General features: G+C 65.7%; 45 protein-coding genes and 2 riboswitches (2 of these 47 only partly in view). Of the genes, 15 read left to right on the forward strand and 30 right to left on the reverse strand.

The window, feature by feature from the left end; translation table 11 throughout:
* The 6 genes from BM031_RS07600 to rpsB all read right to left on the reverse strand — a co-directional run.
* A protein-coding gene (locus BM031_RS07600) for a phosphatidate cytidylyltransferase (protein WP_091873247.1) crosses the window boundary here: on the reverse strand, positions 1-489 show its 5' portion. It extends 342 nt beyond the left edge of the window; 489 of the gene's 831 nt are visible here — the first part of the coding sequence; it begins with the start codon at positions 487-489; the stop codon falls past the left edge of the window.
* Positions 490-498: 9 nt separating this feature from the next.
* Positions 499-1,251, reverse strand: coding sequence for a polyprenyl diphosphate synthase (uppS, locus tag BM031_RS07605; RefSeq protein ID WP_091873250.1), 753 nt, complete (start codon positions 1,249-1,251; stop codon positions 499-501).
* Between the two features lie 132 nt (positions 1,252-1,383).
* On the reverse strand, positions 1,384-1,944 hold the full coding sequence (gene frr, locus BM031_RS07610; protein WP_091873253.1) for a ribosome recycling factor: 561 nt from the start codon (positions 1,942-1,944) through the stop codon (positions 1,384-1,386).
* Positions 1,945-1,981: 37 nt separating this feature from the next.
* Positions 1,982-2,698, reverse strand: coding sequence for a UMP kinase (pyrH, locus tag BM031_RS07615; protein WP_091873256.1), 717 nt, complete (start codon positions 2,696-2,698; stop codon positions 1,982-1,984).
* Between the two features lie 197 nt (positions 2,699-2,895).
* On the reverse strand, positions 2,896-3,804 hold the full coding sequence (tsf, locus tag BM031_RS07620; protein ID WP_091873258.1) for a translation elongation factor Ts: 909 nt from the start codon (positions 3,802-3,804) through the stop codon (positions 2,896-2,898).
* A 157-nt stretch (positions 3,805-3,961) separates the two neighbouring features.
* Positions 3,962-4,714, reverse strand: coding sequence for a 30S ribosomal protein S2 (gene rpsB / locus BM031_RS07625; protein ID WP_091873464.1), 753 nt, complete (start codon positions 4,712-4,714; stop codon positions 3,962-3,964).
* Positions 4,715-4,982: 268 nt separating this feature from the next.
* Between rpsB and map the strand changes: the two genes are divergently transcribed.
* The 3 genes from map to BM031_RS07640 are packed head-to-tail and all read left to right on the forward strand — an operon-like array spanning position 4,983 to position 9,167.
* Complete coding sequence (map, locus tag BM031_RS07630) at positions 4,983-5,816, forward strand: type I methionyl aminopeptidase (RefSeq protein WP_370660043.1); 834 nt, start codon at positions 4,983-4,985, stop codon at positions 5,814-5,816.
* A gap of 10 nt (positions 5,817-5,826) precedes the next feature.
* Positions 5,827-8,397, forward strand: coding sequence for a [protein-PII] uridylyltransferase (locus BM031_RS07635; RefSeq protein WP_091873261.1), 2,571 nt, complete (start codon positions 5,827-5,829; stop codon positions 8,395-8,397).
* Between the two features lie 23 nt (positions 8,398-8,420).
* Positions 8,421-9,167 carry a pseudouridine synthase gene (locus BM031_RS07640; protein WP_091873264.1) on the forward strand — a complete coding sequence of 249 codons (747 nt, stop codon included), beginning with the start codon at positions 8,421-8,423 and terminating at the stop codon, positions 9,165-9,167.
* Positions 9,168-9,242: 75 nt separating this feature from the next.
* Here BM031_RS07640 and BM031_RS07645 read toward each other — a convergent pair whose 3' ends face one another.
* The 5 genes from BM031_RS07645 to BM031_RS07665 all read right to left on the reverse strand — a co-directional run bounded on the left by BM031_RS07645 (position 9,243) and on the right by BM031_RS07665 (position 12,807).
* Positions 9,243-9,590: a GFA family protein gene (locus BM031_RS07645; RefSeq protein ID WP_091873266.1), complete on the reverse strand. Its 348-nt coding sequence runs from the start codon at positions 9,588-9,590 to the stop codon at positions 9,243-9,245.
* Positions 9,591-9,827: 237 nt separating this feature from the next.
* The gene (locus tag BM031_RS07650) at positions 9,828-10,556 is read right to left on the reverse strand and encodes an amino acid ABC transporter ATP-binding protein (protein WP_091873269.1); all 729 of its coding nucleotides are present in this window, start codon (positions 10,554-10,556) and stop codon (positions 9,828-9,830) included.
* Positions 10,557-10,571: 15 nt separating this feature from the next.
* The gene (locus BM031_RS07655; RefSeq protein WP_091873272.1) at positions 10,572-11,267 is read right to left on the reverse strand and encodes an amino acid ABC transporter permease; all 696 of its coding nucleotides are present in this window, start codon (positions 11,265-11,267) and stop codon (positions 10,572-10,574) included.
* Positions 11,268-11,274: 7 nt separating this feature from the next.
* Positions 11,275-11,970, reverse strand: a complete 696-nt coding sequence (locus BM031_RS07660) for an amino acid ABC transporter permease (RefSeq protein WP_091873274.1) — start codon at positions 11,968-11,970, stop codon at positions 11,275-11,277.
* Positions 11,971-11,976: 6 nt separating this feature from the next.
* Complete coding sequence (locus BM031_RS07665; protein WP_091873278.1) at positions 11,977-12,807, reverse strand: ABC transporter substrate-binding protein; 831 nt, start codon at positions 12,805-12,807, stop codon at positions 11,977-11,979.
* Positions 12,808-13,004: 197 nt separating this feature from the next.
* On the opposite strand from BM031_RS07665, the gene xth reads away from it, so the two are divergent.
* Both xth and BM031_RS07675 read left to right on the forward strand, forming a co-directional pair.
* On the forward strand, positions 13,005-13,802 hold the full coding sequence (gene xth / locus BM031_RS07670; RefSeq protein ID WP_091873281.1) for an exodeoxyribonuclease III: 798 nt from the start codon (positions 13,005-13,007) through the stop codon (positions 13,800-13,802).
* Positions 13,803-13,854: 52 nt separating this feature from the next.
* On the forward strand, positions 13,855-14,478 hold the full coding sequence (locus tag BM031_RS07675; RefSeq protein ID WP_091873283.1) for a LysE family translocator: 624 nt from the start codon (positions 13,855-13,857) through the stop codon (positions 14,476-14,478).
* Positions 14,479-14,652: 174 nt separating this feature from the next.
* On the opposite strand, the gene BM031_RS07680 is transcribed toward BM031_RS07675, so the two are convergent.
* Both BM031_RS07680 and BM031_RS07685 read right to left on the reverse strand, forming a co-directional pair.
* Positions 14,653-17,052 (reverse strand): glycoside hydrolase family 31 protein, encoded by a 2,400-nt coding sequence (locus BM031_RS07680; RefSeq protein ID WP_091873285.1) that lies wholly within the window; start codon positions 17,050-17,052, stop codon positions 14,653-14,655.
* A 114-nt stretch (positions 17,053-17,166) separates the two neighbouring features.
* Positions 17,167-18,138 carry an amidohydrolase family protein gene (locus tag BM031_RS07685; protein ID WP_091873287.1) on the reverse strand — a complete coding sequence of 324 codons (972 nt, stop codon included), beginning with the start codon at positions 18,136-18,138 and terminating at the stop codon, positions 17,167-17,169.
* 166 nt (positions 18,139-18,304) lie between these two features.
* Here BM031_RS07685 and BM031_RS07690 point away from each other — a divergent pair, with 166 nt between their 5' ends.
* Together BM031_RS07690 and BM031_RS07695 are read left to right on the forward strand one after the other, a co-directional pair.
* A complete protein-coding gene (locus BM031_RS07690; protein ID WP_177207681.1) occupies positions 18,305-19,819 on the forward strand; it encodes a peptide MFS transporter in 1,515 nt (504 codons plus the stop codon).
* A 121-nt stretch (positions 19,820-19,940) separates the two neighbouring features.
* Positions 19,941-21,122 carry a pyridoxal phosphate-dependent aminotransferase gene (locus BM031_RS07695; RefSeq protein ID WP_091873290.1) on the forward strand — a complete coding sequence of 394 codons (1,182 nt, stop codon included), beginning with the start codon at positions 19,941-19,943 and terminating at the stop codon, positions 21,120-21,122.
* Between the two features lies 1 nt (position 21,123).
* On the opposite strand, the gene BM031_RS07700 is transcribed toward BM031_RS07695, so the two are convergent.
* Genes BM031_RS07700 through BM031_RS07710 form a run of 3 tightly spaced genes read right to left on the reverse strand, consistent with a single transcriptional unit; the run spans position 21,124 to position 24,381 of the window.
* Positions 21,124-22,509 carry a hybrid sensor histidine kinase/response regulator gene (locus BM031_RS07700; RefSeq protein ID WP_091873292.1) on the reverse strand — a complete coding sequence of 462 codons (1,386 nt, stop codon included), beginning with the start codon at positions 22,507-22,509 and terminating at the stop codon, positions 21,124-21,126.
* 15 nt (positions 22,510-22,524) lie between these two features.
* Positions 22,525-23,994, reverse strand: coding sequence for an ATPase domain-containing protein (locus tag BM031_RS07705; protein ID WP_091873295.1), 1,470 nt, complete (start codon positions 23,992-23,994; stop codon positions 22,525-22,527).
* On the reverse strand, positions 23,995-24,381 hold the full coding sequence (locus BM031_RS07710) for a hypothetical protein (protein WP_091873297.1): 387 nt from the start codon (positions 24,379-24,381) through the stop codon (positions 23,995-23,997).
* A 261-nt stretch (positions 24,382-24,642) separates the two neighbouring features.
* On the opposite strand from BM031_RS07710, the gene BM031_RS07715 reads away from it, so the two are divergent.
* Together BM031_RS07715 and BM031_RS24970 are read left to right on the forward strand one after the other, a co-directional pair.
* Complete coding sequence (locus BM031_RS07715; RefSeq protein ID WP_091873300.1) at positions 24,643-26,397, forward strand: DUF885 domain-containing protein; 1,755 nt, start codon at positions 24,643-24,645, stop codon at positions 26,395-26,397.
* A 35-nt stretch (positions 26,398-26,432) separates the two neighbouring features.
* Complete coding sequence (locus tag BM031_RS24970; protein WP_143084527.1) at positions 26,433-27,080, forward strand: hypothetical protein; 648 nt, start codon at positions 26,433-26,435, stop codon at positions 27,078-27,080.
* A gap of 59 nt (positions 27,081-27,139) precedes the next feature.
* Here the strand turns inward: BM031_RS24970 and BM031_RS07720 are convergent, their stop codons facing one another.
* From BM031_RS07720 to BM031_RS07755, 8 genes are all read right to left on the reverse strand, one after another.
* A complete protein-coding gene (locus BM031_RS07720) occupies positions 27,140-28,294 on the reverse strand; it encodes a RelA/SpoT domain-containing protein (RefSeq protein ID WP_218147577.1) in 1,155 nt (384 codons plus the stop codon).
* A gap of 59 nt (positions 28,295-28,353) precedes the next feature.
* Complete coding sequence (locus BM031_RS07725) at positions 28,354-28,842, reverse strand: hypothetical protein (RefSeq protein WP_091873304.1); 489 nt, start codon at positions 28,840-28,842, stop codon at positions 28,354-28,356.
* Positions 28,842-29,378, reverse strand: a complete 537-nt coding sequence (gene def, locus BM031_RS07730; RefSeq protein ID WP_091873307.1) for a peptide deformylase — start codon at positions 29,376-29,378, stop codon at positions 28,842-28,844. The genes BM031_RS07725 and def overlap by 1 nt, the downstream gene beginning before the upstream one ends.
* Positions 29,375-30,268, reverse strand: coding sequence for a UTP--glucose-1-phosphate uridylyltransferase GalU (gene galU, locus BM031_RS07735; protein ID WP_091873309.1), 894 nt, complete (start codon positions 30,266-30,268; stop codon positions 29,375-29,377). Before galU ends, def begins: the two co-directional genes overlap by 4 nt.
* Positions 30,269-30,278: 10 nt before the next feature.
* On the reverse strand, positions 30,279-32,588 hold the full coding sequence (ligA, locus tag BM031_RS07740) for an NAD-dependent DNA ligase LigA (protein WP_091873311.1): 2,310 nt from the start codon (positions 32,586-32,588) through the stop codon (positions 30,279-30,281).
* Between the two features lie 40 nt (positions 32,589-32,628).
* Positions 32,629-33,786, reverse strand: a complete 1,158-nt coding sequence (locus BM031_RS07745; RefSeq protein WP_091873314.1) for a cell division protein ZipA C-terminal FtsZ-binding domain-containing protein — start codon at positions 33,784-33,786, stop codon at positions 32,629-32,631.
* Complete coding sequence (gene smc / locus BM031_RS07750; protein WP_091873317.1) at positions 33,783-37,310, reverse strand: chromosome segregation protein SMC; 3,528 nt, start codon at positions 37,308-37,310, stop codon at positions 33,783-33,785. The genes BM031_RS07745 and smc overlap by 4 nt, the downstream gene beginning before the upstream one ends.
* Before the next feature lie 297 nt (positions 37,311-37,607).
* On the reverse strand, positions 37,608-39,932 hold the full coding sequence (locus BM031_RS07755) for a DUF1631 family protein (protein ID WP_091873318.1): 2,325 nt from the start codon (positions 39,930-39,932) through the stop codon (positions 37,608-37,610).
* A 290-nt stretch (positions 39,933-40,222) separates the two neighbouring features.
* Here BM031_RS07755 and BM031_RS07760 point away from each other — a divergent pair, with 290 nt between their 5' ends.
* Positions 40,223-40,513 (forward strand): hypothetical protein, encoded by a 291-nt coding sequence (locus tag BM031_RS07760; RefSeq protein WP_091873321.1) that lies wholly within the window; start codon positions 40,223-40,225, stop codon positions 40,511-40,513.
* A 101-nt stretch (positions 40,514-40,614) separates the two neighbouring features.
* Here the strand turns inward: BM031_RS07760 and BM031_RS07765 are convergent, their stop codons facing one another.
* Positions 40,615-41,175 carry an ATP-dependent Clp protease proteolytic subunit gene (locus BM031_RS07765; RefSeq protein WP_091873323.1) on the reverse strand — a complete coding sequence of 187 codons (561 nt, stop codon included), beginning with the start codon at positions 41,173-41,175 and terminating at the stop codon, positions 40,615-40,617.
* Positions 41,176-41,341: 166 nt separating this feature from the next.
* Positions 41,342-41,428: riboswitch (glycine riboswitch) on the forward strand.
* 19 nt (positions 41,429-41,447) lie between these two features.
* Positions 41,448-41,538: riboswitch (glycine riboswitch) on the forward strand.
* Between the two features lie 55 nt (positions 41,539-41,593).
* Here BM031_RS07765 and gcvT point away from each other — a divergent pair.
* The 3 genes from gcvT (at position 41,594) to gcvP (ending at position 46,115) form a co-directional block, all read left to right on the forward strand.
* Complete coding sequence (gcvT, locus tag BM031_RS07770; RefSeq protein WP_091873327.1) at positions 41,594-42,712, forward strand: glycine cleavage system aminomethyltransferase GcvT; 1,119 nt, start codon at positions 41,594-41,596, stop codon at positions 42,710-42,712.
* A 58-nt stretch (positions 42,713-42,770) separates the two neighbouring features.
* A complete protein-coding gene (gene gcvH / locus BM031_RS07775; RefSeq protein WP_091873330.1) occupies positions 42,771-43,151 on the forward strand; it encodes a glycine cleavage system protein GcvH in 381 nt (126 codons plus the stop codon).
* Between the two features lie 84 nt (positions 43,152-43,235).
* Positions 43,236-46,115: an aminomethyl-transferring glycine dehydrogenase gene (gcvP, locus tag BM031_RS07780; RefSeq protein ID WP_091873333.1), complete on the forward strand. Its 2,880-nt coding sequence runs from the start codon at positions 43,236-43,238 to the stop codon at positions 46,113-46,115.
* 46 nt (positions 46,116-46,161) lie between these two features.
* Here gcvP and BM031_RS07785 read toward each other — a convergent pair whose 3' ends face one another.
* Positions 46,162-47,847, reverse strand: coding sequence for a methyl-accepting chemotaxis protein (locus BM031_RS07785; RefSeq protein ID WP_091873336.1), 1,686 nt, complete (start codon positions 47,845-47,847; stop codon positions 46,162-46,164).
* Between the two features lie 274 nt (positions 47,848-48,121).
* Between BM031_RS07785 and BM031_RS07790 the strand changes: the two genes are divergently transcribed.
* Positions 48,122-48,814, forward strand: a complete 693-nt coding sequence (locus BM031_RS07790; RefSeq protein ID WP_091873339.1) for an outer membrane beta-barrel protein — start codon at positions 48,122-48,124, stop codon at positions 48,812-48,814.
* Positions 48,815-48,861: 47 nt separating this feature from the next.
* A complete protein-coding gene (locus BM031_RS07795; RefSeq protein WP_091873342.1) occupies positions 48,862-49,821 on the forward strand; it encodes a DUF3108 domain-containing protein in 960 nt (319 codons plus the stop codon).
* Between the two features lie 44 nt (positions 49,822-49,865).
* Here the strand turns inward: BM031_RS07795 and BM031_RS07800 are convergent, their stop codons facing one another.
* From BM031_RS07800 to BM031_RS07815, 4 genes are all read right to left on the reverse strand, one after another.
* Positions 49,866-51,530 carry a peptide chain release factor 3 gene (locus BM031_RS07800; protein WP_091873345.1) on the reverse strand — a complete coding sequence of 555 codons (1,665 nt, stop codon included), beginning with the start codon at positions 51,528-51,530 and terminating at the stop codon, positions 49,866-49,868.
* Positions 51,531-51,641: 111 nt separating this feature from the next.
* Positions 51,642-56,267: a pilus assembly protein gene (locus BM031_RS07805; protein ID WP_091873348.1), complete on the reverse strand. Its 4,626-nt coding sequence runs from the start codon at positions 56,265-56,267 to the stop codon at positions 51,642-51,644.
* A 42-nt stretch (positions 56,268-56,309) separates the two neighbouring features.
* Positions 56,310-56,897: a pilus assembly PilX family protein gene (locus BM031_RS07810; RefSeq protein WP_091873351.1), complete on the reverse strand. Its 588-nt coding sequence runs from the start codon at positions 56,895-56,897 to the stop codon at positions 56,310-56,312.
* Positions 56,894-57,671 carry the 3' portion of a PilW family protein gene (locus tag BM031_RS07815; RefSeq protein WP_229408701.1) on the reverse strand. Its footprint extends 410 nt past the window's final position, so the window shows 778 of its 1,188 coding nt (coding positions 411-1,188); its start codon lies beyond the right edge, outside the window — the gene reads right to left on this strand; its stop codon occupies positions 56,894-56,896. Before BM031_RS07815 ends, BM031_RS07810 begins: the two co-directional genes overlap by 4 nt.

A 57,671-nucleotide genomic window follows, 5' to 3' on the forward strand; every position in this document is an offset into this window, starting at 1 on the left:
CAGCTTGCGCTTGCCGAAAGCCTTGCCCGAGAAGTAGGCAAAGATGTCGGCGGCCCAGACGATGGCCATGACCGACAGCAGGTAGAGCGGCGACAGGCGGTACATTTCGACGATGGCGGCAAAGCAGCCGACCACGGAAATCGCATATAGCAGGCTGAGCAGCGTATTCGCCGTGCTGCTCAAGGGCGGCAGGCCGATCTTGAGCGACGGCGCGAAGCGCAGCGCCCACACCAGCACGCTGATGGCGAACCAGAAGGTCGGGTTCGGGCTGGGCGAGATGAAGAAGGCGTAGATGAAGGCTGCGCTCCAGAAGGCCGCGATCAGCGCGGCGCTCTTGCTGCCCGGGTTGAACAGGCGGAAGCACTCCCAGATCGCCGCGCCGAAGAAGCTTGATGCCACCACCGCGAACGCCGTGGTGTTGTTGAAGTACAGGACTGGCAGCAGGACAGCCAGCAGGGCGAGCGCGGTAAGGATCCGGGTCTTGAGCATCGGTTGGTCTCAGGCGTTGGGCTTGCTGGCGACCTGGTCGCCGGTCTGGCCGAAGCGGCGTTCGCGGTGCTGGAACGAGCCGATCGCTTCGTCCAGCGCTTCCTTCGAAAAATCGGGCCAGAAGGTCTTGGTGAAATACAGCTCGGAATAGGCCAGCTGCCACAGCAGGAAGTTCGAGATGCGCTCCTCGCCGCCGGTGCGGATGAACAGGTCGGGCTCGGGCGCATAGGCCATGGCCAGGTGCGGCGCCAGCATTTCTTCGGTGAAATCAAGCACGCCGGGATTGGCCGCGACCATCTTGCTGGTTGCCTGCATGATATCCCAGCGCCCGCCATAGTTGGCGCACACGCTCACGGTCAGGCGGGTGTTGTTCGCGGTGCGGCGCTCGGCCGCCGAGATCATGTCCTGCAGCTTGGCGTCGAAACGGCTCAGGTCGCCCACGACTTTCAGGCGGATATTATTGGCATGCATTTTCGCCACTTCGCGCTCGAGCGCCGTGACGAACAGGCGCATCAGCAGCGACACTTCCTCCGCGGGACGGCGCCAGTTTTCCGACGAGAAGGCGAACAGGGTCAGGTATTCGACGCCGCGTTCCACGCAGGCCTCGACGACGCCACGCACCGCCTCCACGCCCTTGACGTGCCCGGCCACGCGCGGCAGCAGGCGTTTGGTTGCCCAGCGGCCATTGCCGTCCATGATGATGGCGATGTGGCGCGGTACGGCGAGCGCTTCGGGTATGGCAGTGGTCGAACTTTTGAACATCGTTGCTTCCAGCGGGGCTGCTGGCGCGCTTCGTAAAACGCGCTGCTGCAGCCGGTCTTAAAGGGAGTCGGACCGGCCGCAGCAATGCCGGGGCCGGTCCGCCTGGACGGGCATGGCTGCCCGCGCCGGGTATTACACGGTCATGATGTCTTTTTCTTTGTCCGCCAGCAGCTTGTCGATCTCGGCGACGAACTTGTCGGTCAGCTTCTGGATCTCGTCCGAGCTGCGGCGCTCGTCGTCTTCCGATGCGGTCTTGTCCTTGACCATTTTCTTGACTGCTTCGTTGGCGTCGCGGCGGATATTGCGCACGGCAATTTTCGCATCTTCGCCTTCGTTCTTGGTCAGCTTGACCATTTCCTTGCGGCGCTCTTCGGTCAGGGCCGGGGTCGGCACGCGGATCATTTCGCCCTGCGACGACGGGTTCAGGCCGAGGTCGGAATCACGGATCGCGCGTTCGATGGCGGCAGCCATTTTCTTTTCGAACGGCTGCACGCCGATGGTGCGGGCGTCGATCAGGGTCAGGTTGGCGACCTGCGAGATTTGCGTTGGGGAACCGTAGTAGTCGACCATCACGGAATCGAGGATGCCGGCGTGGGCGCGGCCGGTACGGACCTTGGCCAGGTTGGCGCGCAGGGTCTCGATGGACTTCGCCATGCGGTCCTGGGCATTCTTCTTTACATCAGCTAAGGACATGCTGCTCTCCTGTTCTTTTTTGAAAAACTTAAAATCGTTAAACGTGTACGAGTGTACCTTCGTCTTCACCCATGATCACGCGCATCAGCGCGCCGGGCTTGACGATCGAGAACACCTTGATCGGCAGTTTTTGGTCGCGGCACAGCGCGAACGCGGTCGCGTCCATCACCTGCAGGTGCTTGGAAATGGCTTCGTCGAAGCTGATCGATTCGTAGCGGGTGGCGTGCGGGTCTTTCTTCGGGTCGGCGCTGTAGACGCCGTCGACCTTGGTCGCCTTCAGGACGATCTCGGCCGAGATCTCCGAACCGCGCAGCGCGGCGGCGGTGTCGGTGGTGAAGAAAGGATTGCCGGTGCCGGCGGCGAACACGACGACCTTGCCCTCTTCCAGGTACTGCAGGGCTTTCGGGCGCACGTAGGGCTCGACCACCTGCTCGATGGCGATGGCGGACATGACGCGCGCGGTGATGCCCACGTGGCGCATCGCGTCGGCCAGGGCCAGCGCATTCATGACGGTGGCGAGCATGCCCATGTAGTCCGCGGTGGCGCGGTCCATGCCCTGGGCGCCCGGGGCCACGCCGCGGAAGATGTTGCCGCCGCCGATCACGACCGCCACCTCGACGCCCGCCTTCGCCACTTCGGCCACGTCGGCCACCATGCGGTCGATGGTCGCGCGGTTGATGCCGAACTGGTCATCGCCCATCAGCGCTTCGCCAGACAGTTTGAGAAGGACTCGTTTGTAGGCTGGTTTTGTCATGATGAAGCGGCTCCTATGTTGTATTCGAATTCGGGTCTGACTGCCGGATGGTGCCGGTGGTCTCACCTGCCGGAGCAGATGGGTGCGGGTGGTGGCGGCTGCCGGTTGTGCCGGCGGCCTGCGTGCAGGTGCACATCCGCGAACGTCCGCACACAAGCACTCACCCTACAAAAACGGGCCTTTCGGCCCGCTGTTGATTACTGCTTGTTGGCAGCCATCTGGGCTGCGACTTCTGCTGCGAAGTCGTCCACCTTCTTCTCGATGCCTTCGCCGACGACGTACATCGTGAATGCCTTCACGGTGGTACCGGCGGCCTTGAGCATCTGCTCGACCGACTGCTTGTCGTTCTTGACGAACGCCTGGTTCAGCAGCGAGACTTCCTTCAGGTACTTCTGCACCGAACCGTCGATACGCTTGGCGACGATCTCGGCCGATTGGGCCTGCTTGCCTTCGGCAACGGCTTTGTCAGCGTCTTCCTGGGCTTTGAGCTGGGCAACCGAACGCTCTTTTTCGATCATTTCAGCAGGAACCTGGTCTGCCGACAGCGACACTGGCTTCATTGCCGCGATGTGCATGGCGACATCCTTGCCGACCTGCTCGTCGCCGCCTTCGAACTCGACCATCACGCCGATGCGGGTACCGTGCAGGTAGGACGCCAGCTTGCCGGTGGTTTCGAAACGCTGGAAACGGCGGATCGCCATATTCTCGCCGATTTTACCGATCAGTGCCGTACGCACGTCGTCGAAGGTCTTGCCTTCGTGCGGGATCGCTGCCAGCGCGGCGACATCGGCCGGGTTGTTTTCAGCGACCAGCTTGGCGGCCAGGTTGACCATGGCCAGGAATTCGTCGTTCTTGGCAACGAAGTCGGTTTCGCTGTTGACTTCGACCAGCGCGCCGACGTTGCCGGAGATGTAAGCGGCGACCACGCCTTCGGCGGTCACGCGGGCTGCTGCTTTCGATGCCTTGCCGCCCAGCTTGACGCGCAGGATCTCTTCCGCACGACCCATGTCGCCGTCAGCCTCGGTCAGTGCCTTCTTGCATTCCATCATAGGCGCGTCGGTCTTCGCGCGCAGTTCACCCACCATCGCTGCAGTAATTGCTGCCATGTCGTTTTCTCCTAAATGTTGATTCAAGGTACGATTGTCCGGCGGACAGCCGCACGATATTGTCTTGCTAAGTCTCGGACTTAAAAAAAGGGGGGCTCGTGCCACGGCTCGGCGCCCCCTTCTTGTAACCCGGCGGGATGACCCGCCGATGTCTTAATTACGCCTGCTCGGAAACTTCGACGAATTCGTCGCCGCCGGCAGCCTTGACCATTTCAACGACGTCGTTGGTGGCGTTGGCGCGGCCTTCCAGGATCGCATCGGCAACGCCGCGTGCGTACAGGGTGATCGCTTTCGACGAGTCGTCGTTGCCTGGGATGACGTGGGTCACGCCTTCTGGCGAGTGGTTGGTATCGACGATGCCGATGACCGGGATGCCCAGCTTGCCGGCTTCGGTGATGGTGCCCTTGTGGTAGCCGACGTCGACGACGAAGATCGCGTCAGGCACGCCGCCCAGGTCCTTGATGCCGCCGATCGACTTTTGCAGCTTGATCATTTCGCGCTGGAACATCAGGCCTTCTTTTTTCGACAGCTTCTCGACCGAACCGTCTTCGATCTGGGCTTCCATTTCTTTCAGGCGCTTGATCGAGGTCTTGATGGTCTTGAAGTTGGTCAGCATGCCGCCGAGCCAGCGCTGGTCGACGTAAGGCACGCCGGCGCGCTGCGCTTCAGCCGCGATGATGTCGCGGGCCTGGCGCTTGGTGCCGACCATCAGGATGGTGCCGCGGTTAGCCGAGATCTGCTTGATGGTTTTCATCGCATCCTGGTACATCGCCATGGTTTTTTCCAGGTTGATGATGTGGATTTTGTTGCGATGACCGAAGATGAACGGCGCCATCTTTGGGTTCCAGAAACGGGTCTGGTGGCCGAAGTGAATACCGGCTTCCAGCATTTCGCGCATAGTAACGGACATGAATTTCTCCAGGGTTAAGTCTTGAATGTGGCCAGTCACCATATAGGCACCCTTTGTCGGCCGCATTCGCGATTTCATTTAAAAAAGATGATTTTTACAACATTGCTCGATGCGAATATGAGCAACCCGAGATTCTATCCGGATTTGGCCCGGAGTTCAAGCGTCGCGTGGGATGGGCGGGGCAACCGCCCCCGGCAACATCCCTTATAATGATGCGATATTGCACAGGCCTCGCCGTGCCCACCCCATCTCGCTATCCACAATCATCATGGCCATCACCATCAAGACCCCGGAAGAAATCGAAGGCATGCGCCTGGCTGGCCGCCTTGGCTCCGAAGTGCTCGACTACATCACCCCTTTCGTGAAAGCCGGCGTCACCACCGCCGAGCTCGACCGCCTGTGCCACGAATACATGACCGACGTCCAGGGCTCGATCCCGGCGCCGCTCAACTACGCTCCGCCTGGCTATACCCCCTACCCGAAGGCGGTCTGCACCTCGCTCAACGACGTCATCTGCCACGGCATCCCGGGCGACAAGGTGCTGAAAAACGGCGACGCGCTGAACATCGACGTCACCGTCATCAAGGATGGCTTCCACGGCGACAACAGCCGCATGTTCCTGATCGGCGAGCCGACCATCATGGCCAAGCGCCTGTCCGACATCACCTACGAATGCATGTGGCTGGGCATCGCCAAGGTGAAGCCGGGCGCCCACTTCGGCGACATCGGCGCCGTGATCCAGCAGCACGCCGAAAAGGCCGGCTACAGCGTGGTGCGCGAATTCTGCGGCCACGGCATCGGCCGCGTGTTCCACGAAGAGCCGCAGGTGCTGCACTACGGCCGCCCCGGCACCGGCGACAAGCTCGAGCCGGGCATGATCTTCACCATCGAGCCGATGATCAACGCGGGCCGCCGCGAGATCAAGGAAATGCCGGACGGCTGGACCATCAAGACCAAGGACCGCAGCCTGTCGGCCCAGTGGGAGCATACCGTGCTGGTCACCGAGACCGGTTTCGAGATCCTGACTCAGTCCGCCGGCAGCCCGCCGCCGCCAGCCATCGTGCTGCCGCTGCTGGACCAGGCTGCGGCCGTCGCCGCCTAAGGGACGCATCATGGGCCAGCCTCTCCTGCTCGACAGCTCGCGCGCCGAGCTGCGCCAGCGGCTCAAGGCCGAGCGCCAGGCCCTGATCGACGCCTTCCGCCAGGACGGCAAGCCCGAAAAACTGCTGCGCGGCCTGCGCACCTGCGTCGACGGCGTGCTCACCGACGCCTGGCACGCCGCCGGCCTGCCGGCCAGCACCGCGCTGGTGGGCGTGGGCGGCTACGGACGGGGCGAGCTGTTCCCCTACTCCGACGTCGACCTGCTCATCTTGCTCGGCCAGCCGGCCGACCACATCACGCAAACCAAGCTCGAAACCCTGGTCCAGCTGTTCTGGGACCTGGGGCTGGAGATCGGCCACAGCATCCGCACCGTCGACGAATGCATGGTCGAATCGGCGGCCGACATCACGGTGCAAACCAGCCTGCTGGAAGCGCGCCTGGTCACCGGCGACAGCGCCCTGTTCGAGGACCTGCGCCGGCGCTACCGCGAGGCCCTCGACCCGCAAGCCTTCTTCCAGGCCAAGACCGCCGAAATGCGCCTGCGCCACGCCAAGTTCGAATACACGGCCTTTGCGCTCGAACCGAACGTGAAGGAAAGCCCGGGCGCGCTGCGCGACCTGCAGGTGATCATGTGGGTGGCCAAGGCCGCCGGCCTGGCCGAATCCTGGAGCCAGCTGGCGCGGGCCAAGCTGATCACGCGCACCGAGGCGCGCCAGCTGATGGAGAAGGAATACGCCTTCAAGGACATCCGCGTACGCCTGCACCTGCAAACGGGCCGGCGCGAAGACCGGCTGGTGTTCGACGTCCAGACCCCGATCGCGCACACCTTCGGGCTGGAGAACGCGGACGGGCGCCGCGCCAGCGAATTCCTGATGCAGCGCTACTACTGGGCCGCCAAGACCGTCACCCAGCTCAATACCATCCTGCTGCAGAACATCGAGGCCCAGCTGTTCCCGCGCCCCTGCAACTCCAGCCCGATCAACGCCTACTTCAATGAAGTCAACGGCTTCATCGACATCGCGGCCGGCGACATCTTCGATCGCCATCCGCCGGCGGTGCTGGGCATCTTCGTGGCCATGACCGAGCGTCCGGACCTCAAGGGCATGACGGCGCGCACCATCCGCGCGCTGTGGCACGCGCGCAACCACATCGACGAGGCCTTCCGCGAGGATGCGGGCAACCGCGCCCAGTTCCTGCGCATCCTGAAGGCGCCGAGCGGCTTGCTGCACGCGCTGCGCCGCATGAACGACATGGGCATCCTGGGGCGCTACCTGCCGGCCTTCCGCAACATCATCGGCCAGATGCAGCACGACCTGTTCCACGTCTATACGGTGGACCAGCACATCATGATGGTGGTGCGTAACCTGCGCCGCTTCACGATGCCCGAGCACGCCCACGAATACCCGTTCTGCAGCCAGCTGATCGCCAACTTCCGCGACCGCTGGCTGCTCTACGTGGCGGCCCTGTTCCACGACATCGCCAAGGGCCGTGGCGGCGACCACTCCGAACTGGGCATGACGGATGCGGCGGACTTCTGCCGCAGCCACGGCATTTCGGAAGCAGACACCGAGCTGGTGGTATTCCTGGTGCAGCAGCACCTGACCATGTCGACCGTGGCGCAGAAGCAGGACCTGTCCGACCCCGACGTGATCGCCGCCTTTGCCGCCACAGTGAAGGACGAGCGCCACCTGACCGCGCTCTACCTGCTGACGGTGGCCGACATCCGCGGCACCAGCCCCAAGGTATGGAACGCCTGGAAGGCCAAGCTGCTGGAAGACCTGTACAAGGTGACCCTGCGCGTGCTGGGCGGCGAGCCGCACAGCGCCGACCGCGAGCTGCGCACGCGCCAGAAGGAAGCCCTGGCCACCCTGCGCCTGTACGGGCTGGCGGCCGACGCCCACGAGGCGCTGTGGAAGCAGCTGGACGTGGCCTACTTCCTGCGCCACGACGCCTCCGACATCGCCTGGCAAACCCGCGCCCTGCACGAGAAAGTCGACAGCGACAAACCCGTGGTGCGCTGCCGCCTGGCGCCGATCGGCGAAGGCCTGCAGGTGGCCGTGTACATCAAGGACCAGCCCGACCTGTTCGCGCGCATCTGCAGCTACTTCGACCGCAAGAACTTCAGCATCCTCGACGCCAAGATCCACACCACGCGCCACGGCTATGCGCTCGATACCTTCATGGTCACGGACGAGAATTTCGCCGGCAGCTACCGCGACATCATCAGCCTGATCGAGCACGAGCTGTGCGCCCTGCTGCTGGCGCAGGAAGCGCTGCCGCCGGCGAGCCGCGGCCGCCTCTCGCGCCTGTCGCGCACCTTCCCGATCACCCCGACGGTGGAGCTGCGCCCGGACGAACGGGGCCAATTCCAGGTGCTGTCGGTGGCCGCCAACGACCGCCCCGGCCTGCTGTATGCGATCGCCAGCGTGCTGGCGCGCTACCGCATCAACCTGCACACCGCCAAGATCATGACCCTGGGCGAGCGCGTCGAGGACGTGTTCCTGATCGACGGCGCTGCGCTGAACAATCCGCGTGCGCAGGTACAGCTGGAAACCGACCTGCTCGACGCCCTCAAGATTTAAACCTTTTTTTAGATGTGCTTTCAATGACCGAACCTGTCCGCCTCTCCAAACGTATGTCCGAACTCGGCCTGTCTTCGCGCCGCGAAGCCGATGAATGGATCGCCCGTGGCTGGGTGCGGGTGGACGGCCAGGTCGTCTCGGAACTGGGCAGCAAGGTGCTCCCCGGCCAGAAGATCACGGTCGAGCGCCAGGCCGCCGCCGAGCAGTCCAAGCGCGTGACGGTCCTGATCAACAAGCCGGTCGGCTTCGTGAGCGGCCAGGCCGAAGATGGCTACAAGCCGGCGGTCACGCTCATCAAGCCGGAGAACCGCTGGCCTGAGGACCCGTCCGACGAGCAGTTCCACCCGACCCAGCTGCGCAGCCTGGTGCCCGCCGGGCGCCTGGATATCGACTCGGTGGGCCTCTTGGTGCTGACCCAGGACGGCCGCATCGCCAAGCAGCTGATCGGCGAGACCACCTCCATCGAAAAGGAATACCTGGTGCGGGTGCAGTACACCAAGCCGGGCAAGCTGCCCGACGCCGACCTGAAGAAACTGTGCTTCGGCCTGTGGATGGACGGTAAGCCGCTGCTGCCGGCCAAGGTGCGCTGGCAGAACGACGACCAATTAAGCTTCACCCTGAAGGAAGGCCGCAAGCGCCAGATCCGCCGCATGTGCGACATGGTGGGGCTGAAGGTGGTTGGGCTGAAGCGGGTCCGGATCGGCAAGGTCAAGCTGGGCGACCTGCCGGTGGGGCAATGGCGTTACCTGCGGGCGGACGAGCAGTTCTGACCACTTGGTAAAACTTCACAGCGCTCCGTAGGGTGGTCGGCAGAGCCGACCACCCTACGAACCAACCCGTCGCGCTTAGTGCGACCGCCCATCGTGGTGATGCACCGGGATGCTGTCGAGGTCCAGGTTCTCGATACAGCGCAGGTTGATCGCCGCCATCGCATTGCCCTTCGGGTCGCTGCCCTCGCCATAGGGATGCATGCCGCAGGTCGGGCAGAAGCGGTGTTTGATCACGTGCTTGTTGAAGGTGTAGGTGCTGGCCGCTTCTTCCGGCGTCTTCAGGCGCAGCTTGTCGCGCGGGATGAACCACAGCAGCGACCCCTTGCGCGAACAGATCGAACAGTTGCAGGCCAAGCCTGAATCGATCTCGCCTTCGGCTTCGAATGCGACGGCACCGCAATGACAGCTTCCCTGGTAGATCATCGTTCCCTCCGTGGTGGTTGAATGATTGTGCGGCCCCTACCCGGCTTTGGCTATCCACGCCTGCCGCTCGCAGCATTATAGGTCACGCAACTTCGGGGTCAGGTCTGACATTTGGACACGAGCTCTGCCGTTGCGCCAGGCTTGCCGACAAAAGCCCGAGCTCGGGCCTTCGCTTCGAGGAAAACGATGGTTGTACTGACGAGGCCGTGTCCAAATGTCAGACCTGACCCCGAAGTTTTAGTTGCGGTTGCGGTCGGCGAGGAATTGCTGGGCGCGCGGGTGCTGGGGGTGGGTGAAGAAGGCTTCGGGGGTGGCGCGCTCCAGGATGCGGCCTTCGCTCATGAAGACGATCCGGTCCGCCACCTCGCGTGCGAAGCCCATTTCGTGGGTGACGCAGACCATGGTCATGCCGTCTTCCGCCAGCGAGCGCATCACCTGCAGCACTTCGCCCACCATTTCGGGGTCGAGCGCGCTGGTGGGCTCGTCGAACAGCATGATGGGCGGGCGCATCGCCAGCGCGCGGGCGATTGCCACGCGTTGCTGCTGGCCGCCGGACAGCTCGTTGGGATAGGCGTCGCGCTTGTGGGCCAGGCCGACCTGTTCCAGCAGCTGGATCGCGTAGGCGCGCGCCTCCTTCGGGGTGGCGCGTTTCAGGTTGACCGGCGCCAGGGCGCAGTTTTCCAGCACCGTCAGGTGCGGGAACAGGTTGAAGTGCTGGAACACGAAACCGATGCCGGCGCGCAGCGCGTTCACGTCGCGTCCCTTTGCGTGGATGTCGCGCCCGTCGATGGCGATGCTGCCGCCGTCGATTTCTTCGAGCCGGTTGAGGGTGCGGATCAGGGTCGACTTGCCGGATCCGGAAGGGCCGCACACCACCACCACCTCGTTCTTCGCCACGCGCTCGCTGACATCGACCAGGGCGTGGTAGTCGCCGTACCACTTGTTGACTTTATCGAGAACGATCATCGTTCGCTTCCTTTTCTACGAAGCCTGCACGGCGCGCTTGCCTGCCAGGCGGCGCTCGAACAGGAAGGCCAGGCGGGACAGGCCGAAACAGAGGATGAAATAGGTCAGCGCCAGGATCAGGTAGACCTCGACCGCCTGGGTGAACACCAGCGTGTTCACCTGGGTCGCAATGAAGGACACTTCCGACAGGCCGATGATGTAGCCGAGCGACGTCGCCTTGATGGTCGATACCAGCTGGCTGACGATCGACGGCAGGCTGCTGCGCAGGGTCTGCGGCAGCACCACCAGGCGCAGCGCCTGTGGGTAGGACAGGCCGAGCGAGCGCGCGCTTTCCAGCTGGCCTTTCGGCAGCGAACGGATGCCGGCCGCGACGATCTCGGCCAGGTAGACGCCGTCGAACAGCACCAGCACCATCAGCATGGTGGTGGCCTGCCCCGTCTTGACGCCGGTGACGGCCGGCAGGAAGAAGTAGGCCCAGAACACCACCAGCAGCAGAGGCACCGCGCGCACCACCTGCACCAGGGCCGCCACCGGCCAGGCAATGGCACGATAGCTGCTCACGCGCGCCACGCCCAGCAGCAGGCCGAAGGGCATCGCCAGCAGCAGCGCACCCACCGACAGCAGCACCGTGAGCGCCAGGCCGCCCAGGGGACCATCGGGATATTGGCCGACCAGGAAGTACAGCCAGTAGGTATCGATCAGTTCGAGCACAGGGACCTCATGCCGGACGGACCGGGTAGCGCCGCTGGTACAGGTGGGCGGCAAGCGAAATGAGCAGCGACACCGTCAGGTAGGCCAGCGTGGCGAACGTGAAGGCCTCGACGCTGCGAAAACTGCTGGTTTCCACGCGCGCGGCCTGGTACATCAATTCGGCCGCGCCGATCACGGTGGCCACGCTGGTGTCCTTCCACAGGTTGACGGTCTGCGACAGCAGCGGTGGGATCGCCGCGCGGAAGGCTTGCGGCAGCAGCACCAGGCGCACCGCCTTGAAGCGGCCCAGGCCGAGCGAGCGCGCCGCTTCCAGCTGGCTGGCTGGCACCGCGCGGATGCCGCTGCGGATGTCTTCGGCCATGTGCACGCCGCTGTAGAGCGACAGCGCGATGACGGCGCATATGGCTTCCGGACTGTGCGCGTACAGGAATTCGCGCGCGCCTTCCGGCAGCAGCTCGGGAAAGGCGAAATACCAGAACAGCAGGTGCGCCAGCAGCGGGACGTTGCGGATCGCTTCGACGACGATGCTGCCCGCCGCGCGCAGCGGCGCGATGCTTGAGGTGCGCATCACGGCCAGCAGCGCGCCGAGCGGCAGCGCGAACACGAAGGCGGCGGCGGTCAGCTGGAGCGACAGGATGAATCCCTGCACCAGCCAGTCATGGTACTGGCCGGACTGCAGGATGGATGGATCGAAGAACTGCAAGGCGGCTTAGATCTTGTCGGTGCTGATCTTGAAAGTACGCTTGGCGATGTTCGGGCGGGTGCCCGGGCCATACCATTTGTTGAACAGCTGCTCGGCCGCGCCGCTCGCTTCCAGGCCGCGCAGGGTCTCGTCGACCACCGCCTTCAGGTTCTTCTCGCCCTTGCGCAGGCCCAGCGCGATCGACTCGATGCCGATGCTGGTCGGGAGGATGGTGAAACCCTTGGCGGCAGCGCCGAGCTTGCCGTAGTCGGCCAGCAGCGAGGACTCGTCGTTCACGTAGGCCACCCCTTTACCCTGGCGCAGCGCCTGGAAGGCCTGCTGGGTATTCTCGAACGTCACCACCTCGGCACTCGGCACCGCCTTGCGGATATTGGTTTCCTGGGTGCCGCCGCGCACGGTGACGACCTTCTTGCCTGCCAGCTGGGGCAAGGCGCCGATGCCGCTGCCCGCGCGCACCATGACTTTCGATCCCGTCACGAAGTGGGTCAGCGCGAAGTCCACCTGCGACTCGCGCTCCTTGTTGTGGGTGAGCGTGGCGGCCAGCACATCGACGTGGCCCTGCTGCAGCTCGGGGATGCGGCTTGATACCGACATCTGCTTGAAGACCGGCTTCACGCCGATCTTTTTCGCCACGGCGGTGGCGATGTCGATCTCGTAGCCCACCAGCTGGCGGGTCTTGGGGTCGATGAAGCTGTTCGGCTCATCGGTGCCCAGCACGCCGAAGACGATCTCGCCTTTTTTCCTGATGTCGGCGAGCTGGTCGGCGTGCGCAGCAGCGGCGACCAGGTTGGCGGACAAGGCAAGTGCGCCCAGCAAAACATAACGACGCGTGCACATATTTTTCTCCCGACAGCGAAAATTCAATCGGACCAGTATACGGCATGATCTTGCATGGCCAAACGATCAAATTGCCATAAGAAAATGCGCATTGGGCTATAAGCGCCGAGAAATATTCACCCCGCCCCAGCCATCCGTGCAGGAGGCGCCGCCATGCTAAAGTCACAATACCATTACGGACTGAACACGGAGACAAGATGCTGGTCGTTACTTACAACATCAACGGGATGAATGCCCGCCTCAGTGCCCTGCTCGAGTACCTCGAGGAGCGCAAACCGGACGTGGTCTGCCTGCAAGAGCTCAAGACGCCGCAGGAAAAATTCCCCGAACAGGCGATCCTCGATGCCGGCTACCATGCGATCTGGCACGGCCAGAAGAGCTGGAACGGCGTCGCCATCCTCACCCGCGACGGCCCGGCGCAAGAGCTGCAGCGCGGCCTGCCGGGCGATCCGGCGGACGAACAGAGCCGCTACATCGAGGCGGCCTACCAGGGCATCCTGGTTTGCGGCCTCTACCTTCCCAACGGGAACCCGGCGCCGGGACCGAAGTTCGACTACAAGCTGGCCTGGTTCGAACGCCTGATCGCGCGCGGCGCCGAGCTGATCGAGGCCAAGGTGCCGGTCGTGATGTGCGGCGACTTCAACGTCATGCCGACCGAGCTCGATGTCTACAAGCCCGAGCGCTGGCTCACCGACGCCCTGTTCCGCCCCGAGACGCGCGCATGCTTCCATCGCCTGATGGCGCAGGGCTGGACCGACTCGCTGCGCACCCTGTACCCGGACGAAGTGATCTACACCTTCTGGGATTACTTCCGCGACGCCTTCGGGCGCAATGCCGGCCTGCGCATCGACCACCTGCTGCTCAGCCCGGCGCTGGCGCCGGCCCTGCGCGGCGCGGGCGTGGATCGCTTCCAGCGCGCCAAGCTCAAACCGAGCGACCATGCGCCGACCTGGGTCGAGCTCGACCTCGACGCGCTGGTCCACCCGAAGGGCTAGGACTGAGCCGCTTGTTGTACCATGCTGGTCCGTTTACCGACCAGCTGACGTCATGCTCACACCCGAACAGTTCCTCGGCTTCCTCACCGCCGCCATCCTGATCACCCTCTCGCCCGGCCCCGACAACATGATGGTGCTGGGCGTGGGCATCGCCAAGGGCCGCGCCCGCGGCATCGCCTTCGGCCTGGGCTGCGCGCTCGGCTGCCTGAACCATACCCTGCTGGCGGTGATCGGCGTCAGTGCGATCATCGCGGCGTCGCCCACCGCCTTTACGGCGCTGAAGATCGCCGGCGGCCTGTACCTGATCTGGATGGGCGTTGGCGCCTTGCGCAGCCGCGGCAGCGCGCAGGTGGCGGCCGGCGTGCCCGACGAAACGGCGCGCCAGCTGTTCTTCAAGGGGCTGCTGGCCAATGCGATCAACCCGAAGGTGGTGCTGTTCTTCCTGTCCTTCCTGCCGCAGTTCGTGGTGGCTTCGCGCGGGGATGCGAACTGGCAGATCGCGTGGCTGGGGCTGACGTTTACCGCGCAGGCGGCGGTGATCTTTGGGCTGCTGGGCTACTTTTCGGGGGCGATCGGGCAGTGGCTGAACAAGACACCGAGGGCGGGGATGTGGCTGGATCGGGTGGCGGGGGTGATTTTCGTGGGGCTGGGCTTGCGGCTGATCGTGGCGCGCTGATACAAAAGGCGACGGCCCGCACCGTTCGCCCGTCGTACGCGCCACTGGCGCCTACGACTTCCGGCGGAGGCCGGAACCCAAGTTTGCTAGCGTAACGCGAGCGAACTTAGGCTCCGGCCTTCGCCGGAGCGACGGTTTACGGGGTGGTGGTTCTCGCTAAGCCGCAGGCTCCATTCAAAGCGTGATCGACACCTTCGCCGCCGGCTGCTTGCGCGCCGCCACCGGCACCTCCAGCATCCTGTGCTTCCCATTCCACACAAACTGCACCGCCCTTCCATCCACCGTCACCGCGCGCGGCTTAAGCTGGACATTGTGCACCTTCAGCGAGAAGCCCCGTTCCATCGGGGCCTGCGCCTTGCCCGTCTCCGTCTGCAGCCCGATTTCCAGTTTGCCGCCCGCATACGTGCTGGCAAAGCGCACGATCTCGTACTTGCCCTTCGCGAACGCGTCCGCCGTCTCGCCGTCGTCGTCATACATCTTGCCCGAGCCGGCAGCGACGCTCACGTCGTGGTAATAGTGCAGGTCGATCTGCCGCGTCGAATAATCGCGCGTGCTCATCACCACCTTGGCCATCGGGATGAAGGCCCCTGCCCGCACGTACACCGGGATGTTCGCCTCCACCGGCTTCACCACTTCCGTGATGCCACCGAAGTGCTTCTCGCCCGTATGGAAATCGAACCACACGCTGTCCTTGACCGGGAAGTGCACCTCCTTGCGGGTCGCACCCGGCTCCACCACGGGGGCGACCAGGAAGTCGCGGCCCCACAGGTAGGTCGAGGACATGCTGGTGGCTTCGTCTTCCTCGAACAGCACGGGACGCATCAGCGGCGCGCCGCTTTGGCTGTTGTCGAAAGCGAGCGTGTAGTTATACGGCAGCATGGCGTAGCGCAGCCACACGGCTTCGCGCGCCAGCACCTTGGTGCGCTCGGCGCGGAACACCGGTTCCGGCGCCACGTCCTGCTGCGCGTGCGGGCGGAACACCGGCTGGAACACGCCGTACTGCAGCCAGCGCACATACAGCTCGTCGTCCAGCACCGGGCCGGCGAAGCCGCCCAGGTCCGAGTGCATGTAGGCCAGGCCCTGCATGCCCATCTGGAGCGAAATCTCCATCTGCGACTGCAGTCCGCCCCATCCGCGGCTGACGTCGCCCGACCACGGGATCATGCCGAAGCGCTGCGAGCCCGAGTAACCGGCGCGCATCAGGATGAAGGGACGCTCGTTCGGGAAGTCCTTCTTGTAGCCGTCGAAGATCAGGCGCGCCCAGTCGTGGCCGTAGATGTTGTGGACCTGGTCGGCAGTCTTGCCGCCGCCGTGCTGCACCCAGGACGGGTGCACTTCCGGCTCGCCCAGGTCGCCCCACCAGCCGCCCACGCCGCTGTTCTTCAGGTCCTTGTAGATGTTCCAGAACCAGTCGCGGCCCTCGGGGCGGTACAGGTCGACCAGGCCGGTATTCCCGAAGTAGAAGTCATAGGCCGCCGGCTTGCCTGCTTTGTCCGTTGCCAGCACCTTGCCGTCCACCGCTTCCTGCCAGCGCTTCGAGGTGGTGAGGATGAAGGGCTCGGTGATGACGATGGTCTTCACGCCTTTCTGCCTGAAGTCGGCCATCATCTTTTCGGCCGTCGGGAAGGTGTCGCGGTCCCAGGCCAGGTTGCCCATCGTGCCCTTGACCTCCTTGCCGAACCAGAACAGGTCGAGCACGATGGCGTCGAGCGGAATCTTCTCTGCCGCGAATGTATCGACCACGGCGCGGGTTTGCGCCTCGCTGCGGTAGCCGAAGCGGCTGGCGAAGTTGCCGAAGGCCCAGCGCGGCGGCAGCGGCTGGCGGCCGGTCAGGGCGGTGTAGTTCGCCATCACCTCGTCCCAGCTCTCGCCCGCCACCACCTGGTAGGTCTTGCGCCCGCCGATCACTTCGTAGCGCAGCGTGCCGTCCTTGCGGCTGTCGAAGTCGAGGAAGCCCACCTGCGGGTTATCGAAGTGGATCGCGTATTTTTTCGACGACAGCGCCACGGGAATCGTGAAGTTCAGCAGCTGGGAAGTCTTGCCGTAGCCGTAGTCGGCCTTGTTGTACAGCTCGAAGCGATTGCCGCGGCGGTTCATGCCGACCGCACGCGCGCCGGCGCCGTACAGCGCCTCGCCCTCGTCCAGCGCGAATTCGATGGTTTCGAACTTGTCGCCCCTGGCGTAGCCGCCCTTCTCCGCCACCAGCGGCTTGCCCTTGTACAGGTAGCTGATGCGGAACGGCGCCTTGTCCACCACCACCGTGATGCCGGATGTCGCGAACTCGATGCGCTTGGCGTCGGTCTTGAAGCGCGCACCCACGTCCACCGGGGCCAGCACCACCGCGTGCGAAGCCGGGTCGGCCTGCTCGCCGGTCGGGATGAACGTCGTCTCGACTACATTGGCCGAGTAGGGTTTGATCAGGTAGCGTCCGTCGCTGGTGGCCAGCTCCAGCGTGTTCCCGTTGTGCTTCGCGCCTTGCAGCTGGCGCTCGGCGTTCTGGGCAAGGGCATGGGGACTGGAGAGCGGGACGGCAAGCAGGCACAGGGCCAGGCGGACGAACGAGGCAGTGGTCATGGGTCTCGGCTGTGAAAGATGTCAAAATGGACAAGCGAGAGCATGCCAGATTTTGGTCGCGCGAGACAGCCTCTATGTAATAAAGTTACATAAACCTTGGGCCGAAGACCGCCGTCAGCGCAGGTAGGACATCACATTGCTTGCCACGCGCGCCGCTTCGGCGTCGGTGAGCGGCAGGTTGCGGAACGCGGCCCAGGCTTCCTGCGGGCGCTGGTCGGCGCCAATGACGGTGTCGGAGCCGTACAGCACGCGGTCCATGCCGACCTGGCGCATGCGGCGCACCAGGTGGCGCGCGTCGGCCTGCGACAGGCCGGGACGGGCGAAGGCGGTGACATCGAACCAGACCTGGCGCATGCGCGGGTCCTGGCGCGCCGCGGCGTCGGCCAGCACGGCCAGTGCGGCCTGTTGCGGCGAATCGTCGGCCTCGCCCGTGTAGGCCACCTGCACCGGCACGTCCGGCGCATGGGGCAACAGCTGCTCGATCAGCAGGCGCGCCTGTTCGGCGCCGGTGCCGCGCAGCTGCAGCAGGATGGTCATGCCGCGCGCATTGGCCGAGCGGAACACGCGCCGCACCTGGTCGACCTGGGCCTCGTCGTCGAGCACGATGCCGCCGGCGGCCGGCTGCAGCTTGATGCCGCGCCCGAATTCCGGGTTGGCGGCGCAGCGCGCCAGTTCGGCCAGCGCATATTTTTTCAGCGGATCGACGCTGCACAGCGCCACCAGCCGGTCCGGGTATTCGGCCGCCTGGCGCGCCGCCCAGTCGTTCTCGGCGCGCACCCGGCGGTATTCCTCGTCGAGCGAACGCAGCGGCTGTCCGTATACATAGGCCACCGACAGCACGGCGGCGCGTTCGATGCCGGCGGCGTCGAGCTGCGGGATCAGTTCCTGCGCCGTCACCGGACGCAGGGCGGCAGTGGCGGTGGACATGAAGGCGGCGGCGGCCGGGCTGAAGACATACTGGTGGTGGTCCGCCACCGGCATCGCCACCACGGCCTTGGCGCGCACCGGTGCGGCGGGCGCCGCAGCGGCCAGGCCGGCCGATGCCAGCGCCAGTGCGGTGCACAGCAGGATGGGAACACGCCTCATACTTTTCTACCTCGGGCAAATGACGCCGGCCAGCAGGCCGGCAAAAGGCCATGTTATCGCATTGGCAGCGGCGGCTGTCAAGATTGCATCTTCCATGCCGCTGGCGTAGCATCGCCCGGTGCCTGCCGGCAAGGACGGCGGCGACCATTCAGAACAAGGGCAATAGATGAACAATAGCATTCCGCTTGGCGCGGTAAATGGCGTGAGCCAGACCCGCTCATTCTTCACGGTGGCGCTGATCGAACTGTGGGAACGCTTCGGCTACTACGGCATGCAGGCGCTGATCGTGTATTTCATGGTGCAGCGCCTCGGCTTCGAGGACAGCCGCGCCAACCTGGTGTGGGGCGCGGCCGCCGCGCTGATCTACGTGGCGCCGGCCATCGGCGGCTGGATCGGCGACCAGGTGCTCGGGACCCGCCGCTGCATGGTCCTGGGCGCGCTGATCCTGACCCTGGGCTACGCGCTGATGGCGGTCCCCACCACCAACACCTGGATGACGTTCTCGGCGCTGGGCGTGATCGTGGTCGGCAACGGCCTGTTCAAGCCCAACACCGCCAACCTGGTGCGCAAGATCTACGAAGGCGACGATTCCAAGATGGACAGCGCCTTTACCCTGTACTACATGGCGGTCAACGTGGGCTCGACCTTCTCGATGCTGGCCACGCCCTGGATCAAGGACTACGTGAATGCCACCTGGGGCGCCAACCTGGGCTGGCACGTGGCCTTCGCCGTGTGCAGCGTGGGCCTGACCATCGGCTTGCTCACCGTCGGCGTGCTGCGCAAGACCATCGCGCACATCGGCTCCCCGCCCGATGCGCTGCCGCTGGACGTGAAGAAGCTGCTGGCCGTGCTGGCCGGCGGCGTGGTGGCGGTGGCCGCGGCCGCCGTCATCCTGGAATACCAGGCCCTGGCGCGCGCCTTCGTGTACGTGGCCGGCATCGTGGTGCTCGGGATCTTCTTCCACCTGATCCGCTCGAGCGCACCGAGCGAGCGCGCCGGGCTGATCGCCGCGCTGGTGCTCACCCTGCAGACCGTGTTCTTCTTCATCTTCTACCAGCAGATGTCGACCTCGCTGTCGCTGTTCGCCCTGCGTAACGTCGACCTCGAATTCACCGTGCTGGGCTCCCACCTGTGGACCTGGTCGCCGGCCCAGTTCCAGGCGCTCAACGCGATCTGGATCATGGTCCTGAGCCCGGTGCTGGCCTTGATCTACACCCGCGCCGGCAACAGCGGCAGGGATTTGTCGATCGCCGCCAAGTTCGCGCTCGGTTTCGCGGTAGTGGCGGCGGGCTTCTTTACCTACGGCGTGGCCGGGCAGTTCGCGGTCAACGGCCTGACCTCGTCGTGGATCATGATTGCGGGCTACGGCCTGTATTCGCTGGGCGAGCTGCTGGTCAGTGGCCTGGGCCTGGCCATGATTGCGCGCTACGTGCCGGCGCGCATGGGCGGCTTCATGATGGGCGCGTACTACGTCGGCGTGGGGATTTCGCAGTACCTGGGCGGGGTGGTGGCGAACATCGCCAGCGTGCCGCGCGACATGGTCGATCCGCTGCAGACGCTGCCGGTGTATACGAATTTGTTCAACAAGCTCGGTATCGCGGCGATCGTGTGTACGCTGATTGCCTTAGCGGCGCTGCCGCTGATGCGCCGGTTGACGGCCACGCACCACGCTCACCAGTGAATCGTAGGCTGGGCGGGTCTTCCCGCCCGCGCGTGTGATCTACCTGTAACGATCACCGCGCGGTCGGCGCAGCCGACCACCCTACGGTAAGATGCCGTGATCGGATTCTACGGATAACAGCATGCCAACCAATCTCCAGGTCGCCCAGCGCGTCCACGCCATCGAACCCTTTCGCGTCATGGAAATGGTGAAAGCCGCCGGCGAAATGAAGCGCAGCGGCATCGACGTCATCAGCATGAGCGTGGGCGAACCCGACTTCACCGCGCCCGACGTCGTGGCCCACGCGGCGATGGAAGCGATCCGCGCCGGCAGCACCCAGTACACCGATTCGCTCGGCCTGCGCGAGCTGCGCGAGGCGATCTCCGGCCACTACGCGGCCGTGCACGGCCTGGACATCGACGCGCGCCGCATCGTGGTCACGGCCGGCGCCTCGGCCGGCCTGCTGCTGGCCTGCGCAGCGCTGGTGGCCGACGGCGACGAAGTCCTGATGCCGGATCCCTGCTACCCCTGCAACCGCCATTTCGTCTCGGCCTTCGGCGGCAAGCCGGTGCTGGTGCCCTCGCCGGCCGAGGACCGCTACCAGCTCAGCGCCGCCCACGTGGAAGAGCACTGGAACGCGCGCACCAGCGGCGTGCTGGTCGCCTCGCCATCGAACCCCACCGGCACCTCGATGACCCCAAGCCAGCTGCGCGAGGTGCTGGCCGCCGTGCGCACCCGCGGCGGCTTCGCCATCATCGACGAGATCTACCAGGGCCTGTCCTACGACCACGCGCCGGTCAGCGCGCTGGCGCTCGATCCGGACGCGATTACCGTCAACAGCTTCTCGAAATACTTCAGCATGACCGGCTGGCGCCTGGGCTGGCTGGTGGTGCCGGAAGCGCTGGTGGCCACGTTCGAGAAGCTGGCCCAGAACCTGTTCATCTGCGCCCCCACCGTGGCCCAGCAGGCCGCGCTGGCCTGCTTCACGCCCGAGGCGCTGGCCATCTATGAGGAACGCCGGCGCGAATTCCAGCGCCGCCGCGACTACCTGGTGCCGGCGCTGCGCGCGCTCGGCTTCCAGGTGCCGGTGATGCCGGACGGCGCCTTCTATGTGTATGCGGATATCAGCGCCCTGCCCCACGCCGCTAGCGGCGACAGCACGGCGTTTGCCTGGTCGGTGCTGCATGACGCGCATGTGGCGATCGTGCCCGGGGATGACTTTGGATTCGCGGCGCCGGCGCGCCACGTGCGCTTCTCGTACGCCACGCGCTTCGAGCGCATCGAAGAAGCGGTGGCGCGCCTGGCCCGGGTGCTGCGCGCCTGAGTCAGGCGGCCTGGCGGGCCTCGCGTGCTTGGCCGACCAGGGCCAGCAGCGCGGCCGGCGCGGCCGGCTTGACGAGGTAGCGGTCGAAGCCAGCCTCCAGCGCGCGCTCGCGGTCTTCGCTTTGCCCGTACCCCGACAAGGCGATCGCGAACAGTCGGCCGGCGGCGGGGTCGGTCGAGGCGTCCGCGCGCAGCTGCTCCATGACTGCGAAACCGTCGATACCCGGCAGGCCGATGTCGCAGATGACGATGTCATAGCGGCGCGCCCGCGCTTCCTCCAGCCCCGCGCGCCCGTCATAGGCGACCGCCACTTCGTGGCCGGCCAGTTCGAGCAAGGTGCGCAGGGTGTCGCAGGCGTCCACGTTATCTTCCACCAGCAGGATGCGGCAGGATGCTTCACCGGTGCTCGGGCCGGCCGGGGGCTCGGCGACCGGGGCCGCGGCGCCCGACAGCGGCAGGCGCACGGTGAAGCTGCTGCCGCGGCCTTCGCCGGCGCTGTCGGCCGTGACCGAGCCGCCGTGCATGCCCACCAGGTTGCGCACCACGTTCAGGCCGATGCCCAGGCCACCTTCGGAGCGGGCCAGCGAACGCGGGCCCTGGATGAACAGGTCGAAGACCTGGGGCAGCATGTCGGCCCCGATGCCGGTGCCGTTGTCGCTCACCTGCACCACCACGTCCTGGTCGTCGCGCCAGGCGCGCAGCACGATGGCGCCGCCGTCGCCGGTGTACTTGGAGGCGTTGCCGAGCAGGTTGGCGAAGACCTGGGTCAGGCGTACCGGGTCGCCTTCGATGGTCAGCGCCTCGCCGGGCAGCTCGACCTGCAGCTGCTGGCCACGCTCGCGGATGCGCGGCGCCACCGTCTCGACCGCCTGGTCGAGCGCCGCGCCGAGGGCCAGCGGGCGCACCGCCAGCGTGATCTTGCCGCTGCTGATGCGGGCGGCGTCGAGCAGGTCGTCGAGCAGGCGCGCCATGTGGTCGACCTGGCGCCGCACCACGCCGGCCACGTGGGCCAGCTTGCCGGTAGTGCCGCCGAGGCTGGTGAGCAGGCTGGCCGACATGCTCAGCGGCGCGAGAGGATTGCGCAGCTCGTGCGCCAGCATGGCGAGGAACTCGGTCTGGCGCCGGTTGGTGGCTTCGGCCAGGTCGCGCAGCGACTGCGCGCTGACGGTCGCCATGACCAGGTGCTCGTTGGCTTCGCGCAGCTGGACCAGCTGCTCTTCGAGGCGGTCGCGTTCGCGCACAAGGATGCGGGCATGCGACAGCTCGGCCTCCAGCGCCGCGATGCGCTGATACGGGTCCTGGTCGCGCAGCGCGGCGCCGAGGCCGGATTGGTCGCCCATCACGGAACGTTGTTCAGAGCCGGCGGCCGATTCATCGTACGTTCCCATTCCATGCCTCTTGCCTTAGTCGCCTGGATTGGCGTGATCGGTACGGCCGAACAGTACGCCGTCCACCGGTGCGGCGATCGGGTCGATCTCGATCCCTTCGTCGGTGATGCGGTATTCGCGCAGGTCGCTGCTGTGGTTACTGCCGCGTACCTTGACCACCGCCATGTACCTGCGCACCTGGCCGTCGACCTCGGCATAGCGCATCGCCACGATCGCATCGGTCATGTAGGCGATATCGGCGCGCGCGAAATTCATGTTCACGGTGCGGTCGTCCAGGCCAGTAGTCACCAGCACCGACACCCCGCGCCTGGCCAGGCTGCTGAGCATGCGGAACACGCCTTCGCGCAGGTTGCGCGCGCATTCCGGCGCCAGGTACAGCGTGACCTCGGACAGCGAATCGATGACCACGCGGCGCGCGCCGGTCCGGTCGATCGCGCTGGTCAGTTCGTCTTCCAGCTCTTCCATCGTCAGGTCGATCAGGCGGCTTTCGACCACCGCCACCTGGCCGGACTGGATCATGGCGGCCATTTCGGCATTGCGCAGGCGCCCGGTGCCCTTCTCGAAACACATCAGCACCCCGGTCTCGCCCTGGGCGACGCCGGCCTGCAGGAAATGCGTTCCCAGGATGGTCTTGCCGCAACCGGTCGGCCCGATCGCCAGCAGCGAGTGGCCCTGCGGCAGGCCGCCATGCAGCATGGCGTCCAGCCCGGGCGTGCCGGTCGGAATACGCGCGGGATTGGTTGCCACCGGCACGCCCGGATGGCGGTCGGCCGCCAGCGGCGGCAGCAGGCGCGGATAGATGCGCAGGCCGTTGTCGGTGATGCGGAAGGTGTGCGAGCCGCCCATGTGGGCCTGGCCACGCATCTTGACGACGCGGATCTTGCGCACCACGGCGTCGCCTTCGTGCAGCTGGCTCAGCGCGATCATGCCGTCGGCGACCGTCATGATCGGATTGGCCTCGGTGTCGTTGTGCTGGTATTCGCCGATCAGGAACGTGGTGGCCATCCAGCTGGTCATGCGGGTGCCGAGCTCCTGGACGAAATACTGCAGGTCGCTCGTGCCCTCCTGGCCGCTCCTGCCGGTCTGGATCACCGAGCGGAAGGAGTCGACGAACACCAGGCTGGGGCCGAAATCCTCGACTTCTTTCGTGATGCGCTCGAGCACGCCATTGAAGTCGCCCGCGCGCAGGTCGGCGGTCAGGTTGACATAGCGGATCGAGGTACCGACCTTGTCCATGTCGAAAAAGGAATACTGCTGCTGGTAGCGCAGCATCTTCAGCGGCGGCTCACCCAGCACCGTGAAGAACAGCGCGCGGCGCTCGGGGCCGGCCAGCGCGAACATCATCTGGTGCGCCATGGTCGTCTTGCCGCAGCCCGGGGCGCCGGTAATCATGTTGAACGAAAACTCGTTCAGGCCACCGCCCAGGAGAACGTCGAGCCCGGGCACGCCCGTGGCCAATGTTCCCAAGCTTACTTTATCGGTCATTTATTTCTGCTCCTGTGCGTGCGCCTGCTGGTCTACCGTCGCCATCGCCGATGAGAGTATGCGCTGGGTCAGCGCCTCCCCGATGAGCGTTGCAAGTAGTTGGGTGAAGGTCCGCAACAAGGTGTCGTTGGCGGCGGCGGCACGTCCGGCGTCGACCCCGGCCATGCGCTCTTCAAGGGCGGCAAACAGCTGGTCGGGCGCCCGGCAAGATTGCTGCGGGGCGAGCCAGGCATGCTCGGGGCCGACGAGATGGAGGGCACGGCCGAACAGCGCGCAAAAACCGCTGTCGCCGATCAGCGGGCAAAGCTGCTGCGCGATCTGTCGCCAGGGCTGGATCCAGTCGCTGCCCGCTGCGGCCGGCTGCGCCGCGCCCGTGCTGTTGGTCATGTCTTCGTTAAGGAACAATGGATCCGGTTCTACATTGACTGGGAATACAGGCGCCGCACCCATGCGCGACAGGGGAAACCTCGGCGGCCTCCCATCCCATCCTGGATTATACCTTGTCGATTCGGCAAACTGCCGCCGATGCCATCGTTCTGCCAGAAACATTTTCAATAGTGTCAATCCGCCACATCCCCGCTAAGATGCACAAGGCCGGGCCTGCTTTGCCCCGGTCCACTTGATACGTCCTTACATCGCGGAATAACCATGAAAAAGAAGCTGGGCGCCGTCCTGTCGACGGCCTGTGTACTGCTGAGTGTTGCCATTTCTCCCGCCCTTGCTGCCACGAGCGCGGATGCCCGTTTCAAGACAATCTACACGAAAGAGTGGAAATGGCGCGTCGCGGAACGGCTCGCCCGCGCCGAAGACGACCGCGGCGTCAGCGCGTCCCTGGCCCGGGTCGATGCGCCGGCGCAGGAAGCGCGCCGCGTGTATTGGGAAGGCATCCTGAAGGAACTCGACGCGCTGTCGCCTGCCGGCCTGTCGCCGGCCGAAAAAGTGAACTTCGCGGTCTACCGGGCCCAGATCGCCTCCTTGCTCGAAGCCCAGCGCTTCCGCGAATTCGAGCAGCCCGTTAATGCCGACAGTGCCTTCTGGACCGACGTTTCCTACAGCGCGCGCCGTCCGTTCAAGACGGTAGAGGACTACCGCAACTACCTCAAGCAACTGGCCGCCCTGCCCGGCTACTTCGCCCAGGAGACCGCCAATATGCGCGCCGGCCTGGCGCGCGGCTTCACGCCGCCGCAGGTCACGCTGGCCGGGCGCGACGTGGCGCTGGCCTCGATCGCCGACGCGAAGACCCCGCAGGAAACCGTGTTCTACACCCAGTTCAAGAATTTCCCGGCCTCGGTGCCGGCAGCGGAGCAGGACGCCTTGCGGGCCCAGGCCGCCGCCGTCATCCGCGACAGCGTGCAGCCGGCCTACGCGAAAGTGCTGGCCTTCTTCCGCACCGAGTACGTGCCCAAGGCCCGCACCACCCTCGCGGCCCAGAGCATGCCGGGCGGGAAAGCCTATTACCAGTCGAAGATCGTCGAGTTCACCACCACCAGCCTCACGGCCGAGCAGATCCACGCGATCGGCCTGGCCGAGATGACCAAGATCCGCGCCGAGATGCACGGCATCATGAAGCAGGTGGAGTTCAAGGGCGACCTGCCGGCCTTCCTGCAGTTCCTGCGCACTGATCCGCAGTTTTATGCGAAGACGCCGAAAGAGCTCTTGATGCACGCCGCCTGGACCGCCAAGAAGTTCGATGCGAAGGCCGACCAGTATTTCGGCTACCTGCCACGGCGCCGCTTCGCGATCCTGCCGGTGGCCGACGACCAGGCGCCCTTCTACACGGCCGGCCGCGGCGGGCCGGGGTCGTACTGGGTCAACACCTACAACCTGCCGGCACGCGCGCTCTACAGCCTGCCAGCCCTGACCCTGCACGAATCGGCGCCGGGCCACGCCTTCCAGATGCCGGTGGCACAGGAACAGAAGGGCGTACCGAACTTCCGCCGCGCGTATATCTCGGCGTTCGGCGAAGGCTGGGCGCTGTACGCCGAGCGCCTGGGTACCGAGATGGGGATCTACGAAACGCCGTACGAGGTGTTCGGCATGCTGAGCTACCAGGCCTGGCGCGCCTCGCGGCTGGTGGTCGATACCGGCATCCACGCCAAGGGCTGGACCCGCGAGCAGGCGCAGGCTTACCTGATGGAGAACACGGCGCTGTCGAAGCACGAGGTGGAAACCGAAGTCGACCGCTATATTTCGTGGCCGGGGCAGGCGCTGTCCTATTACCTGGGGCAGATGGCGATCCAGGAAGCGCGCGCGCGTGCCGAGAAGGCGCTGGGGGCGAAGTTCGACATCCGGAACTTCCATGACACGGTGCTGCAACTGGGGTCGGTGCCGCTGCCGGTGCTGCAGGAGAGGATCGATGTGTTTATTGCGGAGGGGGGCGGGAGTCCTTATTCTGACTCTTGACCATACGAATGGTAACTTTAAAAGCGAATTAATATATGAGAAAATTAACGTTCATTTCAACAATCTATATTATTTCTTGGATTGGGATATTATATGCATGCAAATCATTTGGTGTGCCCGGTGACTATATCACTAGTGGCACGGCAGCAGCAGTAGGATATTTTGCGTATCTGGTATATGAGATAGATCAAATAAATAAACTAAAAAGTGCGGCGAAAACTGTAGTGCTGGATGTGCGTAACGCTGAAGAGGCGCTTAATGCAGTACGTGGCGGAGCCAATTATGTAGCCTGGTCGAAGGTCGGCATTATTGAAACTAACTGGCCGACGCTTAAACAATACTTCATCACACTTTTAACCACTGATGAATTTCGCTGCTACGAGCAATTCTTCCATGCATGGTCGGAACTAGGCGCGGCCAAGAAACGGTTTGAGGAGCTACAGTATGCAGGATTGCTGTCAAAATCTGAATACGTCCAACAGAGATTACTAGACCTAGAAAATGTTCCGCCAGCCGACCTTGAGGCAAAACGCTCATTAATAATTAATCGTTTGAACAATGAGCAGTTTCTTTTTGAACCAGGCCTACCACAGCAGCAACTCGCGCACTTCTTAACGTCGCTCCAACCAATATCATGCACCACGGGATTCGAAAAGCTTCGGCGCCTAGCTGGCATGCGCTAACTCTCTGAAACAGCTGCACAGAAACGCGAGGAATCAAGTTAGGGTCGGGCCCATACAGTTTATTTCTCGCGCCAGCGAAAGAGTCTCCGATAGAAATCGGACCAAATACTCCCTCCCCCTTTTGGAAGCTCCAGACTATTTATAAGAAGTAGGTGACGCACAAAATCAGTCGAGTCGGCAAAATAATTAGGGTACGCCTCCTTTAGCCCGCCCACCGCTGTAGTCGAAACCAATGCAACGACCAAATGATCGGTTGCTGCTGCGGTTTTTTCACATTGAATATAGCGCTCTTCTGCTTCCGCATTCATGTCATCACTGAAGATGCTGACGCTGACCTGTTTCTTCTTTGTATTAACCTCGATCAGAGCATATCCAGTTACCAATACTTGACTCAATCGTTCGTCAACAATCTTTAACCCGTGCGCGAATGCTTGTAACGTATCAACTACCGACAATTTCTCCGAAGACTGTTTCGCATCACGGCAAGCTTCAATTAAAGATTTATTATTTAATATGACTTCACCGTAAGTTTCGAACTTCTGTCGCGGCGTTAGGGTGTCAAATAAGTGTATCGATTCCATTATCGCGAACTGGCGACTGATGTTCCTAAAGAAGGTTTTCCACGCAGCATCACCCCGGTTGGATTTGAGAGCTTGGCCGGTGAACAAATCAACTATCTCTAGCGCCGTTGCCCAATCATGCTGCAGCGCTGTTCGAATCTGAATCTCTATGCTTTTTTTCTCTGAATTATCACCTGAGAATTGACCAATCAGATGATATCCGCGATATCCGTCATCTTTAGGATTCTTGATATAGTCTTTAGACCTTATTTTTCCTTGAGCGGTTTTGAACTCCGAACGTTTGCGCAGATCCCGGACAAGCTGCCGTAATTTTTTCTCATTTGCGACAATGGCACGGCATCCGCCTATATCTTGCATATTCTTGAGCTTCATTTGCTCGAATCGACGAAGCTTGGCCACTATCGACGCATATCGTTTAAGGCGTTTCGCGAATATCGTCGCCTTGTCTTTCTTTCGAGCTATATCTTGCAATAAATTAAAAGCGGAATCCAGCGCCTTTTCATGACTAAACCTCCAATACGACAAAACATCCATGGACGCAGAGTATTCATCAGGTTGAGTTCTCACTAATTCCACATCAAGTAACTTCTCACCTGCTCTAATGACTTCTTTCCCAGAGTAAATTCTTTGCATCTCCACTTTTATTCGCCCGCCATTTAGAATTTTTAGATTTACACCCTATCAATCTAGACTTATCTCCCCGCCAGTCGAATTTTGAATTGGATCGAAACGCCACCGTACAGGCGGTCCCGATACGTGGGAATAATCCCCACATTCACCCCCACCCGCTTGTACTCATACGTCAGGGTCGGAATCGCCGCCGCAAACCAGCCGCCGTCGCGCATTTTCGGGTAGCCGTCGAAGGCCGCCAGCGCCACGCCCACGCGCACCGTCCCTAGCGCGTACGGCTGCCAGATCACCCCCGCATAGTTCGACCACTGCCGGTCACTGTTATAGAAGCGCCCGGCCGTCGCCGCCATGGTGCCGCTGAAACGGTACTCGGCCGCCAGTCCCTTGTTGGCGCCGTTCAGGCCCTTGTCGCTGTCGAAGTGCGCGGTGGCGAAGCCGGTGTCGAGCCAGAATTCGCTTGTCGGCGCCGACTCGATTTTCGTGAACAAGTCATCGGCCTGCGCCAGCGGCGCCGCGCACGCCAGCACCAATGGAAGAAACAGGGAACGCATCAGTCGTCGGCTTTCGGATCGAGATCGGGGAACATCACTTCGGTGAAGCCGAAGCGGGAAAAATCGCGGATGCGCATCGGATACAGGATGCCGAGCAGGTGGTCGACCTCGTGCTGCACCACGCGCGCATGGAAACCGTCGGCGTCGCGCACCACCGGTTTGCCGTACTGGTCGACGCCCTCATAATGCAGCCTCACGAAACGCGGCACGCTGCCGCGCAGGCCGGGCACCGACAGGCAGCCTTCGAAGCCCTCTTCCATCTTGTCCGAGCGCGGCGTGAGCACGGGATTGATCAGCACCGTCTCGGGCACCGGCGGCGCATCGGGATAGCGCCCGTTTTTCGCGAAGCCGTAGATCACCAGCTGCAGGTTGACGCCGATCTGCGGCGCGGCCAGGCCGGCGCCGTTGGCCGCGTGCATGGTGTCGAACATGTCGGCGATCAGCGCATGCAGTTCGGGCGTATCGAACTGGCGCACCGGTTCGGCCACGCGCAGCAGGCGCGGGTCGCCCATGCGCAGGATCTCGCGCACCGTCATGGCAGCTTCCCCTGCTCCAGCAAGGCGGCGAGGCAGGCGCGGAAGCCCTCGGCGGTCTCGGGGTGCTTCAGGCCGATCGCGGCGGTAGCCTGCAGGTATCCCAGCTTGGAGCCGCAGTCGTAGCGCTGGCCCTCATAGCGGTAGGCCAGCACGCGCTCGGCCTGCATCATGGCGGCGATGCCGTCGGTGAGCTGGATCTCGCCGCCGGCGCCGGTGCCGAGGTTTTCCAGGTAGCCGAAGATGGACCCCGAGAGCACATAGCGCCCGGCCACGGCCAGGGTCGACGGCGCCAGCTCCGGCGCGGGTTTCTCGACGATGCCCGACACCAGCTCCAGGCCGGGGCGGTAGCTCGACACGCTGACGATGCCGTACTGGCGGGTGTTTTCGCGCGGGACATCCTGCACCGCCAGGATGCTGGAGCGCTCGAACGAATACAGGTCGGTCATCTGCGCCAGCACCGGCTTCTGGCCGGGACCGGTGTCCATGAAGTCGTCCGCCAGCAGCACCGCGAACGGCTCGTCGCCGATCACGGGCCGCGCGCACAGCACGGCGTGGCCCAGGCCCAGCGGGGCCGACTGGCGGATGTAGATGCAGTTGACGTTCTTCGGTATCACCCCGCGCACCACGTCGAGCAGGGCCTGCTTGCCGGCCGCTTCCAGCTCGGCTTCGAGTTCATAGGCCTTGTCGAAGTGGTCTTCGATGGCGCGCTTGTTGCGGCCCGTGATGAACACCAGTTCGGTGATGCCGGCCGCCACCGCTTCTTCGACGGCGTACTGGATCAGCGGCTTGTCGACGATCGGCAGCATCTCCTTCGGCTGCGCCTTGGTGGCGGGCAGGAAGCGGCTGCCCAGGCCGGCGACAGGGAATACGGCTTTGCGGATCAGGGTCATGGCGTGCTTTCTAAGTTCCCAACAGGGCCAGCAGGCCGGCTTCATCGAGCACGGTGACGCCGAGCTCCTCGGCCTTGGCCAGCTTGCTGCCGGCCTCCGCGCCGGCCACAACGTACGAAGTTTTTTTCGACACCGAACCGGACACCTTGCCGCCGGCCTGCTCGATCAGCGCACCGGCCGCATCGCGGCTCATGGTCGGCAGCGTGCCGGTGAGCACAAAGGTCTTGCCGGTGAAGCGCCCCTCGACCGCTGGAGCTTCTTCCGGCAGCTGGGCCAGCAGTTCCTCGCGCAGGCGGGCCAGTGCAGCCAGCCCTTCGCGATTGCCGGGCGCGGCCATCCATTCTTCCAGCGCGCCGGAGACCGTGGCCGGCAGGCCGAACACGCCGAACACCTTCAGGTGCGACAAGGACTCCAGCGTGACACCATGCTGCGAGAGCTGGCGCGCGCGTGGTTCGGTGAGCTTGGGGATGCCCAGCGCCGCCAGCAGGTTCACTTCGTCGAGCTTCTCGCGCAGCTGGGCCTTGGGCGGGTGTTCTCCCTGCGGCGCCACGCCGGCGGCCAGCAAGGCGTCGATGGCCTGCTGGTTTTTCTCTTCGGCGAAGAATTCGGCGATCGCTTCGGCCACGGTGCCGCCGATATCGGGCAGCACGCGCAGCAGTGCGATCGGGGCTTGCCGCACCAGCGCGAAGCGTCCGAGCCAGTCGGCCAGGGTCTTGGCGGTGGATTCGCCCACGTGGCGGATGCCGAGCGCGAACAGCAGGCGCTCCAGCGGCGGGTTCTTGCTCGCAGCGATGGCGCCAAGCAGATTGTCGGCCCACTTGGTGGCGATCTTGCCCTGCTTGACGGTTTCCGGCGTGGTCCCTTCGCGCTCGTCGGCCAGGCGCTTCATGGCCAGCATGTCGTCCAGCGTGAGCTTGTACAGGTCGGCCACGCCGTGCACCAGGCTGCATTCGACCAGGCTGTCGATGTAGCGGTCGCCCAGGCCCTCGATGTCCATCATGCGGCGGCCGCTGAAGTGGCGGATCGCTTCCTTGCGCTGGGCCGCGCAACTGAGGCCACCGGAGCAGCGGGCGATCGCCTCGCCCTCTTCGCGCACCACGTGCGAGCCGCACACAGGGCAGGTGTCGGGCAGCTTGTAGCGCATCGGTTCAGGCGTGGGGCGGCGTTCCAGCACCACCGACAGCACCTCCGGAATGACGTCGCCGGCGCGGCGCACCACCACCGTGTCGCCCACGCGCACGTCCTTGCGGTGCACTTCGTCTTCGTTGTGCAGGGTTGCGTTCGTCACGGTCACGCCGCCCACCGACACCGGCACGAGGCGCGCCACCGGCGTGATGGCGCCGGTGCGGCCCACCTGCACATCGATCGCGGTGACCTCGGTCAGCGCTTCCTCGGCCGGGAATTTATGGGCCAGTGCGAAGCGCGGGGCGCGCGACACGAAGCCGAGCTGGGCCTGGTCGGCCACGCTGTCGACCTTGTAGACCACGCCGTCGATTTCGTAGGGCAGGCTGGCGCGGCGCTCGCCGATGCTGCGGTAGTAGTCCAGCAGGCCGTCGCGGCCGGTGACCACGGCGCGCTCTTTCGACACCGGCAGACCGAGGCGGTCGAACCAGTCCAGCACCCCGGAATGGGTATCCGGCAGCTCGGCTCCTTCGAGCAGGCCGATACCGTAGGCGAAGAAGCGCAGCCTGCGCTGGGCCGTGATGCGCGCGTCGAGCTGGCGCAGGCTGCCGGCGGCGGCGTTGCGCGGGTTGGCGAATTCCTTCTGGCCGGTCTCGCGCTGGCGCTGGTTCAGGCTGGCGAAGTCGCCCTTGAACATCAGCACTTCACCGCGCACTTCCAGCACCGCCGGCGGCTCGCTGCCGTGCAGGCGCAGCGGGATCACCTTCACGGTACGGATGTTGGCGGTCACGTCTTCGCCGGTGTAGCCGTCGCCGCGGGTGGCGGCCTGCACGAAGACGCCGTTTTCGTAGCGCAGGCTGATCGCCAGGCCATCGAACTTCAGTTCCGCGTTGTAGGCGACCTGTTTCGTTTCGAGCCCTTCGCGCACGCGGCGGTCGAAGTTGTCGACGTCTTCATCGGCGAAGCCGTTGTTCAGCGACAGCATCGGCACCGAGTGCGTGACTTGCTTGAACTCGGGGATCGGCGCCGCGCCCACGCGGAAGGTGGGCGAGTCATTGGTCTGCGCCTCCGGGTGCGCGCTTTCCAGTTCCTGCAGCTCGCGGAACATGCGGTCGTACTCGGCGTCCGGAATGGTCGGCGCGTCGAGCACGTGGTAGTTGTAGATGTGGCGGTTCAGTTCCTCGACCAGCCACGCCATTCGCGTCAAGTGATCTTCTTGTTCAGCCACGGCGATTCCTTCAGACGAACAGGCGCAGCGCGCGGGTGGAACCGGCCGGGATGTCGGACGCCTCCATCTCCTGGTAGAACTCGGCGACCTGGCCCTTGATCTCGTCCAGCGCGGCATCCGACAGCGGCTGCTCGAAGTCGTCGACGATGGTCGCGTCCAGGCGCGCGGTCAGCTCTTTCGCGCACTTCACCATGGCGCCGAAGCCGTCGCGCGCCGGGGCCACGCATGGCACGTCCAGCAGCAGGGTCAGGCGGTTGGTGGCATCGGCGCCCAGGGTGACGTTGGTCGACAGCGTGTACAGCACGCCGCCGGCGCCGTCCGGCATCGCGAAGCGGCCGTCCGGGCGCACGTCAAAGCCTTGCGCTTCCAGCGCCGCGATCAAGGTGGTGATCGGCCATGGCGCACCGTTGGCGGCCAGGTTCACGCCCAGCTGGGCGTCGTGGCCGGCCACGAAGCGGTGCAGGGTGCGCGCTTCGCTCATGACTTCGATCATGTCCGGCACTTCCGGCTCGGCGCCGATCTCGTCGCCGACCGCGCGCAGGCGGGTGACCAGTTCCGAGTATTCGATTTCGTTCAGGGCGGTGGTGCGGGTGGCCATCTGCACGCCGGCCTGCAGCTTGGTGTAGACGCCGCCGTGGACGATCGGTTCCCAGTCGCCGCTCACCGCAAAGCCGATGAAGTGGATCGGCTTGTTGCCGACCCGGCGCAGGGTGTGCAGCGCGGGCAGGATCTTGTCGCCGCGGACCGCGCCTTCGACGCTCAAGGGGATCAGGCAGTCGATCAGCGGGTCGACCAGGCTTTCGGCCAGTTCGGCGGGCGGCGTGTCCGGTGTCGTGCCCGGAAGCGGCGCGGCCGGCGCCACCGGTGCTGCCGCTACGGCGGCCGGCGCGGCGGGCGCCGGCGCGACGTTTGGTGCGGGCGCATCCATCGCAAAACTGCCCGGCTCGACGTCCAGCGGCGCGAGCGGCGATTCGGCGCCGAGGTCGAGCACCGGTTCCTGGCGCTCGACCGGCGTCTCGCCGCTGCGCATCAGGACGTCGTCATGGTCCGAGGCGAACGCGCGTTCCACGCTCTTGCGGGCCTTGTACTCCTGCCATTTGTTGTACGAGAAGACCCCGGCGACGAACACGCCGGCGGCTGCGATCAGGCTCATTTGTAAATCAGTCATGCTGCTTGTGCCTCAGTAGCGAAATTCGCGGCGGACTCCATGTCCACCGCCACAATGCGCGATACGCCCTGCTCCTGCATCGTCACACCGATCAGTTGGTTGGCCATCTCCATCGCAATCTTGTTATGCGAGATGAAGAGGAATTGGGTATGTTCGGACATGCGCTTGACCATGCGGCAGAAGCGCTCGGTGTTGGCGTCGTCCAGTGGCGCGTCGACCTCGTCCAGCAGGCAGAACGGCGCCGGGTTCAGGCGGAACATCGAGAACACCAGCGCGGTCGCCGTGAGTGCCTTCTCGCCGCCGGACAGCAGGTGGATGGTGGCGTTCTTCTTGCCCGGCGGCTGGGCCATCACCTGCACGCCGGAATCCAGGATTTCGTCGCCGGTCATCACCAGCTTGGCGTTGCCGCCGCCGAACAGGATCGGGAACAGCTCCGAGAAGTGCGTGTTGACGCGGTCAAAGGTGTCCTGCAGCAGGTCGCGCGTTTCGCGGTCGATGCGGTGGATCGCGTCTTCCAGCGTGTTGATCGCTTCCTGCAGGTCGTTGTTCTGCGAATCGAGGTAGCGCTTGCGTTCGGCCGCCTGGGCCAGCTCGTCCACCGCGGCCAGGTTGACTGCGCCCAGGGACGCGATGGCATTGGTCAGGCGCGTGACCTCGCCCTGCAGGAACTGGGGCTTGAGGTCGGGATTGAGCTTTTGCTGCAGCTCTTCCTCATTGGCGCCGGTATTGGCCAGCGCCTCGGCGAACTGCTCCTGGTTCAGGCGCGCGGCCTGTTCCTTGAGCTGCATCTCGGTGATGCGGTCGCGCTGCGGCTGCAGGCTGCGCTCGTTGCCCATGCGCGCCTCTTCCATCTGGCGCAGCTGCTGGGTGATCTGCTCGAGTTCGTGGCGAGCATCGGCCAACGCGCGTTCCTGGGTGCTGCGGCGCTCCAGCAGTTCCTGCAGGCCCTCGCTGGCGGTGCCGGCTTCCAGCGCTTCGAGTTCCAGCCGTCCGGAGCCCAGGCTGGCGCCGACCTGGTCGGCCTGGCTGGAGGCGGTGGCGATATTGCGGCGCAGTTCCTCGATCTTGCTGCGCTGGGCGCGCTCGGCGAACTGCGCTTCCTGGGCGCCGCGCTCGAGGTCGCGCAGCTTCTGGCGCGCATCCGACAGCAGCTGCTCCTTTTCCATGAAGGCGGTCTGGCCGTCTTCGTGCGCGCCCTGCAGCTCGGCCAGCTCCATGTCGAGCTGCTCGAATTCCTGCTCGGCCTCGGCGGCGGCCTGGCGCTGCTCGGCTTCCTGGGCGGCGATCTCGGAAAGGTCGGAGGCGATCTGGCCGCTGCGCTGGTTGAAGCGCGCTTCGATCTCGCTTTGTTTCAGCACCTCGATCTGCAGCGCGTGCACCTCGCGCGTGAGGGACGCCACGCGCTGGCGCGCATCCTGCAGGCGGCGCGTCAGCTCGCTGACGGCGGCGTCGGCGCGGGTGGCGCGGCTTTTCGCTTCGTCCGCCAGCATGGCCTGGGCGCGCAGCTGCTTGGTCGTGTTCTCGATGTCGTGCTGGCGCGCCAGCATGCCGTCCTGCTCGGCGTCGGGCGCGTGGAAGCGCACGCTCGTTTGGGTGACGAGGTGGCCCTGGCGGGTGACGAAGCTGCCGCCCTGGGGCAGCCTGGCGCGGTTGGCGAAGGCCTCGGCGGCGTCGGTGGCCACGTAGACGCGGTGCAGCCAGTCGTTCAGCACACCGCGCAGGCCGGGCTCGTTCAGGCGCAGCAGGCTGGCGAAAGGTTTCAGGCCGGGAACGTCGGCAGCCGGGGGCGGTGCGGCCGGCGCCGGCGAATACAGCGCCAGGCGAGCCGGCGGCGCATCGCTGAAGAAGGCCTTGGCCCAGTCCAGGTTCGACACCTCGAGCGCACCGGCGCGTTCGCGCAGCACGGCTTCCAGCGCCGTTTCCCAGCCCTCCTCGATATCGAGCTTTTGCCACAGGCGTGGCATGCCGGCCAGTTCGTGCTTTTCCAGCCAGGGCTGGACCTTGCCCGTGGTCTGCACGCGTTCCTGCATCTGGCGCAGCGCCGACAGGCGCGCCTCCAGCTGGGCGCTGGCGCTGGACTCCTGCTGTACCAGCGCGTGCGCCTCGCGCCGCTCCTGCTCCACCGCTTCCTGGCGCCCGGTGGACTCTTCCAGCAGCATGGTCTGCTCTTCCAGCGCCAGCTGCTTTTCTTCCAGTTGCATGCGCAGGTTGTCCAGCGTCGCACTGTTGGGCAGGTTCAGGCCGTTCCTCTCCTGCTGCAGGCGCTCGCGCCGGCTGGCCAGGCTGGTGAGGATGCCGGCCGCATTGCGCTGGTGCGCGCTGGCCAGTTCGATGCGCTGCTGGACCTGCATGATGCGGGCGCGCGATTCGTTCGAGCGCTCCTGCGAGGCGCGCCAGGCGGTTTCCAGTTCCGGCACCCGCTCGCCGTGGGCTTCGACGGCGATCTGGGCGCCCTCGGCGCGCGCGCCGAGTTCTTCCAGCGTGAATTCCGCCTCCGCCAGCTGCTCTTCATACTCCGCGCGCTGGGCCAGCCACCCGTCGCGCTGGGCGGTGAGCGTGCCGAGCTGGTTCTGCAGGCGGCTGCGCGACTCCACCACGAACTTGATCTGCGCCTCCAGGCTGCCGATCTCGGAATTGGTCTGGTACAGCGCGCCCTGGGCCGTGTGCAGGCGGTCGCCGGTGGCGAAGTGCGACTGGCGCATGTGTTCGAGCTCGAGCTCCACATTACGCAGCTTGGCCGTGTGCGCCTCGAGGCTGGTCTGCGCCTCTTCCATCTCGCGGAAGTAGCGCAGCTGCTCGGCCTTGGCTTCGTTCTTGCGCAGCAGCCAGAGCAGCTTCTGCTTTTCTTCCTGGTCGCTTTGCAGCTGGTGGAAGCGGTTGGCCACGACGGCTTGGGCTTCGAGCTTTTCCAGGTTGGCGTTCAGTTCGCGCAGGATGTCCTCGACCCGCAGCAGGTTCTCGCGCGTGTCGGACAGCCGGTTCTCGGTCTCGCGGCGACGTTCCTTGTACTTGGACACGCCGGCGGCTTCCTCGAGGAAGACGCGCAGCTCTTCCGGGCGCGACTCGATGATGCGCGAGATCATGCCCTGGCCGATGATGGCGTAGGCGCGCGGGCCCAGGCCAGTGCCGAGGAAGATATCCTGGATGTCGCGCCGGCGCACCGGCTGGCTGTTGATGTAGTAGGTGGAGGTACCGTCGCGGGTAAGCGTGCGCTTGACCGCGATCTCGGCGTACTGGCCCCACTGGCCGGCGGCCTTGCCGTCGCTGTTGTCGAACACCAGCTCGACCGAGGCGCGGCCGGAGGGCTTGCGGTGGGTGGAGCCGTTGAAGATCACGTCCTGCATCGACTCGCCGCGCAGCTCGGAGGCCTTGGATTCGCCCAGCACCCAGCGCACGGCATCGATGATGTTCGACTTGCCGCAGCCGTTCGGGCCGACCACGCCGACCAGCTGGCCGGGCACCTGGAAATTGGTGGGATCGACGAAAGACTTAAATCCCGACAATTTGATGGAGGAAAGGCGCACGTTGCTTCGGTTGGGCTAAGGAGTCGTCGAAGGCGTCATCATACCATCGCTTCCTTGCAATTCGGCCAAGAAGGAAGCTTGCGAACTCGACAATTCGGGGTGAAAGGTGTCGGGGACCGTGCGATGGAGAGCATGCTAAACGTGAGACCGTCGTACCGGCGAAGGCCGGTACCCAAGTTCGTAGCTAGTTGATACGCACGCAAAATTAGGCTCCGGCCTGCGCCGGAGCGACGGGGTTGGGGCGCGGGACTGGCGTGGAGCATGCAGCGCAGAGCCGGCAGTAGCAGCAGTAAGAGCCTAGCCGACCTGCCCCACCATCGAATCATTCATCGCCGCCTCCCCCGCCGCCTCCGTCAGCACCCGCCCAACCACCCCCTCCGCCGCCAGCACCCGGATGCTGCCGGTGCGGAAGGCTTCGGCCAGGCGCTCGGCCGGGAGGGAAAACGCTTCCTGGCGGCCGGCGCCGGAGAAGATGAAGAGCGTGCGCAGCGGGCTGACCCAGGCCAGCTTCACCTTGCGCACGCCCGATGCGCCGGTGAATTCGACCCGCATGCCGCGCGCCAGGGTGGCCAGGCTGGCCGCCGCCGGCTCGTCAAGGGCGTCTTCTTCGGCTGCCGCCGCCTGCTCCTGCGCGATGCGGCGCATGGCGTCCTGCTGGGCCGCTTCCACCGCCAGCTCCAGCTGGCGCTCGGGCGACAGCTCGATCGGGGCGCGCACGATCGAGGCGTGGCATTCGGCCAGCTCGGCGAAGAACTGCAGGCGCTCGGCGTCCTGCCACTTGATGGCGTCGAGCCATTTGTTGAGGGTGGTGAGCAGGGCCGGCAGGCGCGCGATCAGCGCCTTGCGCTGTTCCTGCGTGGCCTTCGGCTTGACGCTCCAGATCAGGTCATCCATGGCGCGGGTGGCGTTGTCCACCGCGCCCGGCTTGCTGTCCTCGATGGTATAGGCCAGGACCAGGACCGGCATCCAGCGCTGTTCCAGGAAGGTACCGACCATCGCCACCACCTGCTCGCCGGCCAGGCGCAGCGACACCGCCTTTTTCGCCGAGCGCGTCGCGGCCAGCTGCTTTTCCTGGCGCGTGGCCTGGGCGATCGGGCCGGCGATGGCAGCCTGCTGGGCGTGTTCGCGTTCGGCGATGCTCGCTTCCAGGTCGGCCACGGCGGCGGCGAAATCGTCCGGCTGGGTACCGGCGCGCACCTTGTCCACGCCGCGCCGCATGGCCCGGTAGACCGGGTCGTCCGGGCTGCCCGCCTGTTCCCAGCCCGCGCTCGAGAGCAGGTCGAGCATGCGGCGCGCCGGATGGGTCTCTTCGAAAAAGAAGCTGCGGTCCTGCAGCGCGGCCTTGAGCACCGGCACCTGCAGGAAGGCGATCAGCTCGCGCGTCTCCCGGGGGATCGATTCGTCCAGCAGCACGGTTTCGAAAATCCGCGACAGCAGGTCGAGCGTGGTTTCGTCGCCGCGCGACAGGCTGCCCTGGGGCATGCTTTGTTTCAGGCGCGGCAGGTAAAACACGCCATGCGGCACGGCCTCGCCCTGGGCCGGCAGCGGGCCGGCCGGCTGGCCGGCGGCGGGAACGCTGGCGGCCAGCCGTTCCAGCATGTCGATGAGCGGCGCCGGCAAGGCAGCAACCGTCGCCACCTGCGCCTGCACGCCTGCGCCCGCGTGCGACGGCGCCATGACGACGCCATGTGGCGCCGCCTGTCCCGGCGCCGGCTGGGGCACCGTGGCGGCAGGTGCGGCGCCACCCATGCCGGCCGGCGCAAAACCCGCGGCCGTGCTGGGACGCCAGCCGCCACTGCCCTGCGGCAGGTTGGGAATCTCCGGCACCGCGCTTTGCGCACCGGCAGCGGCGCCGGCGGCGCCGAACAGCTCGCGCAACTGCTGCGACACGGCCGCATCGCGCCGGGCCCGTGCGGCCTTGGCGGCGGCGCTGCCGTCGGTTTTGGCGAAGCGTTCGTCCTGGCCACGGGAACGGGCCGGCTTGAGCCGCTCGCCGAGCGCGTCGAGCATCGGCCCAAGGTCGAACACGATGCCGGTGCGCAGCAGCGGCAGCACCAGCTCGTGCGACTGTTCGTCCGGCTCGAACTCGCACCATGCCTCTTGCAGCGCGCGCAGGAAGACTTCGGGGCGGAAGGGATTGTGGCTGGCCCGCACCAGTTCGCGGCCGAGCAGCACGCCCAGGCGCACGCCCAGGCTGGCGAGGCGCTCCGAATGCTGGATGTCGAACGGCCGGCTGATGGCGGCGAAGGCCAGCTGCATGTCCATCACTTCCATCGGCACCAGGCTCAGGGCCAGTGGCGCCGGCGCGGCTGCCGGTGCGAGCGTGGGCGCGAGCAGCGCGACTTCCTTGCGCAGCGCCAGCTCGATGCCGGTCGCGGCGATGTGCACGAAGGCGTAGGCGTTGTCGTTGAGGAGATTGCCGGAGCGGATGCGGCGCACCGCCTGCTGGGGATCGGGTCCAGCCGCGGTCAGGTCGAGCAGCACGGCCACCATGCGCTTGACGGTGTCCATCAGCCCTTCGGAGGCGTGGCGCGCACCGATACCGACGAGCTCTTCCAGCGTCGCCTGCTGCGCGCTGGCTGCCTTGCGGGTGGCGGGTGTCTGGGCAGTGTGACTGGCCATGGCTGGGAGGACTTGGGGGGAAATATTTCACACCATTGTGCCACATAATTTCCAAGTGGCAATAGAAAGAGTGCATACATCGGTCGCTTGTCCCTCTGCCTGCCAACTTTTCCGACTATGTTGTAAGAAATAATTTCTTGAGTACGTCGGAGCCTGTCCTACACTGGTTCACGCCTTCATCCGATACCCCTTCAACAGTACGCCACGCATGATGGGTCGACCGGTAACGCCACAGTAGCCCTGTGGCTCGGCAATGAAATGGCATTTTTTCCAAACTGAAAGGAAATATCATGGCCTCGAATCAAGGTAAGAAGACCCGCGGCGGCACCCCGCAGCAGCACGCGGAAGCTGGCCGCCAAAGCCACAAGAACGATGCCTCCAGGCAGTCGGGCTCGGCATCGGGTTCGCAACAGTCCGGCTCGCCATCGGGCTCCCAGCAGTCCGGCAACGCCTCGGGTTCCCAGCAGTCCGGCCTGGAGTCGGGTTCGCGTTCGGGCAGCAGTGGCGGCACCCGCGGCGGTACTCCGGAGCAGCACGCCGCTGCCGGCCGCCAGAGCCACAAGAACGACAAGAAGCGCTGATCGCACGGCAGGCCCTCACCTGCCCGCTGCCAGCGCCGACCGACAGCCCACCGCATGCCGCGGTGGGCTGTTCGCTTCAGGAACTGAGAAACGCGGTGGCGTCAGATGTTGCGCAGCATGCCGCCCTTGGGCGGGCGGAAGTCGCGCACGTCGTTGACCAGGCCGGCGATTTTCGCATCGCGGGCGTTCAGGTGCAGGTCGGAATACTGGTGGATGGCCCACTGCTCTGGCGTGAGTTCGACATTGCGGCGCAGGATCGACTCGGTACGGGCGTCGTCGGCGCGCAGGCCCTCGACGATGATGTTGAGCGCGTCCGGCCGCGAACCGGGCGAGGCCGTCGCATGCGACTTGTGCACCATGAAGCGGGCGGTGTCGCTGCAATAGCGCTCGGTGCCGGCCAGGAACAGGGTGACGGCGATCGAGGCCACCGCCCCGCCGTTGTACATCACGAACCTGATCGGCGAGTTGGCCATGAAGTTGTACAGGCACAGGCCGTCGCTCACATAGCCGCCATTGGACTGCACCAGGATGTGGGCCGTCTCGATGCCGTCCTCGGTCATCATGGCCACCGCTTCGAACACCCGGTGCACCATGTCGCTGTTGACGTCGCCGGACAGCGTGAACCAGCCTTCCTTGACCTCTTGTGTCTTGTCTTCGCTCATAGTTTTTTCCCACTGCAAAGTGTGTGGGGTAAGTGTAGCAAAACATGCACACGGGCCCCGGTCCGCCTCGCCCAATAGTGCGCGGCAATGCTTTTGGACAATCCGAAACTGGGCCCGACACGGCGCCCCTTCGGTTGACATCGCCGCAATGCTGGCATATCCTCCACAGTCTTGACCGGGAGAGCGCAGGACTCCCTGCCGCCGAAGGGGCACCACCCATAAACTCTCAGGCACAAAGGACTGGTCAAGGGGCAGCCGCGCACAGCGCGGCAGGCCCACACTCTGGAGAGCGGCCGCGAGGCCCACCGAAGGGGCAGGCGGCTTTGCCGCTATCTCTCAGGTACCAAGGACAGAGGGGATACAAGCACCCGCAAGGCGTGCCCGCACCCCCTATTTTGCTACCTGTCCCGGAGATTCCATGACGCTCAAAGCGACCCCGCTCAATTCCGCACACCGCTCCCTCGGGGCCAAGATGGTCGACTTCGGCGGCTGGGACATGCCGGTCAACTACGGCTCCCAGATCGAAGAACATAACGCAGTGCGTACCGACGCCGGCATGTTCGATGTCTCGCACATGTGCGTGGTGGACCTGAAGGGCGCCAACGTGCGCACCTTCCTGCGCGGCCTGCTGGCCAACAACGTCGACAAACTGCAGGTGCCGGGCAAGGCGCTCTACTCCTGCATGCTCAACCCTGAAGGCGGCGTGATCGACGACCTGATCGTCTATTACTTCAGCGAAGACTGGTTCCGCCTGGTGGTCAACGCCGGCACTGCGGAAAAGGACGTGGCCTGGATGCAGCAGCAGAACGACGCGACCGGCAGCGGCGTCGCCATCACCCAGCGCCGCGACGGCAACGACCCGATCGCCCTGGTCGCGGTGCAGGGCCCGAACGCCCGCGCCAAGGTGTGGCAGGTGCTGCCGACCACCCAGGCCGCGTCCGAACCGCTCAAGCCCTTCAATGTCGTCATCGTCCCGGATACCGCGTTCGGCGAAGCGATGGTGGCCCGCACCGGCTACACCGGCGAAGACGGCTTCGAGATCGGCGTGCCTGCCTCGCAGGTCGAAGCACTGTGGAATGCGTTCGTCGCCGCCGGCATCAAGCCGGCCGGCCTGGGCGCGCGCGATACCCTGCGCCTGGAAGCGGGCATGAACCTGTACGGCCAGGACATGGACGACAACGTGAACCCGCTCGACGCCGGCCTGGCCTGGACCATCGACCTGGTGTCCGAGCGCGATTTCATCGGCAAGGCGGCCTTGCTCGCCAAGGGCCAGAACGCCAACTTCGTGGGCCTGATCCTGCGCGAAAAAGGCGGCATCCTGCGCGCCCACCAGAAGGTCGTCAGCGCGGCCGGCAACGCCGGCGAGATCACCAGCGGCACCTTCAGCCCGAGCATGCAGCAGGCGATCGCGCTGGCGCGCGTGCCAATGGACGTGGCCATCGGCGACACCGTGCACGTCGAAATCCGCGACAAGAAGCTGGCGGCCAGCGTGGTGAAGCTGCCCTTCGTGCGCAACGGCAAAGTGCTCGCCGTTTGAATCCAAATAATCAAGAACACGCCTTATACTATCCGCCTCACCACACTGGAGCCTTTACATGAACATTCCAACCGACCTGAAATACACCGAGTCCCACGAGTGGGTGCGCCGCGAAGCTGACGGCTCCGTCACCGTCGGCATTACCGAGTACGCGCAGGACGCGCTGGGCGACATCGTGTTCGTCGAACTGCCGCAGGTCGGCAAGGCATTCACCGCCGGCGCCGACGCCGCCGTGGTCGAGTCGGTCAAGGCCGCCAGCGACATCTACGCCCCGGTCGCCGGCACCGTCACCGCCGTCAACCAGTCGGTCGCGGACGCGCCCGATTCGATCAACAGCGACGCCTTCGGCGCCTGGCTGTTCAAGCTGCAGCCGTCGGACGCGAGCCAGATCGACAAGCTGCTGTCGGCCGACGCATACGCGCAAGCGACCGGCAACTAAGTTTTTCCCGACGTGGACGGCCCTGCCGTCCACCGTACGTCCCTGGTTCAGCTCCTCTTTCAGCTCCTCTTCTTGGCCCCTACCATGACCCGCACCAGCCTCACCCAACTCGAAGCGCGTGATTCGTTCATCCCACGCCACATCGGCCCGTCCGAATCCGAACAGGCAGCCATGCTGTCGACCCTCGGCTACGCCACCCGCGAAGCCCTGATCGACGCGGTCGTGCCTGCGAACATCCGCCGCAAGGACACGCTCGACCTGGGCCAGTTCGTCGAACCGCGCACCGAAGAGGAAGCGCTGGCGACGTTGAAGGCGCTGGCAGCGAAGAACAAGGTCATGAAGTCGATGATCGGCCAGGGCTACTACGGCACCCACACGCCGAAGGTCATCCTGCGCAACATCTTCGAGAACCCGGCCTGGTACACCGCCTATACCCCGTACCAGCCAGAGATCTCGCAGGGCCGCCTGGAAGCGATCCTGAACTTCCAGCAGATGATCACCGACATGACTGGCATGGGCATCGCCAACTCGTCGATGCTCGACGAAGGCACCGCCGCCGCCGAAGCCATGACGCTGCTGCAGCGGGTCGGCAAGTCGAGCTCCAAGGTGTTCTACGTGGCCGACGACGTGCTGCCGCAGACCCTGGAAGTGGTGCAGACCCGGGCCCAGCCGATCGGCGTGGAAGTGCGTGTCATCGCCGCCGCCGAGATCGAGAAGCTGGAAGAATCCTGCTTCGGCGTGCTGCTGCAATACCCGGGCGTGAACGGCGAAGTGCGCGACTACCGCGCCGCCGTGGAGCACCTGCACGCCGCCGGCGCGATGGTGGTGGTGGCTGCCGACCTGCTGGCCTTGAGCCTGCTCGAAGCACCGGGCGCATGGGGCGCCGACGTGGTGGTGGGTAACAGCCAGCGCTTCGGCGTCCCGCTCGGTTTCGGCGGCCCGCACGCCGGCTACCTGGCCACCCGCGACGAGTACAAGCGCAGCATGGCCGGCCGCCTGGTCGGCGTCACCGTCGACGCCCAGGGCAACCAGGCCTACCGCCTGGCGCTGCAGACCCGCGAGCAGCACATCCGCCGCGAGAAAGCCACCTCGAACATCTGTACCGCCCAGGTGCTGCTGGCCGTGATGGCCGGCATGTACGCGGTCTACCACGGCCCGGATGGCCTCAAGCGCATCGCCCAGCGCGTGCACCGCCAGACCGCCATCCTGGCGCGCGGCCTCCAGCAGCTCGGCGCCGAAGTGCTCAACACCACCTACTTCGACACCCTGACCGTCAAGGGCGACGCCGGCGCGCTGCACGCCGCGGCCGCGGACGCCGGCATCAACCTGCGCCGCATCGACGACGGTCACGTGGGCGTCTCGCTGGACGAGACCACCACCCGCGAAGACCTGGCCGCGCTGTTCGGTGTGTTCGGCAAAGGAAAAACCGTGGACATCGACGCCATCGACGAAGACGTGGCCGACGCCTACCCGGCCGCGCTGGCGCGCTCGAGCGATTTCCTCACCCACCCGACCTTCCACCGCTACCACGCCGAGCACGAGATGCTGCGCTACCTGCGTAGTCTGGCGGACAAGGACCTGGCGCTGGACCGCACCATGATCCCGCTCGGCTCCTGCACCATGAAGCTCAACGCGACCTCGGAAATGATTCCCGTCACCTGGCCGGAATTCTCCAGCGTGCACCCGTTCGCGCCGAACGACCAGACCGTGGGCTACCGCGAGATGATCGACCAGCTCGAAGCCATGCTGTGCGCCGCCACCGGCTACGCCGCGATCTCGCTGCAGCCCAACGCCGGTTCGCAGGGCGAGTACGCGGGCCTCTTGGTGATCCAGAAGTACCACGAGTCGCGCGGCGAAGGCCATCGCAACATCTGCCTCATTCCATCGTCGGCGCACGGCACCAACCCGGCGTCGGCCAGCATGGTCGGCATGAAGGTCGTGGTCACCGCCTGCGACGAGAACGGCAACGTCGACCTGGCCGACCTGAAGGCCAAGGCCGAGCAGTACAGCCGTGACCTGGCCTGCGTCATGGTCACCTACCCGTCGACCCACGGCGTGTTCGAAGAAGGCATCAAGGAACTGTGCGAGATCGTGCACCAGCACGGCGGCCAGGTGTATGTCGACGGCGCCAACATGAACGCAATGGTCGGCGTGGCCGCACCGGGCGCGTTTGGCGGCGACGTCAGCCACCTGAACCTGCACAAGACCTTCTGCATCCCGCACGGCGGCGGCGGTCCCGGCGTCGGCCCGATCGGCGTCGGCGCCCACCTGGCCCCGTTCCTGCCGAACCAGCTCTCGACCGGCTACGTGCGCAACGAAGCGGGCATCGGCGCGGTCAGCGCGGCGCCGTTCGGCTCGGCCTCGATCCTGCCGATCTCGTGGATGTACATCGCGATGATGGGCGCCGAGGGCCTGACCGCCGCGACCGAAGTGGCGATCCTGAACGCCAACTACATCGCGCGCCGCCTGGCGCCGCACTACCCGGTGCTGTACACCGGCCACGACGGCCTGGTGGCGCACGAGTGCATCATCGACCTGCGCCCGCTGCAGGACAAGACCGGCATCAGCAACGAAGACGTGGCCAAGCGCCTGATGGATTTCGGCTTCCACGCCCCGACCATGAGCTTCCCGGTGCCGGGCACGCTCATGATCGAGCCGACCGAATCGGAAGCCAAGGCGGAGCTGGACCGTTTCATCGAGGCGATGATCACCATCCACGCCGAGATCGTGAAGGTCGAGCGCGGCGAATACGACAAGATGGACAACCCGCTCAAGGGCGCCCCGCACACCGCCGACGTGGTGACCGCCGACGACTGGCAGCACACCTATTCGCGCGAAGTGGCGGCCTTCCCGGTGGCCTCGCTGCGCAAGAAGAAGTACTGGCCGCCGGTCGGCCGCGCCGACAACGTGTACGGCGACCGCAACCTGTTCTGCGGCTGCGCACCGATCAGCGATTATGAATAGTCGGTTCGGGCAGTGCCCGAACTGACGAACACATGCTCGCTTTCACTCACTTGCGGCTCGAGGCGAGCCGCAAGTGAGAACGTTCATGACGGCGGCGTTCCCTGGGCAAATCCCGGGTGACGCCGCTTTCTTTTTGGGCGGGCTGGATGCCTTGCGGCGCCAGCTGAGGCTCCCCTTCCGGCTCCCCAAGCTGGAAGGCCGCCACCGTGCGCGACAGCGCGAGCGCTTGCATCTGCAGGGTGCGCGCCGCCGCCGCGGCTTCTTCCACCAGCGCGCAATTCTGCTGGGTTACCTCGTCCATTTTGACGATGGCCTGGTTGACCTCTTGCAGGTTGCCGGCCTGGCCGGCGCTGGCGCTGCCGATGCCGCCGACGATGTCTTCCACCTCGCGCGCCGAGCTGGCGGCCTGCGTAATGCTGGCGCCCGCCTGCGCCGCCCACGCGGCGCATCCCTCGATCTCGGCCACCGAGCGCGCCGCCAGGTCGCGCACCTCGCGCGCGGCCAGCGCAGCGCGCTGGGCCAGCGTCCGCACCTCGGCCGCCGCGTCGGCGAACTCGCGCCCGCGCGCGCCGCCGCGCGCCGCTTCCAGCGCGGCATTCAGGGCCAGGGTACCGGCTTCGCTGGCGAAGGCATCGACCGCGCCGGCGGCGTCGAGCGCTCGCAAGGCGTCCTCCTTCACCGAGGCCATGGTGGCGGCCATCCGGTCGACCTGCAGGCCGCCCTGGCGGGCGCTGGTCGATGCCGACTGTGCCAGGCGGTTGGCGGCCTGCACGCTGGTGGCGGTCACGGTCACGGTCTCGGCCAGCTGCTGCATCGAGGCGGCCGTGTCTTCCAGCGAGCGGCCGCGAAAAACGGCGCGGCTGTGCATGCTCAGGTTGCCCAGGGTGATGTCGCGCGAGGCGCTGCCGATGCTGCGCGCCGATTCCAGCACGGTGCGCAGGGTGCCGTTCAGGTTGCGGATCCCGGCGTCGAGCGCGCGCGAGGTCTCGCCGATCTCGTCGTCGCCATAGACCCGCGCCTGGATCGTCAGGTCGCCGCTGGCCAGCCCCATCGCCGCCGCGCCGATGCCGCGGATTTCAAGCAGCAGCACGCGCCGCACCGCCATCGTGATCCCCAGCGACACCGCGACCGCCAGCAGGATCACGAGAGGCATCAGGCCGGCCGTGACGCGGAAGTCGGCGGCCGCGCTGCTGGACGCCGCTTCGGACAGGTCGCGCTCCAGCCTGGCCAGCAGGGCCAAGCGCTGCGCCATCACGGCGAACGCCGCCTCCGGCTTGACCATGGCGTTGGCGCCGATGGTCTGGTCGGCGTGCGCCAGCTCCACCACGTCGCGCGCCGCCCGCACATACAGCCGGTGGGCCAGCGCAGCCTGGTCGACGTGGCGCCGTTCGGCGCTGTCGGCCCGCGTCTGCCGCACCAGCTCCGCGAAAGCGCGCTCGATGGCGCCGTGCTGGCGGTGGATGTCGGCGATGAGCAGGTCGATGCGCGGGCGCGAGAAGCTGCTGCTGATCCAGGTGAGCAGCTTGTAGGTGTCGGCGTGCACCCGCTGGGCCTGGGCCACCAGCTCGGTGGCGCTGCGCATCTGCACCGCGCGGGGCCCGACAATGTCCTGCAGCGACTGGTGCTGACGCACCATCGCGTAATAGGCGGCGCTGGACAGCATCACCAGCAGCAACAGCACGACGCCTGGCGCGAGCAGGAGTTTCGGACCGATCTTCAGGCGCGACAGCATGGCTCACGCGTGCCGCAGGAAGGGGTGGGGGAAGGAAGGATTCCGGACGATGTGCATGATGCCTCCCTGATGTAAACGCATTCAATTTCCCAAACGCATTGGATGAATCTACGCGGTTCAATATCGAGGGGGTTTGCGGTCGATCATATCGACGGGTTTCTAGCCGCCGAACCAACAGACAGTGGTATTGTGAAACAGATACTTACCAATTTGATATAGTTTGCGCCGCGGCACGCTGTATCCTGTCGCTCGACCGATCAACCAGGGGACACGCATGAAGGCCAGGCTCATTGTCGTTGCAGCAGCATTCCTTGCCATTGGCGGCGCGCAGGCGCAGCTGCTCGATGCACCGGCCGATACCATAACGCCGCGCCTGTCGGCGGATGCGGGCCGGTTTGGACCACTGGCTGCCGGCTTCACGAAGTATTCGCCCCTCTACGGCGGCAACGAAACGGCCAATCCCAACGACCGCCAGTTCCCCGGCTTTCGCACCGATCCCAGGCTCGTGCTCGGCTACGTCTTCAATCAGTACTTGGCGCTGGAAACCGGCTACGCGCACCTGCGCGACAAGGGCTTCCACAAGATCGACACCTTCGAACCCGAAGAGCGGGCTGCCGAAGCCGCCGTCGCCGCCGGTGCGCTGGGCGCCAGGAGCCATACCACCTACATTGCCGCCAAGCTCACCCTGCCGCTGAGCGAGCGCCTCACAACTTACGGCAAGGTCGGCGTCGCGCACAGCGAAGTCAGGAACGACGGCCTGCTGGCGCCGCAGCGGGTGCGCCCGAACCGGCCCAGCGAGTTTGTCGGCGAATCAGGCCGGGGGGGCTACGGGGCCATCGGCGCGAAGTACAAGCTGAACGACCGGACCACGCTCAGCGGCGAGGCGGTGAGCAACGCCAGCGCCAGGCAGTTCGGCAAGGCGTCGAACGCCAGCGGCGTGAAAGGCAGCGTCGGGATCGGGTTTTAGGATCCGCTCCGCTGTCGGGCGGCGTGCCGCCCGGTTACACTAGCGGGATGACGACCAGCACGACGACCAGCCCCCGATTCGGCGCCATCCTGGCGCGGCACCGGCGCCTGCTGGCGCTGGGCGCGCTGTCGCTGCTGCTGCACCTGATGGCCCTGGCCTGGGTCGATCTGCGCATCGACGCACCGCCTGTCCTGGCCGGGAGACAGGACCTCGCTGTCCGACTGGTCCAGCCCGCGCCCCCGGCGCCTGCCGCAGCGGCCGCACCCGCAGCGATGCTTCCCGATACTGCCGCACCCCTTGCCCCCGCCGACGAAGTACGCCCTGCCCCGCCGCCGCAAACTGCAAGCACCGCGGCCACTCCCGCCCAAGGCGGTGAACCGGTCCAGATGCCCAGCCGCTACCGCGTGTCGATGCCGCCCAGCGCGGTGCTCACCTACGAGGTAAGCGATGGTTCAGGCGTGACGGGTGACGCTTCCCTGGACTGGTCGACCGACGGCGTGCAGTACCGGCTCGCGATGGACGGCATCCTGGGACGGATCGACAGCGAAGGGGGCACCGACGACGCCGGCATTGCGCCGCTGCGCGCCAGCTATCGCATCGGCAGCGGCAGCGCCTCGGTCGCCTTCGAGCGCGAGCGGCGCGCCATCGTGTTCGAAAGTGTCGGCCGCAGCGCCCAGGACACGCCGGGCAGCCAGGACGGCGCGAGCTTGCTGATGCAGCTGGCCGGCATCGGGCTGGCCGATCCGGACCAGCTGCAGGATGCGGTGGATGTCTATGTCGGCCGGGCCGACGGGGCGGCGGTGGAGCGCTACCAGGTACTGGGCCGCGAACAATTGGAGACGCCGCTGGGCGGCATGGAAACGCTGCACCTGGCGCGAACAGGCAGCGTGCGGACGGAGATCTGGCTGGCGCCAGGCCAGGGCTGGCTGCCGGTGCAGCTGCGCACGACGGCGCAGGACGGCAGCTTGCGCACCCAGACCATCAAGCAAATCAGGCGAACACCGTAGGGCGGTCGGCTCCGCCGACCGCCCTACGGCCACGATAGCGTCGTTTACGCCAGCTTGGCCGCGTGCTCGCGCGTTGCGTGGAAGGTCAGCTTCGGCCAGCGTTCCTGCGTCAGGCGCAGGTTGACGCCCGAGGTGGCGAGGAAGGCCATGTTGCCGGCCGCGTCATAGGCGACCTGGTGGCCGAGCTGGTTCTCGAAGTCCCCCAGGGCCTTCTTGTCGTCGCTCGACACCCAGCGCGCGCTGCTGATGCTGCTGCTCTCGAACACCGCGTCCACGCCGTATTCATTCAACAGGCGGCTCGCCACCACTTCGAACTGCAGCACGCCGACCGCGCCCAGGATCAGGTCGCTGCCCAGCACCGGCTTGAACACCTGCACCGCGCCCTCTTCGCCCAATTGCTGCAGGCCCTTGTGGAGCTGCTTCACTTTCAGCGGATTGCGGATGCGCACGGTGCGGAACAGGTCCGGCGCGAAGTACGGGATGCCGGTGAAGGTCAGCATCTCGCCTTCGGAGAAGCTGTCGCCGATCTGCATGTTGCCGTGGTTCGGCAGGCCGATGATGTCGCCGGCGTAGGCTTCCTCGACCTGTTCGCGGCTCGAGGCCATGAAGGTCACCACCGACGACAGCTTGACGTCGCGGCCAAGGCGCAGGTGCTTGACCTTCATGCCTTTTTCGAAACGGCCCGAGCACACCCGCAGGAAAGCGATGCGGTCGCGGTGGGCCGGGTCCATGTTGGCCTGGATCTTGAAGACGAAGCCGGAGAACTTCGGCTCTTCCGGCTTGACGTCGCGCACGGTGGCGTCGCGCTCGCGCGGCGCCGGGGCCCAGTCGACCAGGGCCGACAGGATCTCGCGCACGCCGAAGTTGTTGATCGCCGAACCGAAGAACACCGGGGTCTGCACGCCGGCCAGGAAGCGTTCCAGGTCGAACACGTGCGAGGCGCCGTGTACCAGTTCCACTTCCATCTTGAGCTGCTCGATCTCGAGCGGGAACATGGCGGCCAGCTTCGGGTTGTCGATGCCCTTGACGATCTCGAAGGCGCCGTCGGCCTTTTCTTCGCCGGCCTTGAACAGCATGATCTCGTCCTTCAGCAGGTGGTACACACCGCGGAAGTTCTTGCCCATGCCGATCGGCCAGGTCACCGGCGCGCATTCGATCTTGAGCACCGATTCGACTTCGTCGAGCAGTTCGAGCGGATCGCGGGTTTCGCGGTCCATCTTGTTCATGAAGGTGACGATCGGGGTGGCGCGCATGCGGCAGACGTCGAGCAGCTTGATGGTCTGTTCTTCCACGCCCTTGGCGGCGTCGATCACCATCAGTGCCGAGTCGACCGCGGTCAGCACGCGGTAGGTGTCTTCCGAGAAGTCCTGGTGGCCCGGGGTGTCGAGCAGGTTGACCACGTGGTCGCGAAACTCGAACTGCATCACCGAGGACGCGACCGAAATGCCGCGCTGCTTCTCGATGTCCATCCAGTCGGAGGTGGCGTGGCGGCCGCTCTTGCGGCCCTTGACGGTGCCGGCGAGCTGGATCGCGCCCGAGAACAGCAGCAGCTTCTCGGTCAGCGTGGTCTTGCCCGCGTCAGGGTGGGAAATGATGCCGAAGGTGCGGCGGCGCGCGACTTCGCGCGGGATCTGTCCGGCCTGGCGGCTGGCGGCGGTATCGGCGCCAGCGGCGCTGTCGTCGGTAGGGAAATCGGTATCGTTGGACATAGTCGAGCCTTGCAAAGTGGCCCTTGGGCGAAAACCCTCGATTTTACCGATTCTGGCTCCTGTCGTGTGAAGAGAATCGCGCGGCCCGGGACCGGGCCGCGCAGGCCCGGGCTATTCGCGCACCCGGCGCCAGCCGGCGCGGCGGGTCGGGATCACCGCCGCCGGCTTGTGGTCCTCGACCTTGGTTTCGCCGGTGGCGGTGGTGGCGATGGTCTTGGAGGCGCCGTTGGACAGGGTGATGTTGATGAAGCCGACCACGCCCGCATTGTTCGACAGGGTCTTGCCGGCGTATTCGCCCACCGCGCGCCCGGTGCACAGGTCCAGGCCATAGATGTTGGCGGTGCCGCCCACCGAGCACGACGAAGACGAGCTTGGGATGTTGGTGACCATGGTCAGCGTGCCCAGCACGATCTTCGGGTCGAGGTTGATGCGCTCGCCCGTATTGCGGTCGAAGTCGACATACCAGCCCGCCTGGGTGCCCAGGTCCACCTCGGGGCCGGCGATGGTGTAGGTGTCGCCCGCCGAGCCGGACACCTTGGTCAGCGTCTGCTTCGGCATCGCCGCCGCCGTGCGCCAGCTGGCCGCGCTGATCGCGGTGCCGCTGTCGCGCAGCACATAGGCCGACTGGACCGCCGTGTTGGCGACGTCGCCGATGTCGAGCAGGCGCCCGGTGCCGAAGGCCACCACGCGCTCGGCCGCCGCGGTGACGACGCCGTCGGTATTGGTGGTCTCGACCCGGCACAGGGCCACGTCGGGACGGGTCGTGATCGGCTGGGCGGCGCCGGCGTCGCCCATCTTGATCATGCGCACCGTGCCCGGGCTGGTGAAGTCGAAACGCCACATCTGGCCCAGGTTGTCGCCGCCGTAGACGTAGGTCACCAGCGGGTCGGTGGACGGGTTGGTGGTGATCGCCGTGATCTTGGCAAAGCCCGACGGCGTGGTCGTGCTGCCGGTATTGGTGGTGATGCGGTCCAGGACCTGGCCGGTGGCGACGTCCACCACGAACAGGTAGCCCTTGCCGCTGCCGCTATTGACGCCTTCCACGCCCGGGATGTTGTTGTAGGCCGAGGTCAGGAACACCACCCAGCGTTCGGCGCCGCTGGCGTTCTTCCACAGGCCGAACTGCGCGTTGCCGAAGGACAGGCCGATTTCGGGTTCATGGTTGATGCCGGCGCACACGGTGGCGTCGGCGCACAGTTCCCACAGGGCGCGCGGCTGTTCCGGATTGGTGACGTCGAGCGCGTAGTAGCCGCGCCCGCCCGCATTCAGCCCCCCCACCAGCACCGTGCGCCATTCGCCGCCGATCTGCACGTCGGCCACTTCCGGCGAGCCATCCACCGTGTACTGGTGGTTCACGCCGTAGTTGATGCTGGCCTGGACCGGCAGCTTCTTCATCGTGATGCGCGGCACGTAGGCCCACAGTTCTTCGCCGTCGTCCGAGGCGAACGCGTGCAGCATGCCGTCGTTGGCCGCCACGTACACGGCGCCGGCGCGCGAGGCGTGGGTCACCTTGAAGTCGTTGTAGCCGGCGCGGGTGTACATCTTGCGCGGATCGCGCACGAAGGCCGGCTTGGCCGACGCGATGTCGCCCAGCACCAGCGGCACCGCCGCCGTCAAGCCCTGGGGAATGGTGTCCGAGACCGCGTAGGAACGCAGCACCGTATTGTCCGCGTACTGCTGCTGCCCGCGCAGCCAGTTGACGATGGTGGCGCCGCTGTTGACGATCGCCTGGTTGGCGCCGGACAGGTTGGCGCACTGCGACAGCAGGTTGCACTTGTTGTCGAACCAGCCGCGTTCCTGGGCATTCATGTCGGCGTAGTCGAAGTCCTTGAGCGACCCGGTGGTGTCGGTATCGAGCATCAGGATGCGGCGCGTGTCGCTGCTGCGGCCAACCTTGCGGCCGACGATGGTCGACGAATTCCATGCCTCGGCCGGCTCGACGATGCCGGTGACGATGTTGATCTTGCGCTTGGTGAGCTGGCCATACCATTTCACGGTGGTGAAGGTGGCCGAGAAGATGTCATTGTCATACTGCGACACGTTCGGCGTCGAGGTCGCCGATGCGGCGGCGGCGCCGGCCTTGACTTCGATATTCGACAGCGCCGAGCGCAGGCCGGCCACCACCTGCAGCGGGTCGGAGGCCGAGAAGTACTTGCCGTGGCCGTTGATGGCCGCATGCCACAGGTCGTCCACCCGCGACTGGTAGGCGGCCGAGCCGCCGTTGTCGCCGGTCTTCGGGTCGGGCCAGACGTAGGCGCCGCCGCCGTTCCACGGGCAGCCGCTGGTCACGCCGGTGATCAGCTTGTAGAAGTCGCCGCCCACTTGGGCCGCGGTGTCGTAGTTCGGTTCGTAGTTCATGATGCCGTCCACGCCCAGGCCCAGCGTATAGGTCTTCATGTGCAGGCGGGTGTTCTCGCCCGGCGCGGCCGGCACCAGGCCCGGCTTGGTCCAGTCTTCCATCGTCGGGCGCAGCGAGGTGGAGGTGGTGCTGGAGCCGCCGTTGTACCAGTACAGCGCGACGTCGGCCAGCGAATTGGCGCTCTGGGTCGACGGGTCGACGCAGCCCTTGGAGCGCTGGCAGAAGCGCGCCAGGTTTTCCGTATTGTCGTTGCTGACGACGTCCGCCGCGGCATTGCCGTTCCAGTAGCCGTCGGTGGTGACGATGGTGAAGTTCTGCTGGCAGGGGAACTTGACCACCTGGTTGTCGCCCGTGTAATTGTAGGGATACTGGTTGGCGTACAGCTTGCCGATCGCGTGCAGGGCCTGGCGGATCGGGGTCGACTGGTTGCCGTTCATCTCGTACAGGTTCTTGTACCAGGTGGTGCGGTGGGTGCCCGAGAATTTATCCGGGCGCGTCATCGCCCCTTCCGCCGCGGCGCTCGACAGCGAGGTCAGGCCGACGTTGTAGTTGTCGCTGATCGGCTGGAAGGCGTGGCCCACCGTGGTCTTCATCATCTGGTTGCGCGTCTTGTAGTAGGCGTACCAGTTGGCGAAGTTGGTCATTTCTTCGTCGTAGCTGCAGGCGGTGGCGGCGCTGCAGTCGATCCGGTTGCTGCCCTTCGGGTAGCTGGTGCGGGTCGAGACGATGTCGGTGCGCACGAAGACCGAGGCGCCCAGGTCGGTCGCGCTGGCCGGGATGCCGTCGCTCACCGCCGCCGTGATGCTGAAGCCGAGGTAGCCCGGCTTGCTGCTGTTATTGGTCGGCAGGCTGACGCCGATGTTCTTGCCCTCGGCATCCGGGCCGGTATCGACCAGGCAGACCGTGGTGTTGGGCGCGGCCGAGCAGATCGTGCCGCTGCCGCTGGCGCCGCCGACGTAGGCGCGCACGGTGCCGCGGGTGCCGATCTGGTTGCGGATCGCCAGCGCCACCGCGGCGGCGTTGACGCCCCGGCCCAGGCTCAGGCTGGCGCTGAACATGTTCACGCCGCCGAAGGTCAGCTGGGACAGCACCTGGGTCTTGCTGGGGTTGGTGCTGCCGGTGATGGCCAGCAGCGCGGTGGACGAAGTGCCCGACGACACTTTCAGTTCGACGCCGGCGCGGCTGCCGTCCGACAGCAGGGTGCAATTGGGGACCGCCTTGCTGGTGGCGCCCGCCGGGCAGCTGATCGGCACCACCGCCACCACGTTGGTGGTGTCGAGGATGATGCCGAAGCTCGAGCAGGCCGGCACGCCGCCGCCGGTCGGCGTCTTGACGCAGGCGGTGTAGGGCTGGGCCAGGCCGGTCTTGGCGATGATCGAGGCCGCCACCGCATTGGCCACCGCCTGCTGCTTGGCGGCGGTGTTGGTGCCGCTGGCAGCGGTCACGCCCACGTTGGTGATCGTCGCCACGCTGTTGTCGGCATAGGTCGCCGTGACGCTGTTGAGCGTCATCGACGCGCTGCCGCTGGAGGCGCCGATGGTGACGGTGCCGTACCATTCAGCGGGACGGTTCGGGTCGGAATAGCGCGGGTACTTGAAGTTGCCCACGTACTTGGCCTGGCAGTTGGTCAGCGCGCGCGAATCGCACCAGCGCACCCGGGCCGCGAACGGATAGCCGCTTGGCGCGGCCGCGTTCACCGCGGTGACGCGGCAGTTGGTCAGGCTGGCGTCGGTGCAGTACTCGGCGACGTTGATCAGGTAATAGTAGGGGTTGGCGGTGAAGCTGGCGGCCGTATACCGCTCGTCGCTCGGGAACAGGTAGCCGCTGCGGTTCTGGTTGCAGTTGTTGCCGTCGGTGTCGCACCACTTCAGGTCGGGGAAGCCGGTGACCAGGTTGGTCCTGGTACTGGACTGGCCCTGCAGGTCGACGGCGTTGACGCCGAAGCCGTCGGTGGTGACCGAGGTCCAGTTGGTGGTGGTGGTGCGGTCCTGGCTGGCGTAGCTGCTGCCGTCCGCCTTCACGGGCGGGCTGTAGCGCACGCGCGGGTCGTAGTACTGCCGGTTGAAGTCGGGGCTGGCGAAGGGCGGGTCGCCGGCGCGGCAGCCGCGCGTGCTGCCGCCGGCCATGGTGGCGCGTCCGCGGCAGGTGCTGGTGTCGTCGACGTAGTCGGGCGTGAAGGTGCTGCTCATCGAGCCCGAGTTGTCGTACAGGAGCATCAGGTTCGGCTTGACCGTGCCGCTGCCGGTCATGTTCAACAGCGGCAGGTTGGCAATCGCGGTGGGCTCGGCGCGCGCCGGCAGGACCAGGCAGGCCAGCGCCAGCAGCGGAAGCAGCACACGACGTACACGATGCAGGTTGCGGGAAATAAGCCGGTTCATACGCGTTCCGTTCACAAAATTGCGGCGTGCGGGGAAAAGCCCTCAGGCGCCGATCAGGACCACCATCTGGGTGATCACGTTGCCGCCGCGCGGGCCGTCGATGCGCGCGGTGATCACATAGTGCAGCTGCGGCACGCTGGCATACAGCTGCGTGTCCGAGCTCAAGCTGTCGCCCATCCGCACCGTATTGCCGAGGGTCGAGGTGTTGGTGGCCGTCTGGACGCAGGCATTGAGCGGGTCGCTGAAGGCGACGTCGAGCTTGCACATGCGGTGGATGACGTAGCGCACCCGGTTGCCGTCGCCGTCGACCACCTCGCGCGCGCCGTCCCAGAAGCCGGCCGAGCGCACGGTCTGGCTGGTGTCGAGCGTGGCGCGGTAGCCCTGGGCCGGCGCATGGCTGTTGAGCTGGATGCGGCTGGTCCTGGCGGTCTGGCTGAGCCAGCGGAACCCCGTGTGCAGGCCGAAGTCGGCGGCGCGCGCCAGCGTGGCGTCATAGGCCAGGTTGGAGGCCGTCAGGGTGGTCGAATTGCTGGAGCGCAGCAGGTAGATGCTCGACACCAGCATCACCAGCAGCATGATCAGCATGACCGGCAGCGCGACGCCGCCTTGTGCCTTCAAGGATGATGTCATGATGCGGTCGGCCTCCAGCCCGCGTTGCGCAGCGGGACGATGGTTTCGAAGACGCGGTAGCGGTAGCAGCTCCAGTGCGCCGGATCGCCCTCGACCGCGACCGTGACCGGGTCGCCTTCCGGGTTGTCGGCGTCTGCGAAGATGCGCGGGCGTTCGGCGCGCGAGGCCGGAATGCTGCACTGGCCGGCGGCGGTGTCGGGCCGGTCCGGGTTCCTGGCGCGCGCCACCACGGCAATGCGCAGTGCCGAGATGCGCTGGTAGTCGCCGGCGCTGCCGATGGTGCCGTCGCCGTCGGCGTCGATCATCTCGCCCGACCAGGACGACAGGCGCATGCCGTCTTCCGGCTTGAAGTCCTCGCCCACCCGGGTGTCGAAGGCGTATTGCGCCTTGAGCGAGACGATGTTGTCGGCCACCGGCTGCGAATCCGCGCCGGCGCCCTTCATGTCGGTGGAGCGCAGGCGCAGGAAGCCGCCTTCGACCGACCAGGTGCGGAAACCCAGGCTGGCGGCCGGCCCCAGGTTGTACAGGCGCGCCGCGCCGCCCTTGTACTGGGCGCCCAGCGAGCCGCTGTTGTAGCGGTTGCCGGAGCCGGCGATCATCACGTACTGCTGCGACGGCGGCGGCGGCAGGCTGCCGGCGTCGTTCGACACCTGGGCCAGCGAGCACTGCTCGCCCATGGTCTCCGGCGCGACCAGGATCACGTCGCCCTTGCCGAAGCCGTAGGGAATGCGGTCGACGTCGATGCGGGTGCCGCCGATGTAGTCGCTGGTGATG

The organism is Massilia yuzhufengensis (genome assembly GCF_900112225.1).
GTDB lineage: Bacteria > Pseudomonadota > Gammaproteobacteria > Burkholderiales > Burkholderiaceae_D > Telluria > Telluria yuzhufengensis.

Coding starts and splice junctions, on each gene's coding strand:
- uppS (WP_091873250.1), bottom strand. CDS start 1,251: ATGTTCAAAAGTTCGACCACTGCCATACCCGAAGCGCTCGCCGTACCG.
- frr (WP_091873253.1), bottom strand. CDS start 1,944: ATGTCCTTAGCTGATGTAAAGAAGAATGCCCAGGACCGCATGGCGAAG.
- pyrH (WP_091873256.1), bottom strand. CDS start 2,698: ATGACAAAACCAGCCTACAAACGAGTCCTTCTCAAACTGTCTGGCGAA.
- tsf (WP_091873258.1), bottom strand. CDS start 3,804: ATGGCAGCAATTACTGCAGCGATGGTGGGTGAACTGCGCGCGAAGACC.
- rpsB (WP_091873464.1), bottom strand. CDS start 4,714: ATGTCCGTTACTATGCGCGAAATGCTGGAAGCCGGTATTCACTTCGGC.
- map (WP_370660043.1), top strand. CDS start 4,983: ATGGCCATCACCATCAAGACCCCGGAAGAAATCGAAGGCATGCGCCTG.
- BM031_RS07635 (WP_091873261.1), top strand. CDS start 5,827: ATGGGCCAGCCTCTCCTGCTCGACAGCTCGCGCGCCGAGCTGCGCCAG.
- BM031_RS07640 (WP_091873264.1), top strand. CDS start 8,421: ATGACCGAACCTGTCCGCCTCTCCAAACGTATGTCCGAACTCGGCCTG.
- BM031_RS07645 (WP_091873266.1), bottom strand. CDS start 9,590: ATGATCTACCAGGGAAGCTGTCATTGCGGTGCCGTCGCATTCGAAGCC.
- BM031_RS07650 (WP_091873269.1), bottom strand. CDS start 10,556: ATGATCGTTCTCGATAAAGTCAACAAGTGGTACGGCGACTACCACGCC.
- BM031_RS07665 (WP_091873278.1), bottom strand. CDS start 12,807: ATGTGCACGCGTCGTTATGTTTTGCTGGGCGCACTTGCCTTGTCCGCC.
- xth (WP_091873281.1), top strand. CDS start 13,005: ATGCTGGTCGTTACTTACAACATCAACGGGATGAATGCCCGCCTCAGT.
- BM031_RS07675 (WP_091873283.1), top strand. CDS start 13,855: ATGCTCACACCCGAACAGTTCCTCGGCTTCCTCACCGCCGCCATCCTG.
- BM031_RS07680 (WP_091873285.1), bottom strand. CDS start 17,052: ATGACCACTGCCTCGTTCGTCCGCCTGGCCCTGTGCCTGCTTGCCGTC.
- BM031_RS07685 (WP_091873287.1), bottom strand. CDS start 18,138: ATGAGGCGTGTTCCCATCCTGCTGTGCACCGCACTGGCGCTGGCATCG.
- BM031_RS07690 (WP_177207681.1), top strand. CDS start 18,305: ATGAACAATAGCATTCCGCTTGGCGCGGTAAATGGCGTGAGCCAGACC.
- BM031_RS07695 (WP_091873290.1), top strand. CDS start 19,941: ATGCCAACCAATCTCCAGGTCGCCCAGCGCGTCCACGCCATCGAACCC.
- BM031_RS07700 (WP_091873292.1), bottom strand. CDS start 22,509: ATGGGAACGTACGATGAATCGGCCGCCGGCTCTGAACAACGTTCCGTG.
- BM031_RS07705 (WP_091873295.1), bottom strand. CDS start 23,994: ATGACCGATAAAGTAAGCTTGGGAACATTGGCCACGGGCGTGCCCGGG.
- BM031_RS07710 (WP_091873297.1), bottom strand. CDS start 24,381: ATGACCAACAGCACGGGCGCGGCGCAGCCGGCCGCAGCGGGCAGCGAC.
- BM031_RS07715 (WP_091873300.1), top strand. CDS start 24,643: ATGAAAAAGAAGCTGGGCGCCGTCCTGTCGACGGCCTGTGTACTGCTG.
- BM031_RS24970 (WP_143084527.1), top strand. CDS start 26,433: ATGAGAAAATTAACGTTCATTTCAACAATCTATATTATTTCTTGGATT.
- BM031_RS07720 (WP_218147577.1), bottom strand. CDS start 28,294: ATGCAAAGAATTTACTCTGGGAAAGAAGTCATTAGAGCAGGTGAGAAG.
- BM031_RS07725 (WP_091873304.1), bottom strand. CDS start 28,842: ATGCGTTCCCTGTTTCTTCCATTGGTGCTGGCGTGCGCGGCGCCGCTG.
- def (WP_091873307.1), bottom strand. CDS start 29,378: ATGACGGTGCGCGAGATCCTGCGCATGGGCGACCCGCGCCTGCTGCGC.
- galU (WP_091873309.1), bottom strand. CDS start 30,268: ATGACCCTGATCCGCAAAGCCGTATTCCCTGTCGCCGGCCTGGGCAGC.
- ligA (WP_091873311.1), bottom strand. CDS start 32,588: ATGGCGTGGCTGGTCGAGGAACTGAACCGCCACATCTACAACTACCAC.
- BM031_RS07745 (WP_091873314.1), bottom strand. CDS start 33,786: ATGACTGATTTACAAATGAGCCTGATCGCAGCCGCCGGCGTGTTCGTC.
- BM031_RS07755 (WP_091873318.1), bottom strand. CDS start 39,932: ATGGCCAGTCACACTGCCCAGACACCCGCCACCCGCAAGGCAGCCAGC.
- BM031_RS07760 (WP_091873321.1), top strand. CDS start 40,223: ATGGCCTCGAATCAAGGTAAGAAGACCCGCGGCGGCACCCCGCAGCAG.
- BM031_RS07765 (WP_091873323.1), bottom strand. CDS start 41,175: ATGAGCGAAGACAAGACACAAGAGGTCAAGGAAGGCTGGTTCACGCTG.
- gcvT (WP_091873327.1), top strand. CDS start 41,594: ATGACGCTCAAAGCGACCCCGCTCAATTCCGCACACCGCTCCCTCGGG.
- gcvH (WP_091873330.1), top strand. CDS start 42,771: ATGAACATTCCAACCGACCTGAAATACACCGAGTCCCACGAGTGGGTG.
- gcvP (WP_091873333.1), top strand. CDS start 43,236: ATGACCCGCACCAGCCTCACCCAACTCGAAGCGCGTGATTCGTTCATC.
- BM031_RS07785 (WP_091873336.1), bottom strand. CDS start 47,847: ATGCTGTCGCGCCTGAAGATCGGTCCGAAACTCCTGCTCGCGCCAGGC.
- BM031_RS07790 (WP_091873339.1), top strand. CDS start 48,122: ATGAAGGCCAGGCTCATTGTCGTTGCAGCAGCATTCCTTGCCATTGGC.
- BM031_RS07795 (WP_091873342.1), top strand. CDS start 48,862: ATGACGACCAGCACGACGACCAGCCCCCGATTCGGCGCCATCCTGGCG.
- BM031_RS07800 (WP_091873345.1), bottom strand. CDS start 51,530: ATGTCCAACGATACCGATTTCCCTACCGACGACAGCGCCGCTGGCGCC.
- BM031_RS07805 (WP_091873348.1), bottom strand. CDS start 56,267: ATGAACCGGCTTATTTCCCGCAACCTGCATCGTGTACGTCGTGTGCTG.
- BM031_RS07810 (WP_091873351.1), bottom strand. CDS start 56,897: ATGACATCATCCTTGAAGGCACAAGGCGGCGTCGCGCTGCCGGTCATG.